This window comes from Amycolatopsis thermoflava N1165, from assembly GCF_000473265.1.
GTDB lineage: Bacteria > Actinomycetota > Actinomycetes > Mycobacteriales > Pseudonocardiaceae > Amycolatopsis_E > Amycolatopsis_E thermoflava.
This window is the reverse complement of sequence record NZ_KI421511.1, coordinates 8,128,497-8,183,592: the sequence shown is the minus strand read 5'-3', so window position 1 is coordinate 8,183,592 and position 55,096 is coordinate 8,128,497. Positions and strand designations below refer to the sequence as shown.

Below are 55,096 nucleotides of genomic sequence, written 5' to 3'. Positions count from 1 at the left end.
GTGCTGCAGATCAGCTTCCGCTCCTGACCGGCTGACCGGAACGGGCGCCACCCACGCGGGTGGCGCCCGTTTTTCACGCCTGGAACAGGTTGACCAGCCGGTCGAGCGTCTTGTCGATGGCCTGCTTGTTCTTGCGCGGGAAGAAGCTCAGGTCGATCAAGAGCGGAATGCGCGCGGTGGACCAGTCGAAGGTCTCGGTGACCTCGGTCGAGCCGTCCTCGAGCGGTTTGAGCTGCCACCGCCAACGGTGCCCGTTGAAGTGCCGCCAGGCGATCAGCCGGTTCTCGTCGAACTCGACGACCGTGTTGAGGATCTTGTAGTTCGCGCCCATCTTCATGTCCATGCCGAAGCGGGAGCCGAGCGTCAGGCGCTCCGGCCCGCCGCCCTGCGCGGCGAGGACCGTGCCGGAGCCGTCGATCAGCGGGTGTTTCGACGGGTCCGCGAGCAGCTCGAAGATCTTCTCCGGCGGGGCCGCGACGATCCGCGTGGCGGAGACCTGGCGTTTCCTCATGCCCCGGGATACTACCGGTCAGTAACCTCGTTTGGCGCTCGTCAGCACCACAGTCCGCTCGTTCAGGGGCTCGGACAGGGTCGCCGACACCACCGGGTAGCGGATGTCCATCGTGCACATCTGGCCTGCCAGGTTGCTCTTGTTCTCGACCAGGTTGACGACGACCTGCCGCGCGTCCTGTGCGGTCACCTCGGCCGCGGCGCGCCCGCAGCCGCCCTCCTCGGCGCGGATGAACAACTGCTTGCCGTCCGCGCTGACGAACACCTCGCGCGGGAAGTCCGACGGCAGCGCCGAGGAGTCGACGCGGGTGGCAGGCACCTGGGCGGTGTCCGCCGGTGGCTGCATCTGGCGCGGCCCGCCCGGCATGACCGGGGGCAGGTCGGTGGCCGGGATGGTCGGCGCGGTGGGAGCGGCTTCGCTGCTGGTCGCGTCGCCGGACCCGCTTCCGACGGTGGGGGCCTGCTCGCCGCAGGCCGTGGCCGCCAGCAGGACGAGGCCCAGCCCGCACATCGTTGCTTTCCACCTCATGCCTCCAGGACGGAACGGGCCCGCCGACGGGTTGCACAAAAAATCCCGGGGACCGTGTCGATCGAAACGCCCCCCGTTCGACCCATGGGGTGAGAGGGTCCAGAAGGACCCGGACACCGAGGGAGAAACACCATGAAGTTCATGCTGATCTGGCGGGCCACCGACGAGGCGTTCGCGAACCTGGCCGACTTCGACTTCGACCAGATGATCGAGATGACCGGCCGGTACAACCAGGAGCTGATCCGGGCCGGTGTGCTGGTCGCCGCCGAGGGTCTGGACGACGCGAACGACGGCGTGGTGGTGGACTACTCCTCGGAGCCGCCCGTGGTCACCGACGGCCCGTACGGCGAGACGAAGGAGCTGTTCGGCGGCTTCTACATCCTCAACGTGGCCTCCAAGGAGGAGGCGGTCGAGTGGGCGAAGCGGTCCCCGATCAAGGGCAAGGGTTTCAAGACCGAGATCCGGCGGGTCACCACGATCGACGAGTTCCCGCAGGACAACGAGTGGATCCAGAAGGAGCGGGCGTGGCGCGAGGCGACCGGTCAGCTCTGAGATGACCGAGCGGGAAGCGATCGCCGCCGTCTGGCGCATCGAGTCGGCGCGGATCGTCGGTGCGCTCGCGCGCTACACCGGCGATTTCGCGCTGGCCGAGGACCTCGCCCAGGAGGCGCTGGCGGAGGCTCTGGTGACCTGGCCGCGTGAGGGGGTGCCCCGCAACCCGGCGGGGTGGCTGCTGACGGTGGGCAGGCGCCGGGCGGTCGACGCGTTCCGCAGGCGCTCCGCGCTCGACGAGCGGTACGCCGTCCTCGCCAACGAGCTGCGCGAGGACGGCGGGGAGATCGAGTGGGATCCGGACCAGATCGACGACGACGTGCTCGCGCTGATGTTCATCTCGTGCCACCCGGTGCTGTCGCGGGAGGCGCGGGTGGCGCTGACGCTGCGGGTGGTCGGCGGTCTGACCAGCGACGAGATCGCGCGGGCGTTCCTCGTGCCGACGGCGACGGTGCAGGCGCGGATCACGCGGGCGAAGAAGACGCTCGGCGCGGCGGGGGTGCCGTTCGAGGTGCCCTCGCCGGAGGAGCGGGCCGCGCGGCTCGGGTCGGTGCTGAACGTGATCTACGTGATCTTCACCGAGGGTTCGTCGGCCAGCTCCGGTGGTGACCTGATCAGGTTCGACCTCGCGGGCGAGGCCCAGCGCCTCGCCCGCGTGCTGTCGCGCCTGATGCCGGACGAGCCGGAGGTGCACGGGCTGCTGGCGTTGCTGGAGCTGACCGCGGCGCGGTTCCCGGCGCGCACCGGGCCGGACGGGGAGCCGGTGCTGCTGGAGGACCAGGACCGGCGGCGGTGGGACCGGTCGGCGATCCGGCGGGGACGGGCGGCGCTGGCGCGGGCGGAGGCGGCCGGGCGGGGGCTGGGCGCGTACGGCCTGCAGGCCGCGATCGCCGAGTGCCACGCCGTCGCGCCGTCGGTGGCGGAGACGAACTGGGACCGGGTGGTGCTGCTGTATGAGGCACTCGGCGGGCTCGCGCCGTCGCCCGTGGTCGACCTCAACCGCGCGGTGGCGGTGTCGATGGCGCAGGGCCCGGCGGCGGCGCTGCCGATCGTGGACGCCCTGGCGGCGGCCGGGGCGCTCGGCAAGTCGCACCTGCTGCCGACCGTGCGCGGCGAGTTGCTCGTGCGGCTCGGGCGCACCGAGGAGGCCCGGACGGAGCTCAGGCGGGCCGTCGAGCTGTGCGGCAACGAACGGGAACGCGCGGTGCTGGAACGGAAGCTGGACGCCCTTGGTTGAACGGCACGATCCTGGGCGCTCTGGTTGATCGCGCCCCTGTCCGTGGGCGAACGGGCGCCGAACATCCCGTGACGGATCATCCCCGCGGCCGGGCCACCGGTTACGGTCTCCCCGTGACAGGACTAGTGCGACGGCTCGGCACCGGGGACGCGGTCGTGATCGGCCTGGGCTCGATGATCGGGGCCGGCGTGTTCGCCGCCTTCGCCCCTGCCGCCCGTGCCGCGGGCGCCGGGCTGCTGATCGGCCTGGCGCTGGCCGCCGTGGTCGCCTACTGCAACGCCACCTCCTCCGCCCGCCTCGCCGCCCGGTACCCCGAATCCGGGGGCACCTACGTCTACGGCCGGGAGCGGCTCGGCGAGTTCTGGGGTTACCTCGCCGGGTGGGGGTTCGTCGTCGGCAAGACCGCGAGCTGCGCCGCGATGGCGCTGACCGTCGCGTCCTACACCGCGCCCGGCGCGAGCCGCCTCGCGCAGTCGCTCGTCGCGGCGGCCGCCGTGCTCGCGCTGACGGCCCTCAACTACCGCGGCGTCCAGCGGTCGGTGACGCTCACCAAGGTCATCGTCACGATCACGCTCGTGGTCCTCGCCGGGTCGGTGGCCGGGATCGTGATCGCGGGCAGCCCGGATTCCGCCAACCTGACGCCGTTCCCCGGCTCGGGCGCGGGCGGCATCCTGCAGTCGGCCGGGCTGTTGTTCTTCGCTTTCGCCGGGTACGCGCGGATCGCCACCCTCGGCGAAGAGGTGCGCGACCCGGAGCGCACCATCCCGCGTGCCATCCCGATCGCACTGGGGATCACGCTCGCCGTGTACGCCGTCGTCGCCGTTTTCCTGCTGCTGCAACTGGGTCCGGACGGCGTGGCGTCCACTTCGGACCCGATCGCGACGGCGATGGCGAGCACGTCGTGGTCGGCCCTCACCCCGGTGGTCCGGGCCGGCGCCGCGCTGGCCGCGCTGGGCTCGTTGCTCGCCCTGGTGCTCGGGGTGTCCCGGACGACGTTCGCCATGGCCCGGGACGGCCACCTGCCCGCTGCGCTGGCCGCCGTGCACCCGCGGTTCGCCGTGCCGCACCGCGCCGAGGTGGCGGTCGGGGTCGTGGTCGCCGCTCTGGTGCTGGTGACCGACCTGCGCGGTGCGATCGGGTTCTCCTCGTTCGCGGTGCTGACCTACTACGCCATCGCGAACGCGAGCGCGTGGACGCTCGGCACCCGCCGCGTGGTGCCCGTGGTGGGGCTCGCCGGCTGCGTGGTGCTCGCGTTCAGCCTGCCGCTGTCGTCGGTGATCAGCGGTGTCGTCGTGCTCGCCGCCGGCGCGCTCGCCTACCTCGTCTTGTCCAGGCGGGACAACGCCTCCTCGTAACCGCTGACCAGGTCGGCCACGATCTCGGCCACCGGGCGCACCCGGTCGATCCGGCCGATGATCTGGCCTGCCGGCATCGACACCACGGTCGGGTCGTTCGCCGCGTGGATGCGGTTGTGCGCCTTGCTCACCAGCAGGTTCTGCAGCGGCATCGGCAGCGGTTCGGGCGCGTCCGCGGACGACCAGGCCTCGGTCCAGCGCGTCTTGAGCAGCCGCGCCGGTTTCCCGGTGTAGATGCGCGTCCGCACGGTGTCCGACGACGTCGCCCCGACCAGCGCGCTCTGCATCGCGGTCGACTCCGGCATCGTCTGCAGATACTCCTCCGTCGCGAGCCAGATCGAGCCCGTCCACGCGCCGGACGCGCCCAGCGCCAGCGCCGCCGCGACCTGCCTGCCCGAGCCGATCCCGCCCGCCGCGAGCACCGGCGCGCGATCGCCCACCGCGTCGACGATCTCCGGCAGCAGCACCATCGAGGCGATCTCGCCGGTGTGCCCGCCAGCCTCGTACCCCTGCGCCACCACGAAGTCCACGCCGTTGTCGACGTGCCGCACCGCGTGCTCGGCCTTGCCGGCGAGCGCCGCGACCGGCACGCCGTGCTCGTGCGCCTGGTTGATGACGTCGACCGGGGGTGAGCCGAGCGCGTTGGCGATCAGCTTGATCGGGTGCTTCAGCGCGACCTCGACGTGCGAACGGGCGACCGAGTGCAGCCAGCCGAGCACGCCGGCGCGTTCCTCGGTGTCCTCCGGCAGCTCCGGCACCCCCAGCTCGCGCAGCGTCCGCTCGACGAACGCGCGGTGCTCCTCGGGGATCAGCTTTTCGAGGTCGACCGCGGCGCCCTCGGCGGGCACCTTCGCGGGCATGACGATGTCGACCCCGTAGGGCTTGCCGTCAGTGTTGGCGTCCATCCAGTCCAGCACCCGGTCGAGTTCACCGGCGTCGTTGAACCGCACGCAGCCGAGCACGCCGAGGCCGCCCGCCTTGCTGATCGCGGCGGCCACGTGCTCCGACGGGGTGAACCCGATGATCGGGTACCGGATGCCGAACGTCTCGCACAGCGCGGTGCGCATCAAGTGTCTCCTCAGGCCTTCTGGATCTCGATCGGTGAGTGCTCGGCGGCGTGCCGGACGGCCCACGGGTAGTCGGGTTTACCGGTCGGGAGCCGGCCGATCCGGTCGACCAGCCACACGCTGCGCGGCACCTTGTAGCCCGCGACCTGCGTCCGGACGTGCGCCTCGATCGCGCCGAGGTCGGGCGTCACACCGGGCCGGGCCTGCAGGATCGCGCCGACGCGCTGCCCGAGCCGCTCGTCCGGCACGCCGACGACGATCGCGTCGAACACGTCCGGATGCGACTTCAGCGCGCTCTCGACCTCTTCCGGGAACACCTTCTCGCCGCCGGTGTTGACGCACTGCGAACCGCGGCCGAGCAGGGTGACGGTGCCGTCCTCCTCGTAGCGGGCCCAGTCGCCGGGCACGACGTAGCGGTTGCCCTCGACCTCGACGAAGATCGTCTCGGACTTGGCCGGGTCCTTGTAGTAGCCCAGCGGCACGTGCCCGCGGCGCGCGATCCGGCCGGTCGCGCCGGGCGCGCGCGGGACGAGGCGGTTGTCGTCGTCGATGAGGATGGCGTCCTTGCCGAAGTTCACCCGCGGGCCCGCCGAGTGGTCGGCGTCCTTGGCGACCATGCCGATGCCGGTGAAGCCGCTCTCCGACGAGCCGATCGCGTCGGTGAGCACCAGGTTCGGGAAGGTGCTCAGGTACTCCTGCTTGACCGGCTGGGAGAACAACGCGGCGTGGCTGGACACGGCGACGAGCGACGAGGCGTCGTAGCCGCCCTCGCGGTAGGCGTCGAGCAGCGGGCGGGCCATCGCGTCGCCGACGATCGTCAGGACGTGCACCTTGTGCTTCTCGATCTCGCGCCAGATCTCGTGCGGGTCGAACTGCGGCACGAACACGACGGTGCCGCCGCCGAACATCGCGCCGAACGCGGCCCACTGGGCGGCGCCGTGGATGAGCGGCGCGGCGGGCAGCCGGACCATCGCACCCTGCTTGCCTTGCTCGGCCATCGTCCACTCGTCCGGGACGTACTCGCCGGTGACGAAGTCGATGCCGCCGCCGAGCGCCCGCCACACGTCTTCGTGGCGCCACATGACGCCCTTCGGGTAGCCCGTGGTGCCGCCGGTGTAGACGATGTAGATGTCGTCCGGGCTGCGCTCGCCGAAGTCGCGGTCCGGCGACTGCGCGGCGAGCGCCGGCTCGTACTCGGCGCCCCCGTAGCCGGAGAAGTCCGCGTCGCTGCCGTCCTCAACCACTAGTACGTGTTTCAGTTTCGGGGTCTTCGGGAGCACCGCGGCGACCTTGTCCGCGTACTTGCGCTCGTGCACGAGCGCGACCAGGTCGGCGTTGTCGAAGAGGTACTCGAGCTCGGCTTCGACGTAGCGGTAGTTGACGTTGACCGCGATGGCGCGCAACTTGTACGCGGCGAACATCGCCTCGATCGTCTCCACGGAGTTGCGGGAATAGACGCCGATGTGGGAGCCGGGACCAACCCCCTGCGCGGCGAGGTGGTGCGCCAGCCGGTTGGCCCTGTCCTCCAGCTGGGCGTAGGTGACGTGCCGCTGTCCGCAGATGACCGCGGGGCGATCCGGCACGGCGTCGACGGCGTGCTCGAGCAGATCCGCGATGTTGTATGCCACCCAGCCAAAGTAGAACATGTTATCGTTTTGGGCAATGGCGCCGGATGGAGAGGTAATCATGACGCAGCCGCACGCCCTGGTTGAACAACGCGCGCACACGCTCGTGGTGACGATGAACCGGCCGGAGGTCCGCAACGCGATCAGTGGCGAGATGATGGCGATCCTGGTCGAGGCGTGGGACCGGGTGGACAACGATCCGGAGATCCGGTGCTGTGTGCTCACCGGCGCGGGCGGCGCGTTCTGCGCCGGCGCGGACCTGAAGTCGATGAACCGCAACTCCCCCGCCGATTCGTACGAGAAGGGCACGTTCGACCCGGGCCGCATCGAGGGCCTGCTGAAGGGACGGCGGCTGACGAAACCGCTGATCGCGGCCGTGGAGGGCCCGGCGATCGCGGGTGGCACGGAAATCCTGCAGGCCACCGACATCCGCGTGGCCGGGGAGAGCGCGCGGTTCGGCGTGTCCGAGGCGCGGTGGGGGCTGTTCCCGATGGGCGGCTCGGCGGTGCGGCTGCCGCGGCAGATCCCGTACACGCTGGCGGCGGAGATCCTGCTGACCGGGCGACACCTGACCGCCGCGGAGGCGAAGGAGATCGGGCTGATCGGCAGCGTGGTGCCGGACGGGCAGGCGCTGGAGCGCGCGCTGGAGCTGGCGGACATGATCGCCGCCAACGGGCCGCTCGCGGTGCAGGCGATCCTCCGCACGATCCGCGACACCGAGGGGATGCCCGAGGAGGAGGCCTTCAAGATCGAGGCGCAGTACGGGCTGAAGGTCTTCCAGTCCGCCGACGCGAAGGAGGGGCCGCGCGCGTTCACGGAGAAGCGCAAGCCCCGGTTCGAGGGCCGCTGAAACTGTCGGTGGTGGCCGCTACCCTGGCGCGATGGACGGCGATCCCGCCGGCGGGGCAGTGCGCGTGCTGCGAGCCGCCGCCGGCGGGGGTGCTGGTGCGCCACGGGCGGGTCGGCGTGCCCGCAACGACGACCGGTGCGAGTGGTTGCTCAAGGGACAGGAGCACGTGGGCCGCAGGGGTAGCGAGACCCGGTGACGTGGTGCCGGTCCGCTGGGCGGACCTGGGCCCGGAGAAGCTCCAGCTCTGCGGGCGCTGCTGCAACGAACGGTGGTGGGCGTCGGTGCGCTTCGCACGCTCCGGCGAGGTGGTGACGGAAGAACGCAGCCAGCGGGACCTGCGGCCACGCAGGAGGGTCAGATCTTCCGGTCCGTCCAATAAGGATCCCGCAGCTTGCGCTTGTACAGCTTCCCGTTCGGGTCCCGCGGCAGCTCCTCGGCGAAGTCGATACTGCGCGGCCACTTGAACTTCGCCAGCCTGCCGCGCACCCACTCCAGCAGCTCCTCCGCCAGCTCGGGCCCCGGCGCAACACCTGGCGCAGGCTGCACGACCGCCTTGATCTCCTCGCCCCAGTCCTCGTGCGGGATGCCGAACACCGCCACGTCCGCGACCTTCGGATGCATCACCAGCTCGTTCTCGATCTCGGCCGGGTAGATGTTCACCCCGCCCGAGATGATCATGTCGTTCTTGCGGTCGTGCAGGAACAGGTAGCCGTCCTCGTCCAGGTAACCCACGTCGCCGAGGGTGAACAGGTTCCCGACCCGCGCCTTGCGCGTCTTCTCGGCGTCCTTGTGGTACTCGAACGTCGACGAGCCCATCCGCATGTACACCGTGCCGGGCTGTCCGGGCGGCAGCTCGTTGCCGTCGTCGTCCAGGATCTTGATCACCGAACCGGGCCACGGCAGCCCCACCGAACCGGGCTTGCGCAGCCACTCCTCGCCGGTGATCATCGTGCCGCCGCCCTCGGTCGCGGCGTAGTAGTCGGTCACCACCGGGCCCCACCACTCCAGCATCCGCCGCTTCACCTCGGGCGGGCACGGCGCCGCACCGTGGATCATGTTCCGCAGCGACGACAGGTCGTAGCGCGACCGCACCTCCTCGGGCAGCGCGAGCAGGCGCCGGAACTGTGTGGGCACCATGTGGCTGTGCGTGACGCGGTACCGCTCGATCAGCCGCAGCATCTCCTCCGGGTCCCACCGGTCCATCAGCACGACCGTGTGCCCCAGCTGGATCGAAATCGACGCGAAGTTCAGCACCGCCGTGTGGTAGAGCGGCGATCCGCACAGGTGGACGTGGTCGTCGAACGGCTTCAGCCCGAAGATCCCGAAGAACCACGTGGACGCGACGGGCACGCTGTCCGGGTCGGCCCCGCTCAGCGGCCGCCGCACGCCCTTGGGCCGTCCCGTCGTGCCGGAGGTGTAGAGCATCGGCGACCCCGCCGTCCGCCCCTCCGGGCGCCCGCTCCCCCCGGCGCCCAGTTCGGCCACGTCGCGGAACCCCTCGATGCGCCCCACGGCGAACCGGCCGGAAGCGGGCACCCCGGCCTCGTCCGCCGCGGCGATGGCCACGTCGGAGAACCGCTCGTGCGCGAGGAACGCCTTCGCCCCCGAATCGGACAGGATGTAGGCCACCTCGGGTCCGACCAGGTGCCAGTTGACCATCACCACGTACAGCCCGGTCTGCAGCGCGGCGAAGTACGCGGCCAGCAGCTCGTCGCTGTTGGGCTGCAGCACCACCACGACGTCGCCGGTCTCCAGGCCCAGCTCGCGCAGGCCGCGCGCGTACGCGTTGGCCTTGTCGGCGAGCGCGCCGTAACCGACCTCGCTGCCGTCGGGGTTCACGATCGCCGTCCGGTCCGGCTGCCCGGCCGCGATGTTCCACAGGCCGATCGTCTCCAGTGCAGTGGTCATGCACCGAATCTAGAACCTGTTCCACTTAGCGCGCAACCTTCCGGCAGAGCGTCTTGCCGCCAGATCGAGAACGTGTTTCACTTCGATTCGTGAGTACACCGCTGTCCGCGCCGCTGGATCTCGCCTTCGACTACACCCGCTCCCTCGGGCCCGTGCTCGGCCGGTTCGCCGCCGGACTGCGCGAGCGCCGCATCGAGGGCGTGCGCGGCTCGGACGGCCGCGTGCACGTGCCGCCGGTGGAGTACGACCCGGTCACCGCCGCGGCGCTCACCGAGTTCGTGCCGGTGTCCGACGAGGGCACCGTGCTGAGCTGGTCCTGGATCCCCGAACCGCTGGAAGGCCAGCCGCTGACCACGCCGTTCGCGTGGGCGCTGGTCCGGCTGGACGGCGCCGACACCGCGATGCTGCACGCCGTGCACGTGGACAGCCCCGCCGAGATGCGCACCGGGATGCGGGTGCGCGTGCGCTGGGCCGACGAGCCTGCCGGCCACATTCGGGACATCGCCTACTTCCTGCCCGTCGGCGCGGACGACGGGCCCTCCCCCGCGCCACCGCCGAAGTCCGAACAGGACGGTGTGATGGTGACGCCGATCCAGCTGCACTACCAGCATTCGGCATCGCCGGAGGAGAGCCGTTACCTGCGTGGCCTCGCCGAGGGCAAGCTCATCGGCCAGCGCTGCCCGAAGTGCGAGAAGGTCTACATCCCGCCACGCGGCGCCTGCCCGACCGACGGGGTGCCCACGGTGGACGAGGTGGAACTGCCGGACACCGGCATCGTCACGACGTTCTGCATCGTCAACGTGCCGTTCCTCGGCCAGCGGATCAAGCCGCCCTACGTCGCGGCGTACATCCTGCTCGACGGCGCCGACATCGCGTTCCTGCACCTCGTCCTCGGCTGCGACGCCGCCGACGTCCGGATGGGCATGCGGGTGAAGGCGAACTGGAAACCACGTGACGAGTGGTGGACGAGCCTGGAGAACATCAGCCACTTCGAGCCGACCGGCGAGCCGGACGCGCCCTACGAGTCCTTCGCCCACCACCTGTAGAGGGGAACTGCCATGCGAGACGTCGCGGTGGTCGGGTTCGCCCAGGCCCCGAACGTGCGCTCCACACCGGGCACCACGAACGGCGTGGAGATGCTCGTGCCCATCTTCGCCCAGGTCTACGAGCAGACCGGACTGTCCAAGTCGGACATCGGGTTCTGGTGCTCCGGCTCGTCGGACTACCTGGCGGGCCGGGCGTTCTCGTTCATCTCCGCGATCGACGCGATCGGCGCGTTCCCGCCGATCCACGAGTCGCACGTGGAAATGGACGCGGCGTGGGCGTTGTACGAGGCGTGGCTGAAGATCCGCACCGGCGAGGTCGACACCGCGCTGGTCTACGGCTTCGGCAAGTCCTCCGCCGGGCAGCTGCGCCGGGTGCTGGCCCTGCAGCTCGACCCGTACACCGTCGCGCCGCTGTGGCCGGATTCGGTGAGCATCGCGGGCCTGCAGGCGCGGCTCGGGCTGGACGCCGGCCTGTGGAGCGAGAAGGACCTGGCCGAGGTGGCCGCGCGCAGCCGCGCCGACGCCACCCGCAACCCGCACGCGCAGTTCTCCGGCGCCAGCGAGATCGCCGACCTGCTGGACGCGCCCTACGTGGCCGATCCGTTGCGCGCGCACGACATCGCGCCGGTGACCGACGGCGCCGCGGTGATCGTCCTCGCCGCGGCCGAGCGGGCGCACGAGTTCGCCGAACGGCCCGCGGTCATCACCGGCATCGAGCACCGGGTGGACACGCCCGTGCTCGTCGCGCGCGACCTGACCCGCTCGCCGTCCACGGAAGCGGCCGGGCAGGCAGTCGGCACCGGGGACGTGGAGATCGCCGAGCTGCACGCGCCGTTCACCCACCAGGAGCTGATCCTGCGGACCGCGCTCGGGCTCGGCGACGACGTCCGCGTCAACCCCTCGGGCGGCGTGCTCACCGGCAACCCGATGTTCGCGGCCGGGCTGGCGCGCATCGGCGAGGCCGCCACCCGGATCCTCACCGGCCAGGCCTCGAAGGTGCTCGCGCACGCCACCAGCGGCCCGGCCCTGCAGCAGAACCTCGTCGCGGTCCTGGAGGCGTGAACATGGCGAAGCAGCTCGCCGCGGTGCTCGGCACCGGGCAGACCCACCACCGGGCGAAGCGGACCGACGTGTCCATGCCCGGACTGCTGCGGGAGGCGATCGACCGCGCGATGGCCGACGCGCAGGTGGAGTGGCCGGACATCGACGCGGTGGTCATCGGCAAGGCGCCGGACCTGTTCGAGGGCGTGATGATGCCCGAGCTGTTCCTGGCCGACGCGCTCGGCGCGACCGGGAAACCGTTGCTGCGGGTGCACACCGCCGGTTCGGTAGGCGGGTCGACGGCGCTGGTGGCGACGAGCCTGGTGCAGTCCGGCATCCACCGGCGCGTGCTGACGGTGGCATTCGAGAAGCAGTCCGAGTCGAACGCGATGTGGGCGCTGTCGATCGCGCCGCCGTTCACTATGCCGGTCGGCGCGGGCGCGGGCGGGTACTTCGCGCCGCACGTGCGGTCCTACATCCGGCGATCGGGCGCGCCCGAGCACGTCGGCGCGATCGTCGCGGCGAAGGACCGGCAGAACGGGGCGCTGAACCCGTACGCGCACCTCAAGCAGGCGGACATCACGGTGGAGAAGGTGCGGGCCTCGCAGGTGCTGTGGGACCCCATCCGCTACGACGAGACCTGCCCGTCCTCGGACGGCGCGTGCGCGATGGTGATCGGCGACGAGGCCGCGGGCGACGCGGTGCAGGGCGCGGCGTGGGTGCACGCGACGGCGATGCGCACCGAGCCGACCACGTTCGCCGGACGCGACCAGGTCAACCCGCAGGCCGGCCGCGAAGCCGCCGCGGCGCTGTGGCGCGAGGCGGGGATCACCGACCCACTGTCCGAAATAGACGCGGCGGAGATCTACGTGCCGTTCTCCTGGTTCGAGCCGATGTGGCTGGAGAACCTCGGTTTCATGCCCGAGGGCGAGGGGTGGAAGCTGACCGAGGCCGGGGAGACCGCCCTGACGGGCAGGCTGCCGGTCAACCCGTCCGGCGGGGTGCTGTCGTCGAACCCGATCGGGGCGTCCGGCATGCTGCGGTTCTCCGAGGCGGCGAAGCAGGTGATGGGCCGGGCGGGCGACTACCAGGTCGACGGGGCGCGCCGCGCGCTGGGCCACGCGTACGGCGGGGGCTCCCAGTACTTCGCGATGTGGGTGGTGGGCTCGGAGAAGCCCTAGGTGTGCTGTCCGGGGACGGTGGTGACGGCTGACATCGCTGAGATGATCCTGGTAGGCGCCATTGGCCCCCACCGGCCGGCTGCGGCTGGCCCGGCGTGTCGTGGAGCAGGGTGGTCGCTGCGCGGGCGGTAGAGCGGTTCCAGGTCAGTCACACCACCGTCGCCCGCTGGGTGAGTCGTTGTCGCGAGCATGGCCCGGCGGGCCTGGTCGATCGCCTCACCAGACAACACACCTAAACGGCGGTGGGCAGGTCGAAGGCCGCGAACACCGCCGGGTCCTGGAAGACGACCGTGCGGCTGATCCGCGCGCCGGCGACGCTGAACACCTGCAGGGTGTGCAGGCGGTGCCCGCCCGCGGGATCCGGGGCGTAGGCGGCCACGGCCGGCTGGCCGTTCGCCCCGGTCGGGACCATCCGCCAGCCCACGCCGCGCATCGCGAACACGCGCCGGATGAAGGCGGCGTAGTCGTCGCGGCCGCGGTACCACAGCGGCACCGGCGGCATCTCCAGCACGGCATCGCCGGTGAGCAGCTCGACCAGCGCGTCCACGTCGGCCGCCTCGAACGCTCGGACGTAGGCCTCCACCGTGCGGCGGGCCGCGGGGTCGCCGGACGGGGCGACGTCTTCGAGGGCCGTGACGGACAGCCCCGCCCGCGCCCGCTGCAGGGCGCTGTTCACCGAAGCGACGGAGGTGTTCAGCAGTCCGGCCACCTCGGCGGCGCTGAAGGCCAGGACCTCGCGCAGCACCCAGACGGCCCGCTGCCGTGGCGGCAGCGTCTGCATGGCCGCGATCAGCGCCAGCCGCATGCTGTCCCGCCGCACGGCCTGGTCCGCCGGATCGCCGAGCCGGGCGTCGGGGAAGGGCTGCAACCAGGGCACGTCGAAGGCCGGCCGCAGCGGCGCCTCGGGGTCGGTGCTGGGCGCGCCCAGCCCGGACGGGAGCGGTCGGCGCGCCCTGCCCGCCAGCGCGGTCAGGCACGCGTTGGTCGCGATGCGGTACAGCCAGGTGCGGATCGACGCCCGCCGCTCGTCGTAGCGCTCGCGGGCCTGCCACGCCCGCAACATGGTCTCCTGCACCAGGTCCTCGGCCTCGTGGACCGATCCGAGCATCCGGTAGCAGTACGCCAGCAGCTCCGTCCGGTGCGGTTCGGTCAGCGCTGCGAAATCCACTCTGGCCATCGCGATGAGTATGGCGGCACTCGCCGGTATGTACCTCCGCCGGGCCAGCCGGGGCCGGCGGAGGACAACCGAGGAGTCCACATGGGCACGTTGATCGTCATCGAGTTCGTCACGCTGGACGGCGTCGTCGAGGACCCGGACGGATCCGGCGGCACGCCGGGCGGCGGCTGGGCGTTCCGGCACGGTCCGGATGCGGTGGCCGGCGACAAGTTCGGGCTCGGCGCGCTGCTCGACACCGGCGTGCTGCTGCTGGGCCGCGTCACGTGGGAGCTGTTCGCGAAGCTCTGGCCGGGCCGGACCGACGAGTTTTCGGCGAAGATGAACGCCATCCCGAAGCTCGTCGTATCCCGCTCGCTGACCAGCGCGGACGCGTGGCAGAACTCGTCCGTGCTCGACGGGGACCTGGTCTCGGCGGTGCGCGGGACGGACCAGGACCTCATCGTCACCGGCAGCATCAGCGTCGTGCACGCCCTCGCCGCCGAGAACCTCGTCGACGAGTACCGGCTCCTGGTGTTCCCGACGGCGCTCGGCACCGGGCGGCGGCTGTTCACCGCGCCCGCGGATCTGCGGCTCCACGCGGTCCGGCAGCAGGGCGCCGCCGCGCTCCTGACCTACCGGGCGGCGACCGGGAAGCCACCCACCTCCCGCTCGTAGGCGGCCGCCACGCGGAGCACCGTCGCGTCGTCGAAGCGGCGGCCCGCGATCATCAGGCCGGTCGGCAGGCCGTCCACCGGCGCGGCGGGCACCGAGATCGCCGGGTGCCCGCTCGCGTCGAAGGGCGCGGTGTTGCCGACCATCCCGAGCGCGTTGACCATCCGCTCCTCGCGCGTCGCGTCCGGGCCGGGCAGGGGCTTCGCGACGTACGGCACCGTCGGCAGCACCAGCACGTCCACCTCGGCGAGCGCCGCGTCGTAGCCGGCGCGCAGCTCCCACGCCAGCTCGCGCGCCATCGCGTAGTGGCGCATGTCGTAGCGTTCGGCCGCGTAGGCGCCGGTGAGGATCATCGTCTTGAGCGTGTCCGACATGTCGTCGGCGTGCACGCGCCGCCCCCGCGCGAAGTGCACCATCAGCTCCGGGTCGTACCGGCCGGGCACGTTCATGCCGTAGCCGTTGCCGTCGATCATCTGGCGCGCGGTGCCGTCCGTGCCGATCACGGTCCACACGTCGAGCCCCTCGCGGTGCCACGGCACGCTCACCTCGGACACCACGGCGCCCGCCGCGGCGAGCCGGTCGGCCGCGGCGCGGACCGCGTCGTCGACACCCGGTTCGGACATCGGCAGGCCGAAACCCTCGGTGAGCACGCCTACCCGCACACCGCGGATGTCCTGCTCGACCGCGGCCAGGTAGTCCGGCGGCTCGGGTGTGCGGAACTGGCGCGGGTCGAAGCCGTCGTCACCGGCGAGGACGCTCAGCAGCAGCGCCGCGTCCCGGACCGTGCGGGTCATCGGGCCGAGGTGGTCGATCGTGGTTTCGATGGGGAACGCGCCGGTGTAGGGCACGAGCCCGTGCGTCGGCTTGTGCCCCACCACGCCGCAGAACGCGGCCGGAATCCGCACCGAGCCGCCCTGGTCGCCGCCGATCGCGAAGTCGGCCTCACCGGCGGCGAGCAGGGCCGCGTTGCCGGACGACGAGCCGCCGGCGTGCCGGGTGGGGTCCCACGGGTTGCGCACCGGGCCGGAGGCGGAGGTGAAGCTGGACCCGGAGTAGCACAGGTCCTCGCACACCGCCTTGCCGACGATCGTGCCGCCCGCCGCGAGCACCCGGCTCACGACGGTCGCGTCGCGGCGCGGCACGAACCCCTCCACCGCGCGGGATCCGTTCATCATCGGCACCCCGGCGACCGCGATGTTGTCCTTGATCACGACCTCGCGGCCGCTCAGGGGACCGTCGCCGGTCGGCGGGATCCGGGTGCGCACGTACCACGCGCCGAGCGGGTTGTCCGCCGGCCACTCGTAGTCGCGGCGCGGCGCGCTGGGCGCCGAGCGGGCATACAGGTGCTCGACGGCCTCGTGGGCGGCGAGGTTGGCCTCCACGAGACCGGCGAAGGACTTGCGATCGGCTTCGCCGAGGCGGAAACCGTGACGGGCCGCGAGTTCGGCGAGTTCTTCCGGGCTGGGCGGGACGACGGGCACCGGGCACCTCCTGGCGACGAGGACCGAGGTGCAGCGTAACCCCTATTCGTAGGCGACCCGGTAGTGCTTGATGCCGTTGAGCCAGCCCGAACGCAGCCGCTCCGGCGGCGCGATCTCGCGGATACCAGGCATTTCGTCGGCGATGGCGTTGAAGATCAGGTCGATCTCCAGGCGCGCGAGATTCGCCCCGATGCAGTAGTGCGAGCCGGTGCCGCCGAAGCCGACGTGCGGGTTCGGATCCCGCAGCACGTCGAACTTCTCGGGCTCGTCGAACACCTCGGGGTCGAAGTTGGCCGAGCTGTAGAACATGCCGACCCGGTCGCCCTTGCGGATGTGCTGGCCGCCCAGCTCGGTGTCGGCGGTCGCGGTGCGCTGGAAGGCGATCACCGGCGTGGCCCAGCGGACGATCTCGTCCGGCGCGGTCTTCGGCCGCTGCTCGCGGTAGAGCTCCCACTGGTCGGGGTGGTCGAGCATGGCCTTCATGCCGTGGGTGATGGCGTTGCGGGTGGTCTCGTTGCCCGCCACGGACAGCAGGATGACGAAGAAGCCGAACTCCTCCGAGCTGAGCGACTCACCGTCCACATCGGCCTGGACGAGCTTGGTGACGATGTCGTCCATCGGGCACTTCCGGCGCTCCTCGGCCATGTTCCACGCGTAGCCGACGAGTTCGGCGGAGGCGGCGATCGGTTCGACGTCGTACTCCGGGTCGTCGTAGCCGATCATCTGGTTGGACCAGTCGAAGATCTTGCGGCGGTCCTCCTGCGGGATGCCGATCAGCTCGGCGATGGCCTGCAGCGGGAGTTCGCACGCGACGTCCTCGACGAAGTCGCCGGAGCCCTTCTTCTTCGCCTCGTGCACGATGCGCGCGGCGCGGTCGCGGAGCGTGTCCTCCAGCCGGGCGATCGAGCGGGGCGTGAAGCCCTTCGACACGATGCGGCGCAGCTTGGTGTGCTGTGGCGCGTCCATGTTGAGCAGGACGAGGCGGTTCGCGTCGAGACCCTCGTCGGTCATGTTCTCGTCGAACCGGATGATCGCGAGCTTCTCCTGCGAGGAGTACAGCTCGCTGTCCTTCGACACGGTCTTGACGTCTTCGTGCCGGGTGACGACCCAGAACCCGTCGTCGCGGAAGCCCGCGCGGTTGTGCGGCTGCGCGTTCCACCAGACCGGCGCGGTCTTGCGGAGCTCGGCGAACTCCTCCAGCGGAAGCCTTGCCGCGATCAGGTCGGGGTCGGTGAAATCGAAGCCGGCGGGGATCAGGGGCGTGGCCACGGCTACCTCCCGAGGTGCCTCACGTCGTCGTGGAACACGTTCTAAACCCGATTAGAGCATACGGTGTTAACTAAGTCGAGAGTTTGAGTGAAACCCGTTTACTCGATCTTGAATGCCCTGGTGGTCCGATTGGTCACCAAACGGCGGTTGACCTGGGTCACACTTGCTCAATACTGAAACAAGTTCTACTTTGGGCGGGAGTCGAGTGGAGGAGAGCTGCCGTGGGTGAACCCGTCATCGTCGAGGCCGTGCGGACCCCGATCGGGAAGCGGCGTGGCTGGCTGGCCGGGTTGCACGCGGCCGAGCTGCTGGGCGTGGCGCAGCGGGCGCTGGTCGAGCGGGCCGGGTTGGACGCCGCGATCGTGGAACAGGTTATCGGCGGTTGCGTGACGCAGGCGGGTGAGCAGTCCGGCAACGTGACACGCACGGCCTGGCTGCACGCCGGCCTGCCCGAGACGACCGGCGCGACGACGATCGACGCGCAGTGCGGATCGGCCCAGCAGGCCGCACACCTGGTCGCCGGGTTGATCGCGGCAGGTGCGATCGACGTCGGCATCGCGTGCGGGGTGGAGGCGATGAGCCGCATCCCGCTCGGCGCGAACCGCGGCGTGGACGCGGGCGCGCCGAAGCCCGGCTCGTGGGCGATCGACATGCCCAACCAGTACGGCGCGGCGGAGCGGATCGCCGAGCGACGCGGCATCACGCGGGTGGACGTCGACCGGTTCGGGGTGGCGTCGCAGACCAAGGCAGCGACGGCGTGGGCGCAGGGCCGGTTCGACCGCGAGGTGGCGCCGGTGAAGGCGCCGGTGCTCGACGCGGAGGGCAGGCCGACCGGGGAGACCCGGCTGGTGGCCCGCGACCAGGGCCTGCGCGAGACCACGCTGGAGGGGCTGGCTGGGTTGAAGCCGGTGCTCGAGGGTGGCGTGCACACGGCCGGCACGTCGTCCCAGATCTCCGACGGCGCGGCGGCCGTGCTGATCATGGACTCCGCGCGGGCGGCGTCGCTGGGCCTGCGTGCCCGGGCGCGGATCCGCGCGCAGGCGCTGGTCGGCGCCGAGCCGTACTACCACCTGGACGGCCCGGTGCAGGCGACGTCGCGGGTGTTGTCGCGCGCCGGGATGGCGATCGGTGATCTCGACCTGTTCGAGGTCAACGAAGCGTTCGCCTCGGTGGTGCTGTCGTGGCAGCAGGTGCACTCGCCGGATCCCGAGCGGGTGAACGTCAACGGCGGCGCCATCGCGCTGGGGCACCCGGTGGGCAGCACCGGCGCGCGCCTCCTGACGACGGCCCTGCACGAGCTGGAACGCCGCGACGGTGCGACCGCCCTGGTGACCATGTGCGCCGGCGGAGCACTCTCGACGGCCACCATCCTGGAGCGGCTGTAGGCCCACCCGCCTGAGCAGCTGCAGGGCCCACCCGGCGCGCCGGGCCGCCGCCGGTGGTGCGGTCCGGAACACGCAACACCCGGCACCGGCGAGGCGGCGCCTCACCGCGACGCGGCCACCTCCGGCTCAGCCCGACACCCCGGCTCGCCCGACACGGGCACCCCCGGCTCACCCCAGCACGGCCACCCCCGGCTCACCGCGGCACGGCAACACCCGGCACCCCGGCACGGCCACACCCGGCTCACCCCGGCACGGCCACCCCCAGCTCACCCCGGCACGGCAACCCCCAGCACCCCGGCGCAGCCACCCCCAGCACAGCCCGGCACGGCCACCCCCAGCACCCCGGCGCAGCCACCCCCAGCACAGCCCGGCACGGCAACCCCCAGCTCACCCCGGCACGGCCACCCCAGGCCTACCCCGACACGGCCCCCGGCTCACCGCGACGCAGCCACCAAGCCCGTCCACCAGCGTCAGGCCCACCGTCACGTCGGCCACGTGCGGGGTGTCCTCGTACCTGGTCTCACTTGCGCTCGAAACGCACCACCTCCCGGCCCGGCCACCAGATGGTCGCCACCAGCTTGTCGCCCTCGACCGTTGTCAGCACCGCCTGCTGGAGGTCGAGCCGGAAGAGGTGGCTGGGTTGCATGTCGCCCTGGACGGCGTCCAGGACGGCCTTCTCGGTGATCTCGACGGCGATCCCCGACAGCTTCGCGTCGCCGTCGGCGGATGGGTGGGCGTGCAGCGCGAACCGGCCGTCGCGCTGCAGGTCGTGCGCCTTGCGCGCGCCCCACATCGACCCGATGAACAGATCGGGCCCGTGGAAGTCGACCTCGGTGCCGCTCACCCGGGGCGACCCGTCCCGCCGCAGAGTCGCCAGCACGTGCGTCTCCGCCGCCGTCAACCGCTCACGCACCGCCGCCGCCAGCGACGGCGCCTGCTCTTCGAATTCCCTCCAGTTGGTCACGTCCGCAGTGTGACAGGGGGTACCGACAAAATCGGGAGCGCGCGCACCGCCGCCCGGCTAAGGTGCCTGCCGTGCCCGACGCGATCTTCGCCCACCCGCGCCTCGCCCAGGTCTACGACACCTTCGACGGCGAGCGCGACGACCTCGACCTGTACCTGTCGATCGCCGACGAGCTCAAGGCCGAACGCGTGCTGGACGTCGGTTGCGGCACGGGCAGCCTGGCCGTGCTCCTCGCCGCGAAGGGACGCACCGTCGTCGGCGTCGACCCCGCGGAGGCGTCGCTGGCGGTCGCCCGCGAGAAGGATCCGGACGGGAAGATCACCTGGATCCACGGCGACGCCACCGATCTGCCCCCGGCCGCCGGCGATCTCGCCGCCATGACCGGGAACGTCGCGCAGGTGTTCCTCACCGACGAAGACTGGGCCCGGACCCTCGCGCGCATCCGGACCGGGCTGCGGCCGGGCGGGCACTTCGTGTTCGAGACGCGCCGCCCGGACCGGCGGGCCTGGGAGGACTGGGCCGCGGCAACCGGCCCGCTGGTGCTCGATGTGCCCGGCGCCGGCCGTGTGGAGCGCCGCATGGAGGTCACGGACGTCAGCCTGCCGCTGGTGTCGTTCCGCTTCACGTACCGGTTCCTGGCCGACGGCGAAGTGGTCACATCGGACTCGACGCTGCGGTTCCGGGAGCGCGACGAGGTCGAGGAAAGCCTTGCCGCACAGGGATTCCGCGTGACCGACGTGCGGGACGCCCCGGACCGGCCCGGCATGGAGTTTGTGTTCCTGGCCCAGCGCGACTAGCACCGCAGCCCCGGTTCACCACTGACCTCACCGCGCGGCTTGCACCGCCTCCGCGACTTCGACGAGTGTGGCGATCGGGTCGTCGCCGAGGGGGTAGACGCCGACGTGGTCGGCGCCGGCCGCTCGATGGGCCAGCAGCCGGGTCGCCGTGGTGGCTTGGTCGCCGTGTGCGACGAGAGCGTCGATGAGCCGATCGCTGCCCGCGCCGGACAGATCGTCTTCGGTGAAGCCGAGACGCCGGAGGTTGCTCGCGTAGTTGTGCACACCCAGCGCGGTCCCGGGCGGCGCGGACCGGGCGACGGCGCGGGCTCGGTCCACGTCCGGCTCGACGAGGGCGAAATGCCCGGGCAACAGCAGCTTCCCGGGGCCGAGGATCAAGCGGGCCCGCCGGGTGTGCTCCGGGGTGACCATGCCGGGAATGGCTCCGGCGGTGCGCGCCCCGGCCAAGCGCAGCATCCTCGGCCCGAGCGCGGCCACCACGATGCGGTCGGACGGCACGCCCGCGCCGGCGAGCCGGTCCAGGTAGGACACCAGCGTGTCGTACGGGGAGGCGTATTCGGCGTGCACTTCGCGGTGGCCGATTCCGACGCCGAGCAGGAAGCGCCCGGGGTGCCTGGCTTCGATCCGGTGGTAGGAGGTCGCAACGGTTTCCGCGTCGGCGGTCCAGACGTTCACCACGCTCGTGCCGACGGTCAGCCGGGTGGTCGCGTCGAGCAGCTCCTCCGCGAGGGTGAGGTCCGCCGGAGGCGAGGCGTCCAGCCAGAGCGTGCCGTAGCCGGCGCGCTCCACCTCGACCGCACGGTCCGGGTTCACTTCGTGCTCGCGCAGGTGCGCGCCGAGCAGACCGAGATCGATGTCCATGTCCCGACTCCACCACCAGGGCTCGCCGGGAACCAGAACCAAGGCTGCCGCACAGCGATAACCTCGAAGCATCGTCGCAGAGGAGACCGGGTGGAACTACGGGCGTTGCGGTACTTCGTCACGGTCGCCGACGAGCTGCACTTCGGCCGGGCCGCCGAGCGGCTGCACATCGCTCAGCCGGCGGTCAGCAGGCAGATCGCGGCACTGGAGCGCGAGCTGGGGGTCCGCCTGTTCGACCGCTCACCGCGCCGCGTCCGGCTGACCGAGGCGGGACACCGGGTGCTCGCCGCCGCGCGGGAGGCGCTCGCGGCCGCCGATCGGGTTCGGGTCGCGGCACGCGAGCGGGCAGGTGTCATGCGCATCGGGACCGGCGCGGGGCAGTTCACCGCCCGGCTGGAACGCGGGATCGACGCGTTGCGGGAACAGGCCCCGGGATTCGACGTCGTGCTCGTCGACCTGCCGCTCACCGCCCGCTTGAACGCTCTGCGGCAGGGGGAGATCGACCTGGCCCTGGCACGGGAAGTGCGTTCGGCGCCCGGGCTGCGGGTGTTGCCGACCTGGACCGAAGCCTTGTTCGCGGTCGTGTCCACGCGGCACGCCGCCGCCGGGCGCGCGACCGTCGGCGTTGCCGAGCTGGCCGCCGGTCCCCTGAAGACTTCCCAGGACCACGATCCGTCGGTGCTCGGCGCGCTGCCGGGCGTCGGACTCCAGGGACCACCGGCGCACCGCGCGGGGACGGTGCACGACACGATCGTCGAGGTCGGCTCCGATCCGCGCAGCTGGACCGTGTTGCCCGCCGACCAGGTGATCGAGATCCGCTCCACCCGGGTGCGCGCGATCCCGCTCGAGCCGCGAACGACGATCACGGGCAGTGTCGTCGTGCCGGGCGACCTCCCCTGCGCCTGCGCAGCGGCCCACGTGACGGCCTTCGGTGACGCCACGGCCGCCTGATCCCGTGTGACCCAGAGGTCCGACCTAGCGCGCGACCGCCGACTTCGCCTCGTCGTACGCTCGGCGCGCGGCTTCGACCTCCGCCACCCGGCCCTCGACCAGCTCGATCAACTCCCGCAGCCGGCCGGCCACCTCGGCGCCGAGCGGCGTCAGGCTGTACTCCACGCGCGGCGGGATCGTCGGCTCGGCCTCGCGGTGCACGAAACCGTCGCGTTCGAGCGCCTGCAATGTCTGGGCCAGCATCTTCTCGCTGACGCCGTCGACCTTGCGGCGCAACGCGTTGAACCGGAACGGCCCCTCGGCGAGCGCGGCCAGCGCGAGCGTGCCCCAGCGTCCCGTCACGTGCTCCAGCACCCCGCGCGACGTGCACGCGCGTGCGAAGACGTCGGCGACCAACTGGTCGTGCTCGGCGTCGCAACTCATGACACCGAGGATACCTGGTGGCGCCCACGATTCCCGGTGATGGTACTCACCCAGGGTTGGCACTTTCCAGAAGTTAGTACTAACTTCAGCGGTGAGCAGACGTCCGAGAAGGAGCGAGAACATGACCATCGTCGTCACCGGCGCCACCGGCCAGCTGGGCCGCCACGTCATCGCGGGGTTGCGCGAAAAGCTGCCCGCCGACCAGATCGTCGCCGCGGTGCGCAGCCCGGAGAAGGCCGCGGACCTGGGCGTCGAGGTGCGGGAAGCCGACTACGACCGGCCGGAGACGCTCGCGGCGGCGTTCGCCGGCGCGAGCAAGGTGCTGCTGATCTCGGGCGACGCCGTGGGCCGCCGGGTTCCGCAGCACCAGGCCGTGGTGGACGCCGCGAAGGCGGCCGGCGTCGCGCACCTCGTCTACACGAGCGCGCCGCACGCGGACGACACCCCGCTGGTGCTGGCGCCCGAGCACAAGGCGACCGAGGAGATCATCCGCGCGTCCGGCGTGCCGTTCACGATCCTGCGCAACAACTGGTACACCGAGAACTACGTGCAGAACGCCCAGCAGGCCATCGCGACCGGCGTGCTGATCGGCAGCGCCGGCGCGGGCCGGGTCGCGAGCGCCACGCGGGCCGACTTCGCCGCGGGCGCCGTGGCAGTCCTCACCGGCGACGGGCACGAGGGCAAGGTGTACGAACTGGGCGGCGACGTCGCGTGGACGTTCGACGACCTCGCCGCCGAGATCTCCGCCATCGCGGGCAAGGAGATCCGCTACCGCAACCTGACCGCCGACGAGCACCGCGCGGCGCTGATCGAGGCCGGGCTGCCCGCGGAGACGGCCGGGTTCGTGGTGGCGCTGGACCAGAACATCGCCGAGGGCACGCTCGCGGAGGTGACCGGCGAGCTGGCGGCGCTGATCGGGCGCCCGACGACCCCGCTGGGCGACGGTCTTGCCGCCGCACTGAAGGAAGCCTGAGGAACGTCCACTGTGGATGTTCCTGGAATGCGGATGACGGAGACCGTCGAAGGCATCTAGGCCTGGGAAGGCGTGACGTACGAGCCGGTCACGGTGCCGTCCGGCTGGACGCTGATCACCCTGTGTTCGACGGGTTCTGCCTCCGAAACGCGGCGCCCAGTGGGCGCCAGGTCGGGCTCGTCGAAGCAGATGAGTGTGTCCCAGCCGCTCGGGCGGACCGCGTACCCCCACGGGTCGGCATCGGTCGCCGGTGTACTGCTGCCACGGATCTCCGCCTCCTCGCCCACCAGACCGTCATCCCGTGCCGCGGGGCAGTCGAGGATCCGCACCAGATCGCCGGGCACGAAGCGGGGCGGCACGGCCGCTTCGGCGGGGCTGACGGTCACCCACTCGAGTTCCGGGTGCAGGAGGGAAACCCGGCCGTGGCCCGGCCGCACCCAGGCCGGCCCGACCGGGCTGTCACGCCATCCCTCGGGCGCGAGCGCTCGGAGCGCCGCAATGCAGTCGCCGACCCGGCCGGCCGGCTCGAGCGTCGCGCGGAACTCCAGCAGTGCCTCGTCCTTGTAGTACCGGCCCAGGCTGGAAACATCCACTGCGCCGAACACGGCCAGCGCTCGGCCAAGCTGCTGTCCGACCTCTCCGGTCGGCGACGCGGCGCGGACCATGATCCTGAGAAAGGCCCGCCGATAGCCGGGAAGGGAAGTCATCTCGGTTCCTCTCCACGGACGGCGACCACCGCGCATCGTCCGTCGCTCCTCTTGTGCTTGACTGCGCCCATGATCTCGGAGAGCGGTGCGTGCCCGGTGCCGGACGGGGAGTTGCACGTCGAGCGGAGCGGGGCCGGCCCGGCGCTGCTGCTGGTGCCCGGGGGAACCGGGGCGGCCGCCTCCTACCGGGCCCTCGCCGAGCAGCTCGCGACCCGCTTCACCGTTCTCGGGTACGACCGGCGCGGGCACTTCGGCAGCACGGACTCCACGCAGGGTCCACTGACCGTCGCGCGGCACGCTGACGACGCGCGCGCCGTCGTCGAGCACTTCGGCTACAGCAAGGCTCTCGTGTTCGGCAGCAGCGCAGGCGGTCAGATCGGGCTGGAGCTCGCCGTCCGGCACCCGGACGTCGTCAGCGGGCTGGTCGTCCACGAGCCGCCCGCCGTCGGTCTGCTGCCGGACGCCCACGAGTGGCTCGAGTTCGCCGAGGAGCAAGCCGCCCTCAGCGCGGACGGCGACGTCTTCGCGGCGTTCCAGGGGTTCCTGGGCTCCATCGCGGGCGCCGGGCTGCCCCCGCTGAAAACCGTGCGCCTGCCGCACGAACACGAGTGGCGCCTGCTGTTCGACCGCGAACTCGTCGGCTTCTACCGCTACCTGCCGGACCTCGACGCACTCCGCCGCGGCCCGGTGCCGATCGTGCTCACCGCGGGCGAAGGCAGCCGCGGCTACTACCACTACCGCCCGGCCCGCGCGCTCGCCCTCGAACTTGGCCTGCCGTTCGTCGAACTGCCCGGGGCGCACCTCGCCCCCCAGCGCAACGCGAAAGCATTCGCCGAGGCTCTGAACACCGTTCTCGCCGACCTGGTCCTCTGACCACCACGCCGAAACCTGTCGAGTTCCTGTGAAAGCGGTCCGCGCGCCGAAACGCGCGCTATCCTGACTCCACACGGCCGGTGTCATCCTCCCCAGTTTCACACCGGCCGGTGCTCCGGCGCTTACCTCCCCCTCGGGCGCTGGAGCGAGGCCCCCGGGCCGCGCCTTCCTCCCCCAGTTTCGGCGCGGCCCGGGGGTCTTCTCACTTCTGCGAGCCCGGCGCCACCACGCGCACGCCGTCCTGCCACACCTCGCGAATCCGCCCCGGCAACGCGGCCAGGTCGTAGGCCTCGCCGGACACGACCACCAGGTCCGCGCGGAAACCCGGCTCCAGCCTGCCCAGCGAGTCGCCGAACCCGAGCAGTTCCGCGGCCGACGACGTCGACGCGGCGAGCACCTCGCCGGGGCTCATGCCTGCCGCCTGCATCAACGGCAGCTCTTCGAGGTTCGTGCCGTGCGGGCCGACGCCGCTGTCGGTGCCCATCGCGATCTTCACCCCGGCTTCGACCGCCCGGCGCATCGACGAAGCGTGCACCTCCGCGACGTCCTCGGCCTTGCGGATCATCTCGTCGGTCAGCGCCGCGCCCGCCCGGGCCGCGCGGATGACCGCGATCGGCGCGATGAGCGTCGGCACCAGCCAGGTGCCGTGCGCCAGCATCAGTTCGATGGCCTCGTCGTCGAGGTAGATGCCGTGCTCGATGGACCGGATCCCCGCCCGCACCGCGTTCTTGATGCCCTCGGTGCCCTGCGCGTGCGCCATCACCGCCTTGCCCTGCATGGCGGCCTCGGCGACCAGGACGTCCAGCTCGGCCGGGGTGAACTGCGTGTGCCGCGGGTCGTCGCCGGGCGAGAGCACCCCGCCGGTCGTGCACACCTTGAGCACGTCGGCGCCCGCGCGCAGCAACTCCCGCGCCGCCCTGCGCATCTCGTCCGGCCCGTCGACGACCGCGTGCGGGCGGCCAGGGTGCGGCAGCGTCAGCGGAACGCAGTGCCCCGAAGGCATCCAGTCGTCGCCGTGCCCGCCGGTCTGGCTGATGATGCCGATCGAGATCTCCAGCCGCGGGCCGCTGATCAGCCCGTCCGCCTGTGCCTTCTTGATGCCGAGGTCCGCGCCGCCCGCGTCGCGCACCGTCGTGATGCCCAGTTCGAGCGTGCTGCGCAGGTTCCGCGCCGCCTCGTAGAACTGGTAGGAAAACGGTTTCTGGAACAGCTTGATCAGGCTGATGTCGGACACCGTGACGTGCACGTGGCAGTCGAACAGCCCGGGCAGCAGCGTGGTGCCCGCGCAGTCGACGACCTCGTCGCCGTCCAGGCCGGTGCCGATCGCGGCGATGCGGCCGTCCTCGACCACCACGTCCGCGTCGAACGGGTCGCTGCCGGTGCCGTCGAAGACACGGCCACCGGCGAACAGGATCCGGGTCATGCCGTCGCTCCGCTCAACCGCCGCGCGGCCAGCGACGCGAGCAGCGCCGCGCCGTCGGCCACCACGCTGTCGTCGAACGATGCCTCCGGGGAATGGTTGTACGGCGCGGAGTCGGGGTCGTCGGCGAAAGTCGCCCCGAGGAACACGAACGCGCCGGGGACCCGGTCCAGCACGCGGGAGAAATCCTCCGAGCCGGTGACCGGATCCGGCGCCTCCGTGAACCGCTCCTCGCCGAACACCTCGCGCACGGTCTCGGCGACGAACTCGTGTCCGCCCGGGTCGTTGACGGTGACCGGGTACTCGGGCGAGTAGATGACCTCGGCTTCCAGGCCGTGGGCCGCCGCGATGTCCCGGCACAGCGGGACGGCCAGCTCCGCCACCCGCTCCCGCGCCTCCTTCGAGAAGCTGCGGATGGTGGCCTCGAACCGGGCCTCCGGCGGGATGATGTTGCGCTGGGTGCCCGCGTGGAAGGTGCCGACGGTGACCACGACCGGGTCGAACACGCTGAACCGGCGGGTGACCATGGTCTGCAGCGCCGTCACCATCTCGCAGGCGGCAGGCACTGGGTCGAGCGCGACGTGCGGACGGGACCCGTGCCCGCCCGCGCCGAGGACGCGGACGAACAGCCCGTCGGCGGCGGCCATGATCGGGCCGGGGCGGGACACGAACCGGCCGCGCGGGATCATCGCCGACACCACGTGCAGCCCGTAGGCCTCGGCGACCGGACGGCCCGCCGCGTCCAGGACGCCCTCGGCGATCATGTGCCCGGCGCCGTCGTGGCCCTCCTCGCCGGGCTGGAACATGAACACCACGTCCCCGGCCAGGCGGTCGCGGTGCGCCGACAGCAGCCGCGCGGCGCCGACGAGGCCGGCGGTGTGCAGGTCGTGCCCGCACGCGTGCATCCGCCCCTCGTGCCGGGAACTGAAGGCGGCGCCGGTGTTCTCGGTGACCGGCAGCGCGTCCATGTCGCCGCGCAGCAGCACCACATCGCCGTCGCCGCCCTGCCCGCGCAGCACGGCGGTGACGGACGAGAGCCCGGTGCCGGTGCTGATCTCCAGGGGCAGCCCGTCGAGGGCCTGGAGAACCGTCTCCTGGGTGCGGGGCAGGTCGAGGCCGAGTTCGGGCACCTGGTGGAGCGCGCGCCGCAGTGCCACGAGGTCGTCGGACATCGCGTGCGCGTCTTGCCTGAGATCCATCCCGGAAGCGTAACCGGAGTGCGGGCTCTACCCCAGCCGCGCGAACACGGCCGCATTCTGGCACTCCGGACGAATCCGGCAACCATTGTCAACATCGGCGTGCGGGAGATAACTTTCCGACCATGACCGCCCCGTCGTCGATGACCGCCCGGCTCGACCGGTTGCCCGTGACGCGCTTCCACCGCCTGCTCATCGCCGTCGTCGGGGTGGCGACCTTCTTCGACCTCTACGACCTCTTCCTCGCCAGCACCGTGAGCACCGTGCTGTCCAAGGAGTTCGGCGTGTCCGGCGCCGAAACCAAGCCGCTGCTGGCGTCGGCCTTCCTCGGCGCCTTCGTCGGCGCCGTGACGCTCGGCAGGCTCGCCGACCGCATCGGCAGGCGGCGCGCCTTCCTGCTCACCCTCAGCGTCTACTCGCTGTTCACACTGCTCGGCGCGTTCTCCACGGACGTCTGGATGCTGGTGGTCTGCCGGTTCGTCGCGGGCATCGGCATCGGCGCGGAACTGCCTCTCGCCGACGCCTACCTGGCCGACCTGCTGCCCGCGCACGCCCGCGGCAAGGCCACTGCCTGGGCCTACACCATCGGCTTCTGCGGCGTCCCCGCGGCCGGGTTCCTCGCACGCGGTCTGGTCGGCGAGGCGCCGCTCGGCGTCGACGGCTGGCGGTGGCTCTTCGTGATCGGCGCGCTCGGCGCGGCGATCGTGTGGGCGCTTCGCACCGGTCTGCCCGAATCGCCCCGGTGGCTGATCGCGCAGGGACGGCACGCCGAAGCCGAGGAAGTCGTCCAGCGACTGGAAAAATCCGCGCGCACGACGCTCGACGTGCCACCGGCGAGCCACGAAGAAGCCCAGCCGCAACGGTTCCGCGCGCTGTTCCGCAAGCCGTGGCGCACGCGCACCGCGATGCTGTCCGCGTTCCAGGTCCTGCAGGTGTTCGGCTACTACGGCTTCGGCTCGCTGGTGCCGATCATCCTGACCGCCAAGGGTTTCGACGTCGCCCACTCGCTGACGTTCAGCGCCCTGTCCTTCCTGGGCTACCCGATCGGCTCCGCGCTGTCGATCCCGCTGATGGACCGCTTCCAGCGCAAGTGGCTCATCGTCGCGGCCGCGGCGGGCATGGCGGTCTTCGGGCTCGCCTTCGGCTACTCCACCGGCGGCGCGGCCATCGCGATCCTCGGCTTCTGCTACACCGCGGTCAGCAACGTGTTCTCCAACGCCTACCACGCCTACCAGGCGGAGATCTTCCCGACGAGCCTGCGCGCGTCCGCCGCCGGCTCGGCCTACTCGCTGTCCCGCCTGGCGACCGCCGCGATGCCGTACCTGCTGCTGCCGCTGCTGGAAGCCGAGGGCGCGACCGCGGTGTTCGTGGTCGTCGCGCTGGCGATGGTGCTGCTCATCCTGATCACCGCGGTGTTCGGCCCGCGCACCACCGGCCGGTCGGTCGACGAGATCGCCGGTGAGGCGGTCACAGCCAGTCGTCCGGGCCGGCCCAGCTGAGCACGTCCGCCTTGACCGGCGCCGCGCCGGTGTACTGGCCGCGGTAGTACAGCAGCGGCCGCCCGTTCGACGCCTCCCCCAGCGCCGTCACGCGCCCGACCACCACGAAGTGGTCACCCGCCTCGAACACGGTCTCCACGGCGCAGTCCACCCAGGTCAGTGCGTCCTCCAGCACTGGGGAGCCGGACGGCGCCGGCTCCCACTCGACGGCGGCGAACTTGTCCGCGCCGCGCGCCCCGAACACCGCGCTGATCCGGTGCTGCCCCTCCGCGAGGACGTTGACCGCGAACCGCCCGCTGCGCTCGATCGCCGGCCACGTCCGCGATTTGCGGGCCGGGCAGAACAGCACCAGCGGCGGGTCCAGCGACAGCGCGGCGAACGACTGGCACGCGAACCCGGCGGGCTCGCCGTCGTCCATCGTGGTCACCACCGTGACCCCGGTCGCGAAGTGCCCGAGCACCTGGCGGAAGCGCGCCGGCTCGATCGCGGACGAGATCACTTCCGCATCCCGACGCTGAAGTCGTGGCCCCACAGGCTGACCGCGGTGCTCTCCCGCGCGATCCACGACTCGTCGTCGACCTGGCGGCCCTCGCAGCCGAACTCGACGTCGAACCCGCCCGGCGTCTTCATGTAGAACGACAGCATCAGGTCGTTCACGTGCCGCCCCAGGGTCGCCGACATCGGCACGTTGCGCCGCTTCGCGCGGTCCAGCGCCAGCCCGACGTCGTCGGTGTTCTCCACCTCGACCATCAGGTGCACGATCCCGCTCGGCGTCGGCATCGGCAAGAACGCCAGGCTGTGGTGGCGCGGGTTGCAGCCGAAGAACCGCAGCCACGCCGGCGGCCCGTCGGCGGGCCGGCCGACCATCTGCGGCGGCAGGCGCATCGAGTCGCGCAGCCGGAAGCCGAGCACGTCACGGTAGAACCGCAGCGCGGCGTCATCGTCGTGGGTGGACAGCACGACGTGCCCGAGGCCCTGCTCGCCGGTGACGAACCGGTGCCCGTACGGGCTCACCACGCGCCGGTGCTCCAGCGCGACGCCGTGGAACACTTCCAGGGTGTTGCCCGACGGGTCGTCGAAGCTGATCAGCTCGGTGACGCGCCGCTCGGCCAGCACCTCGGCGCTGCCCTCCTTGTAGGGCACGCCGTTGGCGTCCAGCCGCGCCCGCACCTCGTCCAGTTCGGCGGCGTTGGCGGCCTCCCAGCCGGCCACCGCGAGCCGGTCGCTCTCCCCCGGCACGATCACCAGCCGCGCCGGGAAGTCGTCCATCCGCAGGTAGAGCGCGTCCGGGTGCGAGCCCTTGCCCTCGACCATGCCGAGGACCTTGAGCCCGTACTCGCGCCAGGCGGCCATGTCGGTCGCCTCGATGCGCAGGTACGCCAGTGAGCGGATGCCCATCTCATTCACCTCGCAGGAAGTCGAGGGCCAGGCGGTTGAACTCGTCGAACTTCTCGACCTGGGCCCAATGTCCACACCGGCCGAACACGTGCAGCTGCGCGCGCGGGATCGTCTTCAGCGCGACCAGCGCGCCGTCGAGCGGGTTGACGCGGTCCTCACGGCCCCAGATCAGCAGCACGCGTTGCCGCAGTTTGTAGGCCTCACGCCAGAGCATGCCCTGCTCGTAGTCCGCGCCGGCGAAGGACGCGCCCATCGCGCGCATCGCCGCGAGCGACTCGGGCGTGCTCGCGTTGGCGTAGCGTTCCTCGACCAGTTCGTCGGTGATCAGCGCCGGGTCGAACACCATGAGCCGCAGGAACGCGGCGAGCTTCTCCTTGCTCGGCCCCGGCGGCGCGGCGAACCGGCCGAGCGCCTTGACCCCCTCGGTCGGGTCCGGCGCGAACAGGTTGGTGCTCAGCCCGCCCGGCCCCATCAGGACGAGCCGCCCGGCGCGGTCCGGGTGGTCCAGCGCGAGCCGGACCGCGGTGCCGCCACCGAGCGAGTTGCCGACCAGGTGCGCCTTGCCGACGCCCAGCGCGTCGAGCAGGCCGACGACCGCCGTCGAGCTGTGCGTGAAGTACTGCGGGTGCTCGGTCGGTTTGTCCGACTTGCCGAACCCCGGCTGGTCGACCGCGAGGACGCGGAAGGACTTGGCGAACACCTCGATGTTGCGGGAGAAGTTGCTCCACGCCGAGGCGCCCGGCCCGCCGCCGTGCAGCAGCACCACGGTTTCCGCGTGCTCAGTGCCGGCCTCGTGGTAGTGCAGCCGCAGGCCGCCGCCGACCTCGGCGTACTTGCCCTCGGTCACGTCACACCATCGCATTCTCGACGGGCACGCCGAATTCGCCGTTGCCGTACATGATGTAGGCGCGTTCCGGGTCGTTCGCCGCGTGCACGCGGCCGGCGTGCGCGTCGCGCCAGAACCGCTGGATCGGTGTGCCCCGCTTGAGCGCGCGGCCGCCGGAGTTCTCGAAGAGCCGGTCCACGGCGGCGATGGCGCGCTCGGTGCCGCGCACCTGGTCGCGCCGCACCCGTAGCCGGGTGGCGAACGGCAGCTTCTCGCCGCGGCAGGCCAGCTGGTACAGCTCGTCGATGTTGCGGGTCAGCTGCAGCCACGCGGCGTCGATCTCGCTGGCCGCCTCGGCGACCCGCACCTTCGCGAACGGGTCCTCTTTGGACTGCTCGCCCATGTAGGCGGCGCGGACCCGGTTGCGCTGGTGCTCCACGTGCGCCTCGTACGCGCCCTGCGCCATGCCGATGATCGGCGCGGTGATCGTCGACGGGTGCACGGACCCGTACGGCAGCTTGAACAACGGCCCCGGGTTGATCTGCTGCCCCGGGGTGCGGCACTTCGAGGTGGCCTGGAAGCTCAGCGCGCGGTGCGCCGGGACGAAAGCGTCCTCGACGATGATGTCGTTGCTGCCGGTGCCGCTCAGGCCGACGGTGTCCCAGACGTCCTCGATCCGGTAGTCGCTGATCGGCAGCAGGTAGGTGCAGAAGTCGACCGGCCTGCCCTCGGCGTCGAAGGCGGGCGCGCCGAGGAACACCCAGGTCGCGTGGTCGCAGCCGGAGGAGAAGCTCCACCGGCCGGTCAGCCGGTACCCGCCGTCGACGACGGTCGCCTTGCCCATCGGCGCGTACGACGACGAAATGCGCACGTCGACGTCCTCGCCCCATACGTCCTGCTGCGCCTGCGGCTCGAACAACCCGAGGTGCCACGGGTGCACCCCGAGGATCGAGGCGACCCAGCCGGTGGACCCGCACGCGCTCGCCAGCAGCTTCACCGCGGTGTAGAAGGTCACCGGGTCGGCCTCGTAGCCGCCGAAGGTCTTCGGCTGCAGCAGCTTGAAGAACCCGGTCTCCTGCAGCGATTTGATCGACTCGTCCGGAATGCGCCGCGCGTCCTCGGTCTCCTGGGCCCGCTCCCGCAGGACGGGAAGCAGCTCCCGGACCCCGGCCAGCACCCCGCGACCATCCTGATCGGTCATCTGCACGCCCCGTCCGTCATGTCTTTTCTCGGTCACCAGCAAGACTAGAACACGTTCTCATTTTTGTCATCAGCCAGCCCGTCGAGCTGCGGAAATTCCCGCTCTGCGCCCGGAAAACACGCAATCGGAAAGTGAGAGACCGCTCACGTAGGACCTGGAACAGATTCCCACCGCGGACCGGCCCGCCGCGTACAGCCCGGCGATTCCGGCACCCTCGGCGTCCCGCACCTGGCCGGTCGACTCGTCCACCACCAGCCCACCGAGCGTGAGCATCGGGCACGGGAAACCGAGGCTGGGCTTGATGGAGACGTCGATCAGCGAGAACGGCGCCGTCCGCACCGGCCGCACGTACTCGGCCGGCTTGCCGGCCGGGTCCGCGGCCCCGGATTCCGCGGCCGCGTTGTAGGCCTCGACGGTGGCGGCCAGCCCGGCCGGGTCGACCCCGGCCTTGCGCGCCACCTCCTCCAGGGTCGCCGCGGACACCCGGCCCCGTTGCAGCAGGTAGCGGGCCTGCAGCCACTGGAACCACTGGCTCTCCCGCCGCGCGGTGCGGCGGGCCTCGGCGATCGTCTCGGCGTCGGCGAGCAGCCAGCCCTTGCCGTCGTGTTTGCCGATCATCACCTCGCCGACCGCGGCGCCGTAACGGGACTCGTCGATGATCCGCCGCCCGGCCTGGTCGACCAGGACGCCCTTGAGCATCGCGCTGGGCGGCGTGACGAACCGCCACGCGGAGATCCGGTGCATCTCGCCGGTCGCCGCCCCCACCGCGGTGCCGAGCCCGATGCCGGAACCGTCGTCGGCGATCGTGCCCAGCGCCAGCCCGCCGCGGTAGGCCGGCGCGTGCTCACGCACGAGGGCGCGGTTGAAGATGAACCCGCCCGCCGCGATCACGACCCCGCGCCGGGCGGTCAGTTCCACCTCGCGCGCGTACCGCCGCTCCAGCCGCTCGATCCGGTGCTGCAGCGCCTTGCGCACGCTCGACACGTAGATCCCGGGCTTCGCGGCGTACCGCGCCATGCGGGCGTGCGCGGCGCGGACCCGGGCGGGCGCGTCGCGCATCGTGCGGACCCGGACGCCGCTCACGACGCCGTTCTCGACGATCAGCGACTCGGCCCTGGTGCCGGGCAGGACGCGCACCCCGCGGTCGCGTGCCGCCTGCGCGAGCCGGGCGAACAGCAGCTTGCCCGACGTGCCCGGCCCTTTCGTGCGGTGCCCGCGCGCGGCCGGTTTGGCCAGGTCGCGGAACCCGCCGGCGGACTCGCTGCCCGAGTAGTACAGGTAGTAGTCGTCGTTGGGGTAGGACGTCTTGTACGGGCACAGGCTGCCCTCGAACGGCACGCCGTTGCGCTCCAGCCACTCGATCATCGCCGGGCTGGAGTCGCAGAAGCGCCGCAGCGTCTCCTCCGACACCGCCTCGCCGACCTCGAGCCGCAGGTAGTCGTACATCGCGTCGGCAGAGTCGTCGACCCCGGCCTCTCGCTGCTGGGCGGTGCCCCCGCCCGCGTAGACGATGCCGCCGCTCAGCGCGGTCGCCCCGCCACCGCCGAAGCGGTCCAGCACGAGCACGTCCGCGCCCGCGTCCGCGGCCTCGATCGCCGCGCAGGCGCCAGCCGCCCCGAACCCGATCACGATCACATCCACCGTCTGGTTCACACCCGCTACCCTAGAACTGAAACACGTTCTCGTCTATCGTGACGGACGAGGCGGCGAACAGGCGCTCAGCGAAGTGGAACACGTTCCAGCGGAGGTGGCATGACCGACGAGTTCGACGTCGTGGTGGTCGGCAGCGGCGCCGCCGGCATGACCGCCGCCCTCGCGGCCGCCGACGCCGGCCTCTCCGTGGTGGTGATCGAGAAGGCCGCCAGGTTCGGCGGGTCCACGGCCCGATCGGGTGGCGGGGTGTGGATCCCGGGCAACGAGGCGTTGCGCGCGGCCGGTGTGGAGGACACGCCGGAGGCGGCGCGGGCCTACCTGGAGGCCATTGTCGGCGACGTCGTGCCCGCCGAGCTGCGCCAGGCCTTCCTCGACCACGGCCCCGAGGTGGTGTCGTTCGTCCACCGGGTCACGCCGCTGCGGTTGCAGTGGGTGCCCGGCTACTCCGACTACCACCCCGAAGCCCCCGGCGGACGGGCCGGCGGACGGTCGGTCGAGCCGAAACCGTTCGACGGCAAGCTGCTCGGCGCGGAGCTGTACAACCTGGAACCGCCCTACAGCGGAGCGCCGCTGGGCGTGCCGATCACGCAGGCGGACTACCGCTGGCTGAGCCTGCTCGCCCGGCACCCCAAGGGTGCGCTGCGAGTCCTGCGCATCGGCGGACGCTGGCTCACCGGGCTGGCCCGCGGCAAGCGGCTGCTGTCGATGGGCCAGGCGCTGGCCGCCGGGCTGCGCGCCGGGCTGCTCCGCGCCGGCGTGCCGGTGTGGCTGGACACCCCGTTGACCGACCTGGTGACCGAGGACGAGCGGGTCACCGGGGTGGTGGTCCGGCGCGACGGGCGCGAGGAGACCGTGCGGGCGCGCCTGGGGGTCGTGCTCGCCGCGGGCGGGTTCGAGCACAACGAGGAGATGCGCGCGAAGTATCAACGCAGCCCCATCGGCACCGAGTGGACCGTCGGCGCGAAGGCCAACACCGGCGACGCGATCCTGGCCGGGCTCAAGCTCGGCGCGTCGGTCGCGCTGATGGACGACGCCTGGTGGGGCCCGACGATCCCGCTGACCGGCGGGCCGTGGTTCGCCCTCGCCGAACGGTCGCGGCCGGGTTGCATCCTGGTCAACGCGCGCGGCGAGCGGTTCGTCAACGAGTCCGCGCCCTACGTCGAGGCCGTGCACGCGATGTACGGACCGGGCGACGGGCCCGGCGAGAACATCCCCACCTGGCTGATCTTCGACCAGCGCTACCGCGACCGGTACATGTTCACCGGCGTCGGGCCGCGGCAGAAGCTGCCCGGCCGCTGGTTCAAGGCCGGGATCGTGGCCAAGGCGCCCACCCTGGGCGAACTGGCCGCCCGGATCGAGGTGCCGACCGCCGCCCTGGAATCGACCGTCGAGCGGTTCAACGGCTTCGCCCGGCGCGGCGTCGACGAGGACTTCCGGCGCGGGCAGAGCGCCTACGACCACTACTACGGCGACCCCCGCCACAAGCCGAACCCCAGCCTCGGCCCGCTCGACAAGGCCCCGTTCTACGCGGTCAAGATCGTGCCCGGTGACCTGGGCACCAAGGGCGGGCTGCGCACCGACACCCACGCCCGCGTGCTGCGCGAGGACGGGTCGGTGATCCCCGGGTTGTACGCGGCCGGGAACACCAGCGCCGCAGTCATGGGACACACCTACGCCGGGCCGGGCGCCACGATCGGCCCGGCGATGGTCTTCGGGTTCCTTGCCTCACGCCACCTGGCCACCCAGAATCGCACTGGAGGTCGATGATGACTGAAGTCCGCACGATCGACGCGGGTGCGCCGCCGGCGCGGTTCGCGCGCGGCTGGCACTGCCTGGGGCTGGCCGAGACGTTCCGCGACGGGAAACCGCACGCCGTCAACGCGTTCGGCACCAAGCTCGTGGTGTTCGCAGGCGAGGACGGCAAGCTGAACGTCCTGGACGCGTACTGCCGCCACATGGGCGGCGACCTGAGCCAGGGCAGCGTCAAGGGCAACGAGGTGGCCTGCCCGTTCCACGACTGGCGCTGGGGCGGCAACGGCAAGTGCGTGTCGATCCCCTACGCCAAACGGGTTCCGCTGCGGGCCCGCACGCGCTCGTGGATCACGCTGGAGGAGAACAAGCAACTGTTCGTGTGGCACGACCCGCAGGGCAACCCGCCCCCGCCGGACGTCGTGATCCCCCGCATCGACGGCATCTTCAGCGGCGAGTGGAGCAACTGGACCTGGGACTCGGTGCTGATCGAGGGGTCCAACTGCCGCGAGATCATCGACAACATGGTCGACATGGCCCACTTCTTCTACATCCACTACGCGTTCCCGACGTACTTCAAGAACGTGTTCGAGGGCCACATCGCCACGCAGTACCTCAACACCAAGGGGCGGCCGGACGTCGGGATGGCGTCCAACTACGGCGGCGAGGACAACCTGCTGCGCTCCGAGGCCTCGTACTTCGGGCCGTCGTACATGATCAACACGCTGCTCAACACGTACAAGGGCTTCGAGATCGAGAACGTGCTGATCAACTGCCACTACCCGGTGACGCCGACCTCGTTCGTGCTGCAGTGGGGGGTGAGCGTGAAGAAGCTGCCGGGCGTGTCGGACGAGCAGGCGGACAAGATCGCGGGCAAGTTCGCCAAGAGCATCGGCGTGGGTTTCCTGCAGGACGTGGAGATCTGGAAGAACAAGACCCGCATCGACAACCCGCTGCTGTGCGAGGAGGACGGCCCGGTCTACCAGCTGCGCCGCTGGTACGAGCAGTTCTACGTGGACGTCGAGGAGGTCACCGAGGACATGACGCGGCGCTTCGAGTTCGAGGTGGACACCACCAAGGCCAACGAGGTGTGGGCGCGGGAGGTGGCCGAGAACCTGGCCCGTCAGCAGGAGGCGGGGGTCGCGGGATGACGACCGCCGAGCGCACCGAGTTCCTGGCCGGCGGCCTGCGGCCGCACGCGTGCGCGTCGTGCGGCACGCGGGTGCTGGTGAAGAAGAACAGCGTCAAGCACACCAGCATCCAGTGGACGACCGACGCGGGCAGCTGCCCGGTGTTCGCGCAGGAGGTCGCCGAAGGGCGCAACACCGCGTTGCTGGACACCTGCCCGAAGCTGGTGGACAGCATCGACGCGGCGGTGCGGGACGGGGAGTTCGGGGTTCTCGATGCCGGATAGCTACACGCTGACCGTCGCCGAGGTGATCGCGGAAACGGCCGAGGCGTCGTCGATCGTGTTCGACGTGCCCGCCGAGCACGCTTCGAAGTTCGCGTACCGGCCCGGGCAGTTCCTGACGTTGCGCGCGGGTGAGGCGGCGCGGTGCTACTCGTTGTCCAGCGCTCCGCACGAGGGCTCGCAGCTCAAGGTGACGGTGAAACGCACCGAGGGCGGGTACGGGTCGAACTGGTTGTGCGACAACGTCTCCGCCGGTTCCACTGTGGACGTCCTGGCCCCGGCTGGGGTGTTCACGCCCGAATCGCTGGACGCCGACCTGCTGTTGATGGCCGGCGGCAGCGGCATCACGCCGGTGATGTCGATCCTGAAGTCCGCGCTGGCCTCCGGCGGCGGGCGGATCGTGCTGGTGTACGCGAACCGGGACTCCTCGTCGGTGATCTTCGCGTCCGAGCTGGCCGCGCTGGCGCGGGAGCATCCGGAGCGGCTGGTTCTGGTGCACTGGCTGGAAAGCGTGCAGGGCCTGCCGTCGGTGACGCAGCTGCGTGAGCTGGTCCGGCCGTACGCGGAGTTCGAGGCGTTCGTGTGCGGGCCCGAGGCGTTCATGGCGGCCGGGAAGCAGGCGTTGAAGGACCTCGGGATGCCGCGCAAGCGGATCCACCTGGAGCGGTTCGTGTCGCTGGGCGGCAATCCGTTCGAGGACAAGGCTGCCGCCGCAGCTTCGGAGGAGGCCGGGACGACCGCGCTGTCCGTCGATCTGGACGGCTCGCAGCACTCGTTCACCTGGCCGCGGCAGGAGAAACTGCTGGACTTCCTGCTGGCCCGCGGGCTGGACGCGCCGTACTCGTGCCGTGAGGGCCAGTGCAGCGCGTGCGCGTGCCGGATCGTCTCCGGCGAGGTGAAGATGCTGAACAACGAGGTCCTCGATTCCGAGGACATCGCCGACGGCATCGTGCTGGCGTGCCAGTCGGTACCGTTGACCGACGAGGTGTCGGTCACCTACGAGTAGGAGTTGTCGCGTTGCCCATCGATCCCGACGTCGCCATCGGTGCCGAGCTCGACGAGCTGACGTTCGCCTGGACGCCGTCCGACGTGCTGCTCTACCACCTGGCGCTGGGCGCGGGCGCCCGGCCGGCCGATCCGCGGGAGCTGCGCTACACCTACGAGCGGGACCTGCGGGTGCTGCCGACGTTCGCGACGGTGGCGGCGAACCTGCGCATCTACGAGCCGCCCGCGGTGTCGTTCCCCGGCATCGAGGTCGATCTGGCGAAGGTGGTGCACGGGACGCAGGCGGTGACCGTGCACCGGCCGATCCCGGTCGAGGGCAAGGCGGTCGCGCGGACGCGGATCGTGGACGTGCTGGACAAGGGCAAGGCGGCGGTGATCGTCAACGAGACGTCGGTGGTGTCGACGGACGGGGCGCCGTTGTGGACGGCGCGGTCGAGCATCTTCGCCCGCGGCGAGGGCGGGTTCGGTGGTTCGCGGGGTTCTTCCTCGCGTGTCGAACTGCCGGACCGGGAGCCGGACGCGGTGATCGACACGCCGACGCTGCCGCAGCAGGCGCTGATCTACCGGCTGTGCGGCGACCGGAACCCGCTGCACATCGACCCGGAGTTCGCCCGGTCGGCGGGGTTCGAGGCGCCGATCCTGCACGGGCTGTGCACGTACGGGATGGTCGCCAAGGCCGTCACGGACGCCATGCTGGACGCCGACGTCACGCGCGTCGGGTCGTTCTCCGCGCGGTTCGCGGGGATCGTGCTGCCCGGGGAGACGTTGCGGACGCGGGTGTGGCGGACGGACGAGGGCCTGGCGCTGACGACGACGGCCGTGGAGCGGGACGCGCCGGTGCTGGCGGACGCGCTGCTCACAAGCCGCTGACCAGCATGTACGCCATGCCGACGCCCATCAGGGCGCGGCAGACCTGGCGGACCGCGCGGTGGTCGCGCAGGCTCTCGGTGCGGGCCCAGCGCGCGCCGAGGATGCCGGAGCGGACGCTGTCGACGGCGAAGTAGCCGATGGCGGCCAGCGCCAGCACGGGCCAGGCGAGCCGGCCGGATGTCATCGCCATCCAGGGCCCGTCGTGGTGGCCGGGCATCGCGGTGATCATGTACAGCATCGCCGCGGCGGACACGAGGTGGTGCATGGCGCAGCACCGGCGCCCCCGCAGCGCGGCGACCAGGAACCAGCCGGCGGTGAGGACCAGGATGGCCTGCCACCCGGCCGCCGGAATGGGCCCCCCGAGCGGCGAGACCATCGCGAGCATCGCCAGGACCATCAGCAGCTCGGCGACGTCCTGCTGGCGGGTGTCCGGGGTGGTCGTGAGGGCGTCCAGGCGCACCAGCCGGACCACGCTGGGAACCGCCAGCAGCGCGAACGCCACCGTCAGGCTCCACGCAACCAGGACCGGGATCTGCACGTCCTCAAGTTCGCCCATGAACGCTTGTGTGCGCTAGAGGTCATCGAGGTGAATTCCACACCGCGAGACGGCGCAACCGGTGAACCGGCCGGACGGGAGGCCAGTGGCGGACGATCTCGAAGCCGACTTCGCCCGGGGCTGCCTTCGCGCCTTCCTGTACGCCTTGGTTGGGTTCGCCTGGTTCTTCGCAGCCCAGCAGGCCGTGTGGTGGTACTCGCGGGCGTGCCACATCCCCAACGGCCCCGGCCCGGACCTTGGCATCCTGCTGGCGTTGATCATCGACTTGGTGGTCTTGGCCCTGGCCGCCCGCCTGGTGCACCGCCTGCACCGGTGGTTGTGGCCCCGCCTGCGCTGGTGGACGCCCGTGCTGCTGGTCGGAGTGGTCCTGCTGGTCACCTGGCTCTACTGGGTGGTCAACATCCCGGTGTTCGTCGATCCCTACAGCCCCAAGATGTCCTGTTGGTCCGAGCATCCGGACGGGTGGCCCGCCTGGATCCCGGTTCCGCTCCACTGAAGCGAGACTGGCGGGCGACGCGCAAGGGGGAGACCAGGTGGAGCCAGCCGACACGGCCCGCGGAAGCGCGGGAGGGTGCCTTCGCGCGGTGCAGTACGCCCTCATCGGGTTCGCGTGGTTCTTCGCGGCGCAGAACGCCGTGTGGTGGTACTCGCGAGCGTGCCACATCCCCAACGGCCCCGGCCCGGACCTTCGCATCTTGGCGATACTGCTCGCCGACTGGCCGGCCCACGCTGGCCCGCCTGGATCCCGGTGCCCGTCCGCTGAAAATCGCCGGTGTTTCGCCACCCCTGTGACGGGAACCACACACCGTAGGCGACGTCAGGAAGGACGAAGGACGATGCCGGCCACCGAACCGATCACCGACCAATCCGTCATCGAGGACACCCTCGACACCACCGACCTGGTGGACGACGAGAGCCACCTCATCCGCGGCTACGACTGAGCCAGCACCAGCCCGCTGGTCGGCACGCCGGTACCGGCCGTCACCAGCACGTGCGACACCGACGGCACCTGGTTGCACGACGTGCCGCGGATCTGGCGCACCCCCTCCGCGATGCCGTTCATCCCGTGGATGTACGCCTCGCCGAGCTGGCCGCCGTGCGGGTTCAGCGGCAGCGAGCCGTCCAGTTCGAGCGCTCCGGACGCCACGAAACCGGGCGCCTCGCCGCGGCCGCAGAACCCCAGCTCCTCCAGCTGCATCAGCACGTACGGCGTGAAGTGGTCGTAGAGCACCGCGACGTCCATGTCGGACGGCCCCGCGCCGGCCTGCGCCCACAGCTGCCGCGCGACCACGCCCATCTCCGGCAGGCCCGCGAGCTCGTCCCGGTAGTAGCTGGTCATGATGTACTGGTCCGGCCCGCTCCCCTGCGCCGCCGCGGCGATCACCGCGGGCGGGTGGCGCAGGTCGCGTGCCCGCGCGGCGCTCGTGATCACCAGCGCGACCCCGCCGTCGGACTCCTGGCAGCAGTCCAGCAACCGCAGCGGTTCGGCGATCCACCGCGACGCCTGGTGCTCCGCCAGCGTGATCGGCTTGCCGTGGAACCACGCTGCCGGGTTCGTCGCCGCGTGCTTGCGGTCCAGCACCGCCACCCGGCCGAAGTCCTCGGTCGACGCGCCGTACTCGTACAGGTACCGCTGCGCCACCATCGCGACCGTGGCCGCGGGCGTGGCCAGCCCCATCGGGTAGTGGAACGCGTTGTCCACCCCGGAGGAGTTCACCTGCCCCGCCGCCGCGGACGACACCTGCCCGAACCGGTGCCCGGACCGCTCGTTGAACGCCCGGTACGCCACCACCACCTCGGCCACCCCGGTGGCGACCGCCATCGCCGCCTGCTGGACCGTCGCCGCCGCCGCGCCGCCGCCGTAGTGCACCCGGCTGAAGAACGTCAGCTCCGGGATGCCCAGCTCCCGCGCCACCGCGATTTCGGCGTTGCCGTCCATCGTGAACGACACCAGACCGTCCACATCGGACGGCCGTAACCCGGCGTCGTCCAGTGCCGCGCGCACCGCCTCGGCCGCCAGCCGCAGCTCGCTGCGTCCCGAGTCCTTCGAGAACTCCGTCGCGCCGATCCCGGCGATCGCCGCCTTGCCCGACAGTGTCATGCCGCCAGCTCCACGGTCACCGTCCCGCTCACGTGCGCCCCCAGCTGCCCGGTCCCGGTCACCTCGACGACCGCGACCCGCCCCTCGACCGACGCGACCCGCCCGGTGAACACCAGCCGGTCCCCCGCGTAGCACGGCACGCCGAGCTTGATCTTGATCGACCGGACCAGCGCGTCCGGCCCCGCCCAGTCCGTCACGAACCGCTGCACCAGCCCGGTGTCGGTGAGGATGTTGAGGAAGATGTCCTTCGACCCGCGCGCGACCGCCGCGTCCCGGTCGTGGTGCACGTCCTGGAAGTCCCGCGTCGCCAGCGCGGTGCTGATCACGAACGTGGGCGTGACGTCGAAGACCAGCTCGGGCAGCTCGGTTCCGGCGGCGGTCATCGCGCCACCCGCCAAGCCGGCAACGTCAGATCGTCGTCCACCTTCAGGAACGTCGCGGTCACCGGTAGTCCGATGTGGACCTCCGCGGGATCGGCCCCGACCAGTTCGCCCAGCATCCGCACCCCCTCCTCCAGCTCGACCAGCGCGATCACGAACGGCAGCTGCTTGCCCGGCACCGCCGGCCGGTGGTGCACGACGTAGCTGTGGACCGTGCCGCGCCCGCTCGCCACCACCCAATCCGGTTTCGCGTCCAGGTCGCCGTCCGGCGGCATCGGCCCCGGCGGGTGCCGCAGCACATCGCCCCAGCGCTGGATCCGCAGCTCGCCGGCCTTCGTGCCCTCCCAGAAGAACTCGGTGTCCCGGCTGATCACCGGCCGCAGCGCGCCCCGCGCGGACGGGGGCGGCGCGAACTTCAGCACCCGGAACAGCATGTCGGCCACCAGTTCGTCGCCGACGTACCAGGACGTGCGGGTGGTGACGAACCAGCCCTCGCCCAGCGCGGTCCGCTTCGGCCCCACGACCGACTCCAGCGCTGTCGACGCCGACACGTGCTCGCCGACCCGCAGGTAGCGGTGGTAGGTCTGCTCGGAGTTCGTCGCGACGACCGACGTGTAACCGGCCTCGTCGAGGACGGCCATCATCGCGCCCAGCGGGTCGTCCGCCGCGCGCTGCCCGTGCAGGCCGTTCATCGTCCACACCTGCACCATGGCCGGCGGCGCGACGCCCTCGGCGTACCGCGGGTTGGCGTCGCCGATCGCCTCGACCCAGTTGTTGATCATCGCCTGGTTCACCGGATCACGGGCCAGGCGGCGCGACGACTCGCCTTGCGCGCGGATCCGGGCAGCGGCCTCTTCGACGCTCATCGCGGCACCCTCGGCAATCCCAGTCCGGCCGTCGCGATCAGCTCGCGCTGGATCTCGTTCACGCCACCCCCGAAAGTGAGCACGATGTTGCGCCGCGCCAGCACGTCCAGCCACTCGGCGAGCGCGGCGGTGCCCGGATCGGACGGATCCCCGTGCCGGGCCACGATCTCCTCCACCAGCCGCGCCACCCGCTGGATGCGGTCCGAGCCGAACACCTTGGTCGCCGAGGCGTCCGCGACATCCAGCTCCGCGGCCGCGACCTGCCAGTTGAGCAGCTCGTTGATCCGCACCACGGCGAGCGTCTCGCCGAGCGCCCGGCGGACGTCGGGCTCGCCGAGCAGGTCGCGCTCGGCGGCCCAGGCCCGCACCCGGTCGTAGAGCCCGCCGATCCGCCCGGCGGGACCGAGCATGACCCGCTCGTGGTTGAGCTGGGTGGTGATCAGCTTCCAGCCCTGGTTCTCCTCGCCGACCCGCATCGACACCGGGACCCGGACATCGGAGTAGTACGTGGCGTTGACGTGGTGTGCGCCGTCGCAGGTGATGATCGGCGTCCACGAGTAGCCGGGGTCGGTGGTGTCGACGATCAGGATCGAGATGCCCTTGTGCTTGGGCGCGTCCGGATCGGTGCGCACGGCGAGCCAGACGTAGTCGGCGTCGTGCCCGCCGGTCGTGAAGATCTTCTGCCCGTTGACCAGGTAGGAATCGCCGTCGCGTACCGCGGTGGTGCGCAGGGACGCGAGGTCGGTGCCCGCTTCGGGTTCGGTGTAGCCGATCGCGAAGTGCACCTCCCCGGCGAGGATCTTCGGCAGGAAGAACGCCTTCTGCTCCGGCGTGCCGTACTCCTGCAGGGTCGGCCCGACCGTCTGCAGCGTCACCGACGGCAGCTGCACGTCGGCGCGCGCGGCCTCGTCGGCGAAGATGTGCTGCTCCAGGTCGCCGAACCCGCCGCCGCCGTACTCCTCGGGCCAGCCGACGCCGAGCCGCCCGTCGCTGCCCATCCGGCGCACGATGCGGCGGTAGACCTCGCCGTGCCGCTCGCGGAGCAGCGCCTGCCGCTCCTCCGGCGTGATCAGCCCGGCGAAGTACTCGCGCAGCTCGTCACGCAGTTTCCGTTGCGGCGCGGTCAGTTCGATGTGCATCAGGCCTCCACCAGGTCGCCGAGCCGGTCCAGCCGCTCGCTCGCGCCGCCGGTCAGCGCGGCGAGCTCCTTGACCAGCCCGTAGTGGCGGTGCAGCGGGTAGGTGATGTCGACGCCGAGGCCGCCGTGCAGGTGGTGGCACACCGCGAGCGCCTTGGGCGCCTCCTCGGCGAGCCAGTACGCGGCGATCGCCAGGTCCTCGTCCGCGTCGAGCCCCTCGTCGAGCCGCCACACCGCGGACAACGCGGCCAGGTGCAGCGTTCGGGAGGCGATGTAGACGTCCGCGATCTGCTGCGCCACCGCCTGGAACGTCGCAAGTGGACGGCCGAACTGCTCGCGCTGCCGCACGTGCGCGGTGGTCAGCGCCAGCGCTCCGGCCACCGCGCCGTCGCCGAGCGCGACCGCGCCGGCGAGCGTGAACCGGCGCAGGTCCGCGAGCGAGCCGTCCCGCAGCAGGTCCGCCTCACCCACCCGGACGCCGGACAGCCGCAACGACGTGCCGTGCACCTCCGCGCCCTCGGCCCGCGGATCGACGAGGAACACGCCCGGTCCCCACGGCAGCGTCGCGGGCACGAGGACGCACCGGGCCTGCGCCAGCGACGGCACCAGGGTCTTCGTCCCGGTCAGCGCCCAGCCGCCGTCCACGGCGACGGCCTCGGTCGAGGGCTCCGCGGCGAACGGCCGGGACGGCTCGTGCGGCGCGGCCGTGACGACGACCTCGCCCGACGCGATCTCCGGCAGCCACCGCGCACGCTGCTCCGGGCTGCCCATCCGGTTCAGCGGCAGCACCCCGAGCGCGAGTGCGGCGAGCACGGGCACCTGCGCGCCCGCCCGGCCGACCTCGGTCAGCACCACCGCGACCTCGGCCGGGCCGAGCCCGTCCCCGCCCAGCTCCTCGGGCAGGGCGAGCGCGAGCAGGCCGGCCTTCGCCAGCGCCTGCCAGGCGTGCTCGGGGTCCCTGGCGAGGACGTCCGCGGTCAGCGCGGCGATCTCGGCCCGGGTCGCGTCCAGGGTGAAGTCCACACCGGCTCCTCGGCTACAAGACTGAAACCTGTTCTAGTCTTAGCCGAGGAGCCGCGTTCAGGCAAGAGCCGAGGCCGCGTCCAGCAGTTCCTTCATCTCGTCCCGCATCGCGTCGGCCAGCGCCCACAGATCTGGAACGAGTTCTCGTGCCGCGAGGAGCCCGATGTCAACCTTCCCGGCGTAGGACAGCACGGTCACGTTCAACCCGGCGCCGTGGAACACCGGGCCGAGCGGGTAGAAGGCCGTCACCCGCGCGCCGACGAAGTACAGCGGCATCGGCGGTCCGGGCACGTTGGAGACGACCAGGTTGTGCACCACCGGGTGCTTGTCGGCCAGCCGCAGCGCCGCGTAGGCCCGCACTGCGAGCCCGAACAGGCCGGGCGCGGCGAACTGGGCCCAGTCCTGCAGCATGTCCGCGTCGATCTCGTGGTGGTGCTCCTTGGCCTGGCGGTTGCTCTCCGCGACCGCGTAGACCCGGGCGGCGGACTCCGGCAGGTGGGTGGGCAGGGTCGCGAAGAACGCGGACACCTTGTTGTTGCTGTCGCCCTCCTGGCTGGTGCGGTCCAGCGTCGACACCGGGACGGTCGCCACCAGCGGGTCCTTGGGCAGCTCGCCGCGCGCGTCCAGGTAGCGGCGCAGCGCGCCCGCGCACAACGCCAGGACCACGTCGTTCACCTTCACCCCGAAGGCGTTCTTCACGGTCTTGACGTCGTCCAGCTCGACCGTGCTGTAGGCGATGGCGCGGACGCTGGAGATGGTGGAGTTGAACGAGGTGCGCGGCGCGGTGAACGGCACCGGCATGCCCTGGCGGCGCAGGGCGCGGCCGATCCAGCGGGGCGCCATGCTCGCCAGGCCGGGCAGCAGCTTCGCCAGCTCCACCGGCCGCCGCGCCAGCTCGCCGACGCTGGTCTTGAGCAGTTCGAGGTGCGAGGGCGGCGCGAGGTTGGGTTCGGGCTCGGGCAGCGGCGGAAGTTCACCCGGTTCGGTGCCTGCCAGGTAGGCGATCAGGTTCGCGCCGCCGACGCCGTCGACGGTCGCGTGGTGCATCTTGAACATCACCGCGACACCGTCGCCGGGCAGCCCCTCGATCACGTACAGCTCCCACAGCGGGCGGCCGCGGTTGAGCGGCTGGCCGGCGAAGTGGGCGCACAGCTCGGCCAGCGTCTCGCGGTCGCCCGGCGCGGGGACGGCGACGCGGTGCAGGTGGTGGTCGATGTCGAACGCCTCGTCCTCCACCCACACCGGGTGCAGGAAGTTCAGCGGCGAATTGTGCAGTTTCCGGCGGAACTCCGGGATCGCGGCGATGCGCTCGGCGAGCCGCCGCTTGAACTCGGGGAAGCGATATCCGCCCGGTATGGTCGATCCGTCCAGCGTGAGCAGCCCGCACACGTGCAGCACCTGCGAAGACGTTTCCAGGTACAGGAAACTGGCGTCGAGTCCAGACAGCGGTCGCACCCTCCCAGGGTAGGCGAAACTGACTACGATCACGGGGTATGCGACCGCGATTCCTCACCAGGCGGGCGGTCCAGCTCGCCCTGACCGCGAACGCCCTTCGCCCGGTGCCGGGGGTGCGCGCCTCGGTGCCCGCGTTCTTCGCCGGGTGGCTGACCGGTGAGCTGGCGCCGCACCTGCTCGCGCTGACCGCGGCCGACACGGCGGCGCACCTGGCGCGGCACGGGGCGCGGTCCGTGCAGGACCGGATCGGCCTGGGGCTGGCAGCGGCGTCGGCCGCCGGGCTGGGGTCGCTGATCGTCACCTCGCAACGGGCCAGGGGCGCGGTCGAGGACGCGCTGGCCGAGGCGCTCGGGCCGAAGTACGTGGCGGACCTGTCGCGCCCGCCGGACGCGAAGGACCTGGCGACGCCGTGGGGGCAGCTGGTGCTGCCGTTCCGGATGCGCAACCCGGAGGTGCGGCGGGACCGGAACCTGGCGTACGCGCCGGGCGGCAAGCGGTTCCTGATGGACATCTACCGGCCGCGCGAGCCGGTCGAGGGGCGGCCGGTGCTGCTGCAGATCCACGGTGGCGCGTGGATGATCGACAGCAAGGACCACCAGGGCATCCCGCTGATGCTGCACATGGCGCAGCGCGGCTGGGTGTGCGTGGCGGTGAACTACCCGCTGTCGCCCAAGGCGCGCTGGCCGGACCACATCGTCGGCGTGAAGCGGGCCGTGGCGTGGATCCGCGAGCACATTCATGAGTACGGGGGTGATCCGTCGTTCCTGGCCGCGACGGGTGGTTCGGCGGGCGGTCACCTGGCGGCGCTGCTGGCGCTGACCCCGAACGACGCCGGCCTGCAGCCGGGTTTCGCCGACGCCGACACGTCCGTGCAGGCGTGCGCCCCGCACTACGGCGTGTACGACTTCGCCGCGACGAGCGGTTCGACGGCGAGCAAACAGCGGCTGCACGGGCTGCTGGCGAGGTACGTGGTGGGCAAGGACCCGGTGCGGTTCCTGGACGACTACATCGCCGCGTCGCCGCTGGACCGGATCACCGAGAAGGCGCCGCCGTTCTTCGTGATCCACGGGGCGCACGACTCGCTGGTGCCGGTCCGCGAGGCGCGGGAGTTCGTCCGCCGCCTGCGGGAGACCTCGGAGCAGCCGGTGGCGTACGCCGAACTGCCGGGCGCGCAGCACGCGTTCGACGTGTTCCCGTCGATCCGGTCGGCGCACGTGGTGCGCGGCGTGGAGCGCTTCCTGGACTGGACGTACCTCCGCTGGCTGCGCGACAAGCGCGGGTGATCTCGGAGCGCCCGGCCGGCACCAGCCGACCGCGAACCAACGTGGATGACCGGCACATCGTCTTGCGCGGGTGCGCCCGGTAGGCAAGCCCTCCCCGCGCCGGGCGCTCGCCTCATTCCCCGCGCCCCCAGGGTCGCCCGTTGTCAGCCTGGCTGCCCCAGTCGCACGAGCGCCGTCAGCTCGTCGTCGGTCAGGTCGGTGATCCAGTCCTCCCCCGCGCCGACCACGGCTTCGGCCAAGCCGCGCTTCTCGGCAAGCACCGTGGCGATCCGCTCCTCCAGAGTGCCCTCCGCGATGAGCCGGTGGACCTGCACCGGCCGGTCCTGCCCGATCCGGTGCGCCCGGTCGGTCGCCTGGTCCTCGACCGCCGGGTTCCACCACCGGTCGTAGTGGATCACGTGGGTGGCGCGGGTGAGGTTCAGCCCGACGCCTCCGGCCTTGAGCGACAGCAGGAACACCGGCGCGTCACCGCGCTGGAACCGCGCCACCATCTCGTCCCGCTGCCGCGCCGGGTCGGCGCCGGACAGCAGCTGCACCGGCAGCCCCCGCTCGGCCAGCCGCGTCTCCAGCAGCCGGCACAGCTGCACGTACTGGCTGAACACCAGCACGCTCTCGCCCTCGTCGAGGATCACGTCCAGCAGCTCCTCGAACGCGGCGAGCTTGCCCGACCGCCCGGCGACCGGCCCGCTCTCCTTGAGGTACTGCGCCGGGTGGTTGCAGATCTGCTTCAGCTCGGTGAGCAGCTTGAGCACCTGCCCGCGCCGCTGCACACCCCGCGACTCGCGGATCTTCGCGAGGTTCTCCCGCACCACCGCCTCGTACAGGGTGGCCTGCTCGGCGGTCAGCGGCACGTACCGGTCGGTCTCGGTCTTGCTCGGCAGCTCCGGCGCGATGTCCGGGTCGGTCTTGCGCCGCCGCAACAGGAACGGCCGCACCGTCGCCGCGAGGCGCTCGACGCTGCCGGCGTCACGGTCGCGTTCGACCGGGCGCGCGATCGTGCGGCGGAAGTGCTCGAGCGTGCCGAGCAGGCCGGGCGTCGTCCAGTCCAGGATGGACCACAGCTCGGTGAGCCGGTTCTCGACCGGCGTGCCGGTCAGCGCGACCCGCGCCGCGGCCGGGATCCGCCGCAGTTCCCTGGCCGTCACTGACAGCGGGTTCTTGACGTGCTGCGCCTCGTCCGCCGCGGCCAGCCCCCAGTCCACTTCGGACAGTGTGGCCCGGTCGCGGCGCAGCACCCCGTACGTGGCGAGCACGACCTCGTCCGGCTCCAGGTCGTCCAGGTGCCGCCGCCCGCCGTGGAAGCGCCGCACCGGCACCTTCGGCGCGAACCGGGCGAACTCGCGCTCCCAGTTGCCGAGCAGCGAGGTCGGGCACAGCACCAGTGTCGGCCCGGCCCGGAGCGTCCGGCGGTGCAGGTGCAGCGCGATGAGCTGGATGGTCTTGCCGAGGCCCATGTCGTCGGCGAGGATCCCGCCGAGCCCCAGCTCGGTCATCCTTGCCAGCCAGGACAGCCCGGCGCGCTGGTAGGGCCGCAGGGTGGCCTGCAGGTCGGTGGCCGGCTCCACCGGCCCGGCGGGCGCGCGCAGCCGCTCCACGAGACCGTCGAGGGCGGGCGGGGCGGCGAAGTCCAGCTGCTCGTCGCCGACCTCCAGCTCGCCGGTGAGGGCCGCGGCCAGGGCCTGCGCGCCGGTCACCGTGCGGCCCGCCCGGCGCAGACGGGCGGACAGGAACGGGTCGGCGCGCACCCACTGCCCGCGCAGCCGGACCAGTGGCCGCTTGGCCTCGGCGAGCGCGGTGACCTCGGCCTCGGTGAGGGCTTCGCCGCCGAGGCTGAGCTGCCAGCGGAACCGCAGCAGGTCGGTCAGCCGGAACACGCCGCCGCCCGCGCTGCCCGGCGACGGCGTGACGCTCGCCTTGGCCCGCACCGGTTCGCCGGCCATGCCACGCGGCCACAGCACCTCGACGCCGGCGGCGGCGAGCGCACCGGCCCTGCCGTCGAGCAGTTCCACGACCTCGTCGTCGTCGAGGAGCAGCTCGCCGGTGGCCGCCGCGTCGAGCACGCGGCCGAGCGGAGGCCACGCGCGGGCGCCCCGCCGGAGACCGATGAGCAGCTGGGCCTCGACCTGCTCGCCGAAACGGCGCCGGACAGCGGCCGGCGCGTCCCGCAACTCGGCCGCGTCGACGACCAGGCTGGGGTCGACGGAGCTGCGCAGGGCGAGAACGCCGGCGAACGCGAAGCCGTCGTCGGTGTCGCGCACCTCCACGCGGAGCTGGAGCCGCGCGTCGCGCCCGTCCGCCGGGCCGCGGACGAGCACGTCGGCGGTGGCGTCCCAGAGCGCGCGGACGAGCGTTTCCGGCGAGTGCAGGCGGATGCGTTTGAGGCCGGACAGCGGGAGGGCGTGCGCCTCGGGCGGCAGCGCGGCGGCCAGGTCGCGCAGGAGTTCCTCGTCGGCGGCGTCGAGCGGCCCGGCGCGCCAGGAGTCCACTTCGGACGATGATCCGGCGGGCAGGAACCGGCCGCGCTCGACGAGGTCGACGCCCGCGGACACAGCGGCGGACCAGGCGCCGAGCGAGGGTCCGGGATCGGCGAGCAGGCGCGGGATGGCGTCGGCCAGCGGGAGGACGTGCGCGTCGACCCTGGCGCGGCGGAACGACTTCCCGGCGCCTGCGGGCAGCACGAGCTCGACCGGCGTCGGCCCCGGCTCGTCGCCCCAGACGGCGAGCACGCCGTCCCGGGGCGGGTCCGAGGGCACGAAGATCGCCCTGGTCGTCTCGGTCCATTCCACGGTGATCACCCTAGGCGGGGCCACCGACAGTTTCAGGAGCGCGGCAGCCCCAGCAGGCGTTCCGCCGCCACCGACAGCAGGATCTGCGTCGTGCCGCCGGCGATGCTCAGGCAGCGTGTCAGCAGGAACTCGTGTTGCGCCGCCGCCGTCTCGTCCGTCACCAGGACACCCGGCGGGCCGAGCAGTTCCAGCGCCGCCTCCGCCGCGGCCTGCCGGTGCCGCACGCCGATCAGCTTCCGCACGCTCGACTCCGCCCCCGGGTCCTGCCCGGCCAGCCGCCGCAGGGTCGAGCGCAGGTCGAGCAGCGCGCACGCCGAGCCCTCCACCACCAGCGCACCGAGCCGTTCCAGCATCGCCGGATCCGGCTCACGCACCGCCCCCAGCAGCGACTCCACCGCCTCCCCGACCGACGAACCGCCGCTCATCGCCACGCGTTCGTTCGCCAGGGTCGTCCTGGCCAGGCGCCAGCCGCCGTTCACCTCGCCGACCACGTTCGCCGACGGCACGAACACCTCGTCCAGGAAGACCTCGTTGAACCGCTCGACCCCGGTGATCTCCCGCAGTGGGCGGACGTCGATGCCTGGTGACGACATGTCGACCAGGAAGTAGGTGATGCCCTGGTGCTTGGGTGCGTCCGGATCGGTGCGCGCGAGGCAGATCGCCCAGTCCGCCTCCTGAGCGAGCGACGTCCAGACCTTCTGCCCGGACAACACGAACCCACCGTCCACTTCGGTCGCCCGCGTCCGCAGCGACGCCAGGTCGGAGCCGGCCCCTGGCTCGCTGAACAACTGGCACCAGGTCAGCTCGCCGCGCAGGGTCGGCATCACGAACCGCCGCCGCTGCTCGTCCGTGCCGTGCTCCAGGATGGTCGGCACCGCCCAGGCGCCGATCACCAGATCGGGCCGCGCCACCCCGGCGCGCGCCAGTTCGGCGTCGATCACCAGTTGCTGCGCCGGCGTCGCGTCCAGCCCGTAGGGCGCGGGCCAGTGCGGCATCAGGTATCCACTCGTCGCCAGCCGCTCCCGGCGCTCCCCCTCGGGCAGCGCGGCGATCTCCGCCACCGTCGCCCGCACGGCCGGGTCGAAGTGCTCCGACAGGTCTACCCCCAGCTCCCGCCGCACCCCCGCCAGCGCGAGCGACGCCGCCGAGCGGCGCCACGCGGCCGAACCGCCCAGCCACTGCCGCAACGCCACCGCGCGGCGCAGGTACCGGTGCGCGTCGTGCTCCCAGGTGAACCCGATCCCGCCGAGGACCTGGATGCAGTCCTTGGCGGTGTCCACCGCCGCGTCCAGCGCCCCGGCGGCCGCCACCGACGCGGCGAACTCGTGTTGCTCCGGCGTCTCGCCGGCGGCCCGCGCCGCGTCCCACGCCAGTGCCCCGGCCAGTTCGGCCCGGCACAGCATCTCCGCGCACAGGTGCTTGACCGCCTGGAACGACCCGATCGGCCGGCCGAACTGTTCGCGCACCTTCGCGTGCTCCGACGCCGTCGCCACGCACCAGCGCGCGATCCCGGCCGCCTCCGCCGCAGCCAGCGTCGCCGCGAAAACCCGCAGCTCAGCGCCCTCGAACACGGTGCCGTCACCGTCCCGCGGCCGCCCGTAGGAGCGGGACAGGTCGAACGACTCGACGGTTTCCGCCCCGCGCTCGCGCACGCTCCACGTGTCGCCGTCGGCCACCAGGACGTGGGTGGCGTCCGCGTCGAGCACCGGCCCGTCCGGCGACAGCGCCACGCCCGCGCTCGCCGAGCCGTCCGCGAACGCCGGTAGCAGCTCCTTCGCCACCGGCGATCCGCCACGGCGCCCCAGCACCAGCGCCGCCAGCACGGTCCCGAGCACCGGTCCCGGCACGAGCGCGGCCGCGGACTCCTCGACGGCCACCGCGGCGTCGGCGACCGTCCCGCCCGCGCCGCCCAGGTCCTCCGGCACCCCGATGCCGAACACGCCGATGGCGGTCAGGTCGTCCCGGCTCCTGGCGCCGGAGCGGATCGTCCCGGCGAGCGCGCGCTGCTCCGCGGTGAGGACTGACATGCGGCTCACTATAGAACGTGTTTCAGTTTTGTGGCCAGATCCACTCGATGCGCGAGATCAGGAGGCGGACCGGTAAGCTGTGCAGTGAAACTGAAACAAGTTCCGGAGCAGGTGCCGATGGCCGCCAAAGCGAAGACGTCCACCCAACCGAAGAACGGGATGAGCGCGTTGTCCAGCGACGAGCTCGGTTCCGCCGCGCAGCGGGACCGGCGACGGCGCATCATCGACGCGACACTGGCACTGGCGTCCAAGGGCGGGTACGACGCCGTCCAGATGCGGGCCGTGGCCGAGAAGGCCGACGTCGCACTGGGCACCCTCTACCGCTACTTCCCGTCGAAGATCCACCTGCTGGTCTCCGGCCTGGCCAGGGAGTTCGAACGCGCGCACGAGAAGCTGCAGCGGACGAGCATCCCGGGCGACACGCCGAGCGAGCGGCTCATCTTCGTGCTCAGCCGCAACACCCGGCTGATGCAGCGCGACCCGCACCTGACCGAGGCGATGGTCCGGGCGTTCATGTTCGCCGACACCACGGCCGCCGCCGAGGTCGAGCAGGTCGGGCGGCTGCTGGAGAGCATGTTCGCGCGCGCCATGGGCATCGAGGAGCCGACCGAGCACGACCGCGCGGTCTTCCACCTCATCGCCGACGTGTGGATGGCGAACCTGGTCGCGTGGGTCACCCGCCGCGCGTCCGCCGCCGACGTCGCGAACCGGCTGGAGCTGTCGGTGCACCTGCTGCTGGACAACACGCGCTGACACCGATCGGTCGCGATCCGTCGCGGCAGTTGGGAACTCCCTGGCAGCCGGCTGTGAGTTCCCTGTAGATCACGGAAATCCGGGATCGGGCTGCAACAAGCCGCGATCATGGCCGCGTTTGTGTGGTCATGAGAAGCAGGACGGCCGGCAAGGTCGTGCTCCCGGCCGCGGTGTTCGGCGCCGTGACCATGCTTATCTTCACGGTCCAGCACCAGCCGCGGGCGTCTTCGGCGAGCGAGGTCGTGCAGGTGAGCGCCCCGGTGGCGTCGACGACGACCCCGGAGCCGTCGCCACCACCCGCCACCGAGTCCGACCCGGCGCCGGCCGCCGACACCCCGCCGGCCCCGGCCGAGGACGACACCGTCGCCCAGCGGGTGCAGGACCTCGCGCGGACGAAGGTGGCGAGCGCCGAGGTCGGGGTCGAGGTGTACGACCGGCAGACCGGCGTCGTCCTGACGCAGCTCAACGCCGACCAGCAGTTCTACTCGATGTCCGTGGTGAAGCTGCTGATCGCGCTGGACGTGCTGCGGGAGAGCGGGTGGGGCCTGCCGGCGAGCAGCACGCAGACCCAGCTGACCAGGATGATCACCGCCAGCGACGACGGCATCGCCAGCAGCCTGTGGGTCGCGCACGGCGGCACCGCCATCGTGACCCGGATGGCCAGGCTGATCGGGCTGACCGGCACCGAGCCACCGTCGTCGGCGGGCCAGTGGGGATCGACGAAGATCACCGCCGCGGACATGGTCAAGGTCTACAACTACATGGAGGACGAACTGCCGCAGGCCACCCGCGACCTGCTCTACAACGCGATGTACCACGCCTCCGAACACGGCTCGGACGGCACGGACCAGTACTTCGGCATCCCGGACGGGCTGCCCGGCACGACGTGGGCGATCAAGCAGGGCTGGGGCACCAGCGGTTCGCAGGCGGTCTACAACACGACGGGCCTGCTCGGCGCCGACGCCAGGTACGTCGTGATCGTCCTGATCGCGGCGCCGTCCCGCTACTACCGCACGCTGCCCATGGCGCTCACCACCGGCACCACAGCCCTGCAGCCGCTGGTCAGCTGACGCGCGGCACGAGCGCG

Annotated in this window: 52 protein-coding genes and 2 pseudogenes (2 of these 54 only partly in view); 25 read left to right on the top strand and 29 right to left on the bottom strand. The window is 71.8% G+C overall.

The features are described 5' to 3' along the window. Positions 1 to 27, top strand: partial view of a fumarate hydratase gene (locus AMYTH_RS0140715; RefSeq protein WP_157360743.1) — the end only. The gene continues 1,635 nt to the left of window position 1, outside the view; the window shows 27 of its 1,662 coding nt (coding positions 1,636-1,662); its start codon lies beyond the left edge, outside the window; the stop codon is at positions 25 to 27. A gap of 46 nt (positions 28 to 73) precedes the next feature. On the opposite strand, the gene AMYTH_RS0140710 is transcribed toward AMYTH_RS0140715, so the two are convergent. Both AMYTH_RS0140710 and AMYTH_RS0140705 read right to left on the bottom strand, forming a co-directional pair. Beyond that, entirely contained in the window at positions 74 to 511 is a 438-nt protein-coding gene (locus tag AMYTH_RS0140710) for an SRPBCC family protein (protein ID WP_017983735.1), read from the bottom strand. Between the two features lie 18 nt (positions 512 to 529). Then, entirely contained in the window at positions 530 to 1,039 is a 510-nt protein-coding gene (locus AMYTH_RS0140705) for a hypothetical protein (RefSeq protein WP_228685165.1), read from the bottom strand. Between the two features lie 132 nt (positions 1,040 to 1,171). Here AMYTH_RS0140705 and AMYTH_RS0140700 point away from each other — a divergent pair, with 132 nt between their 5' ends. The 3 genes from AMYTH_RS0140700 to AMYTH_RS0140690 all read left to right on the top strand — a co-directional run bounded on the left by AMYTH_RS0140700 (position 1,172) and on the right by AMYTH_RS0140690 (position 4,183). Then, positions 1,172 to 1,591 (top strand): YciI family protein, encoded by a 420-nt coding sequence (locus AMYTH_RS0140700; RefSeq protein ID WP_020418747.1) that lies wholly within the window; start codon positions 1,172 to 1,174, stop codon positions 1,589 to 1,591. A gap of 1 nt (position 1,592) precedes the next feature. Beyond that, positions 1,593 to 2,828 carry an RNA polymerase sigma factor gene (locus AMYTH_RS0140695; protein WP_027935060.1) on the top strand — a complete coding sequence of 412 codons (1,236 nt, stop codon included), beginning with the start codon at positions 1,593 to 1,595 and terminating at the stop codon, positions 2,826 to 2,828. Between the two features lie 113 nt (positions 2,829 to 2,941). Continuing rightward, a complete protein-coding gene (locus AMYTH_RS0140690; protein ID WP_027935059.1) occupies positions 2,942 to 4,183 on the top strand; it encodes an APC family permease in 1,242 nt (413 codons plus the stop codon). On the opposite strand, the gene AMYTH_RS0140685 is transcribed toward AMYTH_RS0140690, so the two are convergent. Beyond that, positions 4,144 to 5,250 (bottom strand): NAD(P)H-dependent flavin oxidoreductase, encoded by a 1,107-nt coding sequence (locus AMYTH_RS0140685; protein ID WP_027935058.1) that lies wholly within the window; start codon positions 5,248 to 5,250, stop codon positions 4,144 to 4,146. The genes AMYTH_RS0140690 and AMYTH_RS0140685 overlap by 40 nt on opposite strands. Positions 5,251 to 5,261: 11 nt before the next feature. Beyond that, entirely contained in the window at positions 5,262 to 6,878 is a 1,617-nt protein-coding gene (locus AMYTH_RS0140680) for an acyl-CoA synthetase (protein WP_209440815.1), read from the bottom strand. A gap of 58 nt (positions 6,879 to 6,936) precedes the next feature. Here AMYTH_RS0140680 and AMYTH_RS0140675 point away from each other — a divergent pair, with 58 nt between their 5' ends. Beyond that, positions 6,937 to 7,725, top strand: coding sequence for a crotonase/enoyl-CoA hydratase family protein (locus AMYTH_RS0140675; protein ID WP_027935056.1), 789 nt, complete (start codon positions 6,937 to 6,939; stop codon positions 7,723 to 7,725). Between the two features lie 354 nt (positions 7,726 to 8,079). Here the strand turns inward: AMYTH_RS0140675 and AMYTH_RS0140670 are convergent, their stop codons facing one another. After that, positions 8,080 to 9,633 carry an acyl-CoA synthetase gene (locus AMYTH_RS0140670; RefSeq protein WP_027935055.1) on the bottom strand — a complete coding sequence of 518 codons (1,554 nt, stop codon included), beginning with the start codon at positions 9,631 to 9,633 and terminating at the stop codon, positions 8,080 to 8,082. Positions 9,634 to 9,722: 89 nt separating this feature from the next. Between AMYTH_RS0140670 and AMYTH_RS0140665 the strand changes: the two genes are divergently transcribed. The 4 genes and pseudogenes from AMYTH_RS0140665 to AMYTH_RS48420 all read left to right on the top strand — a co-directional run. Further along, on the top strand, positions 9,723 to 10,679 hold the full coding sequence (locus AMYTH_RS0140665; RefSeq protein ID WP_027935054.1) for a Zn-ribbon domain-containing OB-fold protein: 957 nt from the start codon (positions 9,723 to 9,725) through the stop codon (positions 10,677 to 10,679). Between the two features lie 12 nt (positions 10,680 to 10,691). After that, entirely contained in the window at positions 10,692 to 11,741 is a 1,050-nt protein-coding gene (locus tag AMYTH_RS0140660; protein ID WP_027935053.1) for a thiolase domain-containing protein, read from the top strand. 2 nt (positions 11,742 to 11,743) lie between these two features. Continuing rightward, positions 11,744 to 12,901: a thiolase domain-containing protein gene (locus AMYTH_RS0140655; RefSeq protein WP_027935052.1), complete on the top strand. Its 1,158-nt coding sequence runs from the start codon at positions 11,744 to 11,746 to the stop codon at positions 12,899 to 12,901. Positions 12,902 to 12,962: 61 nt separating this feature from the next. Then, positions 12,963 to 13,131, top strand: a pseudogene (locus tag AMYTH_RS48420) (helix-turn-helix domain-containing protein); the annotation flags it as partial. A gap of 2 nt (positions 13,132 to 13,133) precedes the next feature. Here the strand turns inward: AMYTH_RS48420 and AMYTH_RS0140650 are convergent. Next, complete coding sequence (locus AMYTH_RS0140650; protein WP_027935051.1) at positions 13,134 to 14,078, bottom strand: sigma-70 family RNA polymerase sigma factor; 945 nt, start codon at positions 14,076 to 14,078, stop codon at positions 13,134 to 13,136. An 81-nt stretch (positions 14,079 to 14,159) separates the two neighbouring features. On the opposite strand from AMYTH_RS0140650, the gene AMYTH_RS0140645 reads away from it, so the two are divergent. Continuing rightward, the gene (locus AMYTH_RS0140645; protein WP_027935050.1) at positions 14,160 to 14,732 is read left to right on the top strand and encodes a dihydrofolate reductase family protein; all 573 of its coding nucleotides are present in this window, start codon (positions 14,160 to 14,162) and stop codon (positions 14,730 to 14,732) included. Here AMYTH_RS0140645 and AMYTH_RS0140640 read toward each other — a convergent pair. After that, positions 14,690 to 16,210, bottom strand: coding sequence for an amidase (locus tag AMYTH_RS0140640; protein ID WP_027935049.1), 1,521 nt, complete (start codon positions 16,208 to 16,210; stop codon positions 14,690 to 14,692). The two genes, AMYTH_RS0140645 and AMYTH_RS0140640, sit on opposite strands and share 43 nt — an antisense overlap. A gap of 42 nt (positions 16,211 to 16,252) precedes the next feature. Beyond that, positions 16,253 to 17,479 carry a cytochrome P450 gene (locus AMYTH_RS0140635; RefSeq protein WP_027935048.1) on the bottom strand — a complete coding sequence of 409 codons (1,227 nt, stop codon included), beginning with the start codon at positions 17,477 to 17,479 and terminating at the stop codon, positions 16,253 to 16,255. A gap of 221 nt (positions 17,480 to 17,700) precedes the next feature. Here AMYTH_RS0140635 and AMYTH_RS0140630 point away from each other — a divergent pair, with 221 nt between their 5' ends. Next, positions 17,701 to 18,864 carry a steroid 3-ketoacyl-CoA thiolase gene (locus tag AMYTH_RS0140630; protein ID WP_027935047.1) on the top strand — a complete coding sequence of 388 codons (1,164 nt, stop codon included), beginning with the start codon at positions 17,701 to 17,703 and terminating at the stop codon, positions 18,862 to 18,864. Between the two features lie 520 nt (positions 18,865 to 19,384). Here the strand turns inward: AMYTH_RS0140630 and AMYTH_RS0140625 are convergent. Then, the gene (locus AMYTH_RS0140625) at positions 19,385 to 19,828 is read right to left on the bottom strand and encodes a pyridoxamine 5'-phosphate oxidase family protein (protein WP_027935046.1); all 444 of its coding nucleotides are present in this window, start codon (positions 19,826 to 19,828) and stop codon (positions 19,385 to 19,387) included. 71 nt (positions 19,829 to 19,899) lie between these two features. On the opposite strand from AMYTH_RS0140625, the gene AMYTH_RS0140620 reads away from it, so the two are divergent. After that, complete coding sequence (locus AMYTH_RS0140620; protein ID WP_027935045.1) at positions 19,900 to 20,625, top strand: class I SAM-dependent methyltransferase; 726 nt, start codon at positions 19,900 to 19,902, stop codon at positions 20,623 to 20,625. Between the two features lie 27 nt (positions 20,626 to 20,652). Here the strand turns inward: AMYTH_RS0140620 and AMYTH_RS0140615 are convergent, their stop codons facing one another. After that, positions 20,653 to 21,486, bottom strand: coding sequence for a TIGR03620 family F420-dependent LLM class oxidoreductase (locus tag AMYTH_RS0140615; protein ID WP_027935044.1), 834 nt, complete (start codon positions 21,484 to 21,486; stop codon positions 20,653 to 20,655). 90 nt (positions 21,487 to 21,576) lie between these two features. Here AMYTH_RS0140615 and AMYTH_RS0140610 point away from each other — a divergent pair, with 90 nt between their 5' ends. Continuing rightward, positions 21,577 to 22,437 (top strand): LysR family transcriptional regulator, encoded by an 861-nt coding sequence (locus AMYTH_RS0140610; RefSeq protein ID WP_027935043.1) that lies wholly within the window; start codon positions 21,577 to 21,579, stop codon positions 22,435 to 22,437. Positions 22,438 to 22,461: 24 nt separating this feature from the next. Here AMYTH_RS0140610 and AMYTH_RS0140605 read toward each other — a convergent pair whose 3' ends face one another. Then, the gene (locus AMYTH_RS0140605; protein ID WP_027935042.1) at positions 22,462 to 22,860 is read right to left on the bottom strand and encodes a winged helix-turn-helix transcriptional regulator; all 399 of its coding nucleotides are present in this window, start codon (positions 22,858 to 22,860) and stop codon (positions 22,462 to 22,464) included. Positions 22,861 to 22,981: 121 nt separating this feature from the next. Here AMYTH_RS0140605 and AMYTH_RS0140600 point away from each other — a divergent pair, with 121 nt between their 5' ends. Then, positions 22,982 to 23,833 (top strand): SDR family oxidoreductase, encoded by an 852-nt coding sequence (locus AMYTH_RS0140600; RefSeq protein WP_027935041.1) that lies wholly within the window; start codon positions 22,982 to 22,984, stop codon positions 23,831 to 23,833. A 56-nt stretch (positions 23,834 to 23,889) separates the two neighbouring features. Here the strand turns inward: AMYTH_RS0140600 and AMYTH_RS0140595 are convergent, their stop codons facing one another. Next, on the bottom strand, positions 23,890 to 24,540 hold the full coding sequence (locus AMYTH_RS0140595; RefSeq protein WP_157360742.1) for a hypothetical protein: 651 nt from the start codon (positions 24,538 to 24,540) through the stop codon (positions 23,890 to 23,892). A gap of 69 nt (positions 24,541 to 24,609) precedes the next feature. On the opposite strand from AMYTH_RS0140595, the gene AMYTH_RS0140590 reads away from it, so the two are divergent. Beyond that, positions 24,610 to 25,413 carry an alpha/beta fold hydrolase gene (locus AMYTH_RS0140590; RefSeq protein ID WP_027935039.1) on the top strand — a complete coding sequence of 268 codons (804 nt, stop codon included), beginning with the start codon at positions 24,610 to 24,612 and terminating at the stop codon, positions 25,411 to 25,413. Positions 25,414 to 25,615: 202 nt separating this feature from the next. Here AMYTH_RS0140590 and AMYTH_RS0140585 read toward each other — a convergent pair whose 3' ends face one another. Together AMYTH_RS0140585 and AMYTH_RS0140580 are read right to left on the bottom strand one after the other, a co-directional pair. Continuing rightward, positions 25,616 to 26,836 (bottom strand): metal-dependent hydrolase family protein, encoded by a 1,221-nt coding sequence (locus AMYTH_RS0140585; RefSeq protein ID WP_027935038.1) that lies wholly within the window; start codon positions 26,834 to 26,836, stop codon positions 25,616 to 25,618. Next, on the bottom strand, positions 26,833 to 28,032 hold the full coding sequence (locus AMYTH_RS0140580; protein ID WP_027935037.1) for a M20 metallopeptidase family protein: 1,200 nt from the start codon (positions 28,030 to 28,032) through the stop codon (positions 26,833 to 26,835). The genes AMYTH_RS0140585 and AMYTH_RS0140580 overlap by 4 nt, the downstream gene beginning before the upstream one ends. A 122-nt stretch (positions 28,033 to 28,154) precedes the next feature. On the opposite strand from AMYTH_RS0140580, the gene AMYTH_RS0140575 reads away from it, so the two are divergent. Beyond that, positions 28,155 to 29,528 (top strand): MFS transporter, encoded by a 1,374-nt coding sequence (locus AMYTH_RS0140575; protein WP_027935036.1) that lies wholly within the window; start codon positions 28,155 to 28,157, stop codon positions 29,526 to 29,528. On the opposite strand, the gene hsaB is transcribed toward AMYTH_RS0140575, so the two are convergent. The 5 genes and pseudogenes from hsaB to AMYTH_RS0140550 form a co-directional block, all read right to left on the bottom strand. Then, complete coding sequence (hsaB, locus tag AMYTH_RS0140570; RefSeq protein WP_027935035.1) at positions 29,497 to 30,027, bottom strand: 3-hydroxy-9,10-secoandrosta-1,3,5(10)-triene-9,17-dione monooxygenase reductase subunit; 531 nt, start codon at positions 30,025 to 30,027, stop codon at positions 29,497 to 29,499. The two genes, AMYTH_RS0140575 and hsaB, sit on opposite strands and share 32 nt — an antisense overlap. Beyond that, complete coding sequence (hsaC, locus tag AMYTH_RS0140565; RefSeq protein ID WP_027935034.1) at positions 30,024 to 30,926, bottom strand: iron-dependent extradiol dioxygenase HsaC; 903 nt, start codon at positions 30,924 to 30,926, stop codon at positions 30,024 to 30,026. Before hsaC ends, hsaB begins: the two co-directional genes overlap by 4 nt. 1 nt (position 30,927) lies before the next feature. Continuing rightward, the gene (gene hsaD / locus AMYTH_RS0140560) at positions 30,928 to 31,773 is read right to left on the bottom strand and encodes a 4,5:9,10-diseco-3-hydroxy-5,9,17-trioxoandrosta-1(10),2-diene-4-oate hydrolase (RefSeq protein ID WP_027935033.1); all 846 of its coding nucleotides are present in this window, start codon (positions 31,771 to 31,773) and stop codon (positions 30,928 to 30,930) included. A gap of 1 nt (position 31,774) precedes the next feature. After that, positions 31,775 to 32,953 carry a 3-hydroxy-9,10-secoandrosta-1,3,5(10)-triene-9,17-dione monooxygenase oxygenase subunit gene (hsaA, locus tag AMYTH_RS0140555; RefSeq protein ID WP_027935032.1) on the bottom strand — a complete coding sequence of 393 codons (1,179 nt, stop codon included), beginning with the start codon at positions 32,951 to 32,953 and terminating at the stop codon, positions 31,775 to 31,777. Between the two features lie 44 nt (positions 32,954 to 32,997). Beyond that, positions 32,998 to 34,606 (bottom strand): annotated as a pseudogene (locus AMYTH_RS0140550) (FAD-binding protein). A gap of 99 nt (positions 34,607 to 34,705) precedes the next feature. Here AMYTH_RS0140550 and kstD point away from each other — a divergent pair. The 5 genes from kstD to AMYTH_RS0140525 are packed head-to-tail and all read left to right on the top strand — an operon-like array spanning position 34,706 to position 39,641. After that, positions 34,706 to 36,373 (top strand): 3-oxosteroid 1-dehydrogenase, encoded by a 1,668-nt coding sequence (gene kstD, locus AMYTH_RS0140545; RefSeq protein WP_027935030.1) that lies wholly within the window; start codon positions 34,706 to 34,708, stop codon positions 36,371 to 36,373. Beyond that, entirely contained in the window at positions 36,370 to 37,506 is a 1,137-nt protein-coding gene (locus AMYTH_RS0140540) for a Rieske 2Fe-2S domain-containing protein (RefSeq protein ID WP_410468329.1), read from the top strand. Before kstD ends, AMYTH_RS0140540 begins: the two co-directional genes overlap by 4 nt. Beyond that, positions 37,503 to 37,769 carry a hypothetical protein gene (locus tag AMYTH_RS0140535; RefSeq protein ID WP_020418782.1) on the top strand — a complete coding sequence of 89 codons (267 nt, stop codon included), beginning with the start codon at positions 37,503 to 37,505 and terminating at the stop codon, positions 37,767 to 37,769. Before AMYTH_RS0140540 ends, AMYTH_RS0140535 begins: the two co-directional genes overlap by 4 nt. Further along, complete coding sequence (locus tag AMYTH_RS0140530) at positions 37,759 to 38,772, top strand: ferredoxin--NADP reductase (protein ID WP_027935028.1); 1,014 nt, start codon at positions 37,759 to 37,761, stop codon at positions 38,770 to 38,772. The genes AMYTH_RS0140535 and AMYTH_RS0140530 overlap by 11 nt, the downstream gene beginning before the upstream one ends. An 11-nt stretch (positions 38,773 to 38,783) precedes the next feature. Then, on the top strand, positions 38,784 to 39,641 hold the full coding sequence (locus tag AMYTH_RS0140525; protein WP_027935027.1) for a MaoC/PaaZ C-terminal domain-containing protein: 858 nt from the start codon (positions 38,784 to 38,786) through the stop codon (positions 39,639 to 39,641). On the opposite strand, the gene AMYTH_RS0140520 is transcribed toward AMYTH_RS0140525, so the two are convergent. Beyond that, positions 39,628 to 40,197, bottom strand: a complete 570-nt coding sequence (locus tag AMYTH_RS0140520; RefSeq protein ID WP_027935026.1) for a DUF5134 domain-containing protein — start codon at positions 40,195 to 40,197, stop codon at positions 39,628 to 39,630. The genes AMYTH_RS0140525 and AMYTH_RS0140520 overlap by 14 nt on opposite strands. Before the next feature lie 85 nt (positions 40,198 to 40,282). Between AMYTH_RS0140520 and AMYTH_RS0140515 the strand changes: the two genes are divergently transcribed. Continuing rightward, positions 40,283 to 40,693 (top strand): hypothetical protein, encoded by a 411-nt coding sequence (locus AMYTH_RS0140515; protein WP_228685163.1) that lies wholly within the window; start codon positions 40,283 to 40,285, stop codon positions 40,691 to 40,693. A 435-nt stretch (positions 40,694 to 41,128) separates the two neighbouring features. Here AMYTH_RS0140515 and AMYTH_RS0140505 read toward each other — a convergent pair whose 3' ends face one another. From AMYTH_RS0140505 to AMYTH_RS0140480, 6 genes are read right to left on the bottom strand one after another with little or no spacing between them, the layout of a single operon-like run. After that, positions 41,129 to 42,298: a lipid-transfer protein gene (locus tag AMYTH_RS0140505; protein WP_027935024.1), complete on the bottom strand. Its 1,170-nt coding sequence runs from the start codon at positions 42,296 to 42,298 to the stop codon at positions 41,129 to 41,131. Next, positions 42,295 to 42,681 carry a MaoC family dehydratase gene (locus AMYTH_RS0140500; protein WP_027935023.1) on the bottom strand — a complete coding sequence of 129 codons (387 nt, stop codon included), beginning with the start codon at positions 42,679 to 42,681 and terminating at the stop codon, positions 42,295 to 42,297. Before AMYTH_RS0140500 ends, AMYTH_RS0140505 begins: the two co-directional genes overlap by 4 nt. After that, a complete protein-coding gene (locus AMYTH_RS0140495) occupies positions 42,678 to 43,544 on the bottom strand; it encodes a bifunctional MaoC family dehydratase N-terminal/OB-fold nucleic acid binding domain-containing protein (RefSeq protein ID WP_027935022.1) in 867 nt (288 codons plus the stop codon). Before AMYTH_RS0140495 ends, AMYTH_RS0140500 begins: the two co-directional genes overlap by 4 nt. After that, positions 43,541 to 44,683, bottom strand: coding sequence for an acyl-CoA dehydrogenase family protein (locus tag AMYTH_RS0140490; RefSeq protein ID WP_027935021.1), 1,143 nt, complete (start codon positions 44,681 to 44,683; stop codon positions 43,541 to 43,543). The genes AMYTH_RS0140495 and AMYTH_RS0140490 overlap by 4 nt, the downstream gene beginning before the upstream one ends. After that, a complete protein-coding gene (locus AMYTH_RS0140485) occupies positions 44,683 to 45,705 on the bottom strand; it encodes an acyl-CoA dehydrogenase family protein (protein WP_027935020.1) in 1,023 nt (340 codons plus the stop codon). Before AMYTH_RS0140485 ends, AMYTH_RS0140490 begins: the two co-directional genes overlap by 1 nt. A 57-nt stretch (positions 45,706 to 45,762) precedes the next feature. Next, complete coding sequence (locus tag AMYTH_RS0140480) at positions 45,763 to 47,160, bottom strand: WS/DGAT/MGAT family O-acyltransferase (protein ID WP_027935019.1); 1,398 nt, start codon at positions 47,158 to 47,160, stop codon at positions 45,763 to 45,765. Positions 47,161 to 47,198: 38 nt separating this feature from the next. Here AMYTH_RS0140480 and AMYTH_RS0140475 point away from each other — a divergent pair, with 38 nt between their 5' ends. Then, entirely contained in the window at positions 47,199 to 48,443 is a 1,245-nt protein-coding gene (locus tag AMYTH_RS0140475) for an alpha/beta hydrolase (RefSeq protein ID WP_027935018.1), read from the top strand. Between the two features lie 143 nt (positions 48,444 to 48,586). Here AMYTH_RS0140475 and AMYTH_RS0140470 read toward each other — a convergent pair whose 3' ends face one another. Further along, a complete protein-coding gene (locus tag AMYTH_RS0140470; protein ID WP_027935017.1) occupies positions 48,587 to 51,229 on the bottom strand; it encodes a DEAD/DEAH box helicase in 2,643 nt (880 codons plus the stop codon). 32 nt (positions 51,230 to 51,261) lie between these two features. Continuing rightward, positions 51,262 to 53,256, bottom strand: coding sequence for an acyl-CoA dehydrogenase (locus tag AMYTH_RS0140465; RefSeq protein WP_027935016.1), 1,995 nt, complete (start codon positions 53,254 to 53,256; stop codon positions 51,262 to 51,264). 117 nt (positions 53,257 to 53,373) lie between these two features. On the opposite strand from AMYTH_RS0140465, the gene kstR reads away from it, so the two are divergent. Both kstR and AMYTH_RS0140455 read left to right on the top strand, forming a co-directional pair. Beyond that, the gene (kstR, locus tag AMYTH_RS0140460; protein ID WP_081617721.1) at positions 53,374 to 54,009 is read left to right on the top strand and encodes a cholesterol catabolism transcriptional regulator KstR; all 636 of its coding nucleotides are present in this window, start codon (positions 53,374 to 53,376) and stop codon (positions 54,007 to 54,009) included. 128 nt (positions 54,010 to 54,137) lie between these two features. Next, a complete protein-coding gene (locus tag AMYTH_RS0140455) occupies positions 54,138 to 55,079 on the top strand; it encodes a class A beta-lactamase-related serine hydrolase (protein WP_228685161.1) in 942 nt (313 codons plus the stop codon). On the opposite strand, the gene AMYTH_RS0140450 is transcribed toward AMYTH_RS0140455, so the two are convergent. After that, a protein-coding gene (locus AMYTH_RS0140450; RefSeq protein ID WP_027935014.1) for an LLM class F420-dependent oxidoreductase crosses the window boundary here: on the bottom strand, positions 55,072 to 55,096 show its final stretch. The gene runs 785 nt beyond the window's last position; only the last 25 of its 810 coding nucleotides appear in the window; its start codon lies beyond the right edge, outside the window — the gene reads right to left on this strand; its stop codon occupies positions 55,072 to 55,074. The genes AMYTH_RS0140455 and AMYTH_RS0140450 overlap by 8 nt on opposite strands.

Excerpts from the sequence above, each read along its gene's own strand:
- AMYTH_RS0140710 (WP_017983735.1), bottom strand. The coding sequence starts at position 511 with ATGAGGAAACGCCAGGTCTCCGCCACGCGGATCGTCGCGGCCCCGCCG.
- AMYTH_RS0140705 (WP_228685165.1), bottom strand. The coding sequence starts at position 1,039 with ATGAGGTGGAAAGCAACGATGTGCGGGCTGGGCCTCGTCCTGCTGGCG.
- AMYTH_RS0140700 (WP_020418747.1), top strand. The coding sequence starts at position 1,172 with ATGAAGTTCATGCTGATCTGGCGGGCCACCGACGAGGCGTTCGCGAAC.
- AMYTH_RS0140695 (WP_027935060.1), top strand. The coding sequence starts at position 1,593 with ATGACCGAGCGGGAAGCGATCGCCGCCGTCTGGCGCATCGAGTCGGCG.
- AMYTH_RS0140685 (WP_027935058.1), bottom strand. The coding sequence starts at position 5,250 with ATGCGCACCGCGCTGTGCGAGACGTTCGGCATCCGGTACCCGATCATC.
- AMYTH_RS0140675 (WP_027935056.1), top strand. The coding sequence starts at position 6,937 with ATGACGCAGCCGCACGCCCTGGTTGAACAACGCGCGCACACGCTCGTG.
- AMYTH_RS0140670 (WP_027935055.1), bottom strand. The coding sequence starts at position 9,633 with ATGACCACTGCACTGGAGACGATCGGCCTGTGGAACATCGCGGCCGGG.
- AMYTH_RS0140660 (WP_027935053.1), top strand. The coding sequence starts at position 10,692 with ATGCGAGACGTCGCGGTGGTCGGGTTCGCCCAGGCCCCGAACGTGCGC.
- AMYTH_RS0140655 (WP_027935052.1), top strand. The coding sequence starts at position 11,744 with ATGGCGAAGCAGCTCGCCGCGGTGCTCGGCACCGGGCAGACCCACCAC.
- AMYTH_RS0140650 (WP_027935051.1), bottom strand. The coding sequence starts at position 14,078 with ATGGCCAGAGTGGATTTCGCAGCGCTGACCGAACCGCACCGGACGGAG.
- AMYTH_RS0140645 (WP_027935050.1), top strand. The coding sequence starts at position 14,160 with ATGGGCACGTTGATCGTCATCGAGTTCGTCACGCTGGACGGCGTCGTC.
- AMYTH_RS0140615 (WP_027935044.1), bottom strand. The coding sequence starts at position 21,486 with ATGGACATCGATCTCGGTCTGCTCGGCGCGCACCTGCGCGAGCACGAA.
- AMYTH_RS0140605 (WP_027935042.1), bottom strand. The coding sequence starts at position 22,860 with ATGAGTTGCGACGCCGAGCACGACCAGTTGGTCGCCGACGTCTTCGCA.
- AMYTH_RS0140600 (WP_027935041.1), top strand. The coding sequence starts at position 22,982 with ATGACCATCGTCGTCACCGGCGCCACCGGCCAGCTGGGCCGCCACGTC.
- AMYTH_RS0140595 (WP_157360742.1), bottom strand. The coding sequence starts at position 24,540 with ATGACTTCCCTTCCCGGCTATCGGCGGGCCTTTCTCAGGATCATGGTC.
- AMYTH_RS0140590 (WP_027935039.1), top strand. The coding sequence starts at position 24,610 with ATGATCTCGGAGAGCGGTGCGTGCCCGGTGCCGGACGGGGAGTTGCAC.
- AMYTH_RS0140585 (WP_027935038.1), bottom strand. The coding sequence starts at position 26,836 with ATGACCCGGATCCTGTTCGCCGGTGGCCGTGTCTTCGACGGCACCGGC.
- AMYTH_RS0140580 (WP_027935037.1), bottom strand. The coding sequence starts at position 28,032 with ATGGATCTCAGGCAAGACGCGCACGCGATGTCCGACGACCTCGTGGCA.
- AMYTH_RS0140575 (WP_027935036.1), top strand. The coding sequence starts at position 28,155 with ATGACCGCCCCGTCGTCGATGACCGCCCGGCTCGACCGGTTGCCCGTG.
- hsaC (WP_027935034.1), bottom strand. The coding sequence starts at position 30,926 with ATGGGCATCCGCTCACTGGCGTACCTGCGCATCGAGGCGACCGACATG.
- hsaA (WP_027935032.1), bottom strand. The coding sequence starts at position 32,953 with ATGACCGATCAGGATGGTCGCGGGGTGCTGGCCGGGGTCCGGGAGCTG.
- kstD (WP_027935030.1), top strand. The coding sequence starts at position 34,706 with ATGACCGACGAGTTCGACGTCGTGGTGGTCGGCAGCGGCGCCGCCGGC.
- AMYTH_RS0140540 (WP_410468329.1), top strand. The coding sequence starts at position 36,370 with ATGATGACTGAAGTCCGCACGATCGACGCGGGTGCGCCGCCGGCGCGG.
- AMYTH_RS0140535 (WP_020418782.1), top strand. The coding sequence starts at position 37,503 with ATGACGACCGCCGAGCGCACCGAGTTCCTGGCCGGCGGCCTGCGGCCG.
- AMYTH_RS0140530 (WP_027935028.1), top strand. The coding sequence starts at position 37,759 with ATGCCGGATAGCTACACGCTGACCGTCGCCGAGGTGATCGCGGAAACG.
- AMYTH_RS0140520 (WP_027935026.1), bottom strand. The coding sequence starts at position 40,197 with ATGGGCGAACTTGAGGACGTGCAGATCCCGGTCCTGGTTGCGTGGAGC.
- AMYTH_RS0140505 (WP_027935024.1), bottom strand. The coding sequence starts at position 42,298 with ATGACACTGTCGGGCAAGGCGGCGATCGCCGGGATCGGCGCGACGGAG.
- AMYTH_RS0140500 (WP_027935023.1), bottom strand. The coding sequence starts at position 42,681 with ATGACCGCCGCCGGAACCGAGCTGCCCGAGCTGGTCTTCGACGTCACG.
- AMYTH_RS0140495 (WP_027935022.1), bottom strand. The coding sequence starts at position 43,544 with ATGAGCGTCGAAGAGGCCGCTGCCCGGATCCGCGCGCAAGGCGAGTCG.
- AMYTH_RS0140490 (WP_027935021.1), bottom strand. The coding sequence starts at position 44,683 with ATGCACATCGAACTGACCGCGCCGCAACGGAAACTGCGTGACGAGCTG.
- AMYTH_RS0140475 (WP_027935018.1), top strand. The coding sequence starts at position 47,199 with ATGCGACCGCGATTCCTCACCAGGCGGGCGGTCCAGCTCGCCCTGACC.
- AMYTH_RS0140465 (WP_027935016.1), bottom strand. The coding sequence starts at position 53,256 with ATGTCAGTCCTCACCGCGGAGCAGCGCGCGCTCGCCGGGACGATCCGC.
- kstR (WP_081617721.1), top strand. The coding sequence starts at position 53,374 with ATGGCCGCCAAAGCGAAGACGTCCACCCAACCGAAGAACGGGATGAGC.
- AMYTH_RS0140455 (WP_228685161.1), top strand. The coding sequence starts at position 54,138 with ATGAGAAGCAGGACGGCCGGCAAGGTCGTGCTCCCGGCCGCGGTGTTC.